Source organism: Campylobacter sp. BCW_6466, assembly GCF_001762835.1.
Taxonomy (GTDB): domain Bacteria; phylum Campylobacterota; class Campylobacteria; order Campylobacterales; family Campylobacteraceae; genus Campylobacter_D; species Campylobacter_D jejuni.
The window spans coordinates 1-53,128 of the sequence record NZ_MJXO01000045.1; the positions used below are offsets into that span (position 1 = coordinate 1).

Genomic DNA, 53,128 nt, shown 5'->3' on the forward strand with positions numbered 1-53,128 from the left:
TTTAAGATTAAAATTTATACTTAAGTCCTACTTGACCACTTAAGTAAGTTTCATTTTTATTATCTACTTTACCTGCTAGTATTTGTTTAGCACCAAAACCAAGATTCATACTGAGTTGATTTGTAAAATCTATATTACCCCCTACGATAATTTGTCCATAAGTTTTTTTCTTGTTGTTAGCTTCTACACTAGTAAAGAAAGCATTATTTATAGCTAAATTAGCTGTGTAATCATCACCCCTATTGATAACAAATTGTTCTATTTTTGGAGTTACAAAAATATAAGAGTTTTCATTCATATATTTTCTAAATTCAGCACCCACTTCAACACTTACAGAATTGTTTTTCATAGAATCAATATCTTTAGCAATAGCACCATTTTCTGTATGAGATGGAGTATAACTAAAATAATAATTTATCCCTGCAAAAGGTTTGATAAATAAAGTATTATCACTAAAGTCAAACACACGACCTGCATTAGCACTAAGTCCTAAGAATTTGCTTGTATAATCTGAGTTATATGCACCATCTGTTTGAATATTGTCTTGTTTAGTTGGAGAAACTTGAGCATAAGCTTTAAGATTAAGTTCCCATTGTGGAGCTACATTGATAGTAGAATACATACCTAATTGGAAGTTATCACTTTTTTGTTCTAAATTATTGTCTTTGATTTTAGCATTTGCATAAGTAAAATAAGCACCCCATAAAACATTATCATTAGCTTGTTTATCTACCCCTACGGTAGCACCATACATTGCACCACTATCTCCATCGATAATGTTAGCACCACCAAAAGCATTAGCCCAAACACTATTGGTATATTCATTTACATAGCTTGGTCTCATATCACTATCTAAAGCAGCAAATTTAAGATCATTCATTTTAGAAGCATAAGTTCCAAAAGGATTGTTTAGCATTGCTACACGAGAGCCTATAGAAACATCATTAGAAATATTCATAGTGGTATTAACTGCACTAGAAGCTGAATTTAGATTAGATACAGATTTACCTGTATTGTCTGTGTCTTTTTTGATTTGTAGGGCTAGTTTTACACCGCTAAAACTTTTTAAATCTAGTCCTAAACCTTGATCTACAAGTTTGTCCGCGATTTCTCTAAGATTAAGTACAGCATTATATTCAGCACTTCCTTCTTTAAGGTTGTATAATTTTACTACTTCTTTGTCTAAGTTTGGATTGTTTTCGCCTTTTTGTATTATTTCATTTAATTTATTTTTTTGGTCTTCAAGCTGTTTTTTTATTTGTTCATTATCATTAAATTGTTTTATTAGTTTTTCTAGCATTTTTAAGTCAATTTTTAATTGAGTTAGAGTATTTTTTAAATGCTCAGTTGCTGTTCCATTTGCTACCAAGCATTTGCTAGATCCGCAATTTACTTCTTTTAAATTGTAATCTACTAATTCCATATTCAGCAAATTTTTATCAAGTGTTATACTTTGAAAGGTGTCTTGATTTTTATCTATATCGATATAATCACTTGCAAATTTGCCATATGAAGCTCCAGCTGTATTTGATGTGCTTATATCCTTATTAAATCCTTGTGCTTGGATTAAAAGTGTGTTTTTAGCAAACAAATCTCTAAAAGATGTACCATTTACGCTAAATTTAGAATTAGTGATATTCGCATTATTAGCAACTTTTATAGAATAATTTTGCACTGCATAAGGATTGCCAAATTCAAAAAAGGTTTTGTCTGCATTTAAATTTCCATTTACGACAAGGTTATTTCCATATACAGATACTCTTGAGCCTTTTTGTGTATCATCTTCTACTAAATTAGTTCCGCTAAGGCTTAAATCTCCATTGAACATCGAGCCGCTTTGATTGACATATAAATTCATATCTTTAAGTATGATTTCTTTAGCATTTACATAAAGATTTGCAATGTAAGAACTTTCCATACCAACATTTTCGATATTTAAAGTATTTTTATCACCCAAATCAAAGACATACTTAAATTCATCAGTATCGATATCTTTATCATCTGGATTTAAAAAGCTTTCATCATCAAATCTAGGAATGTTTGATTTTATGGTTAAATCATTGCCTTTTAAACTATCTCCATTTATTAAAACTACATCTTGCCCTTTAACTTCAAAATAATCTTGCAGATTTTTTCCGCTAATCCCACCTAGTTCTATTTCAGTTGGTGTTGTCTGAGCTTCAACTAAGGTATTTTTAGAATTTAAATCTACTGCCATTGCATTGCTACAAAGTGCAGCACCTAAGCCAAAACCCACTAAAACTTTACTCGCCGAAAACGAAAGCTTCATAAATTCTCCTTATACAAAAAATAAAAAAAACCATTATACCCCCCCCCCATAAAAAAGAGCTTAAGAAGTAATTTCATAAAGAGAAAATTTTATTTTTGTTTTTAAATTTCAAATTGTTAGTATATTTTCACTTGAAGAGTTTAAAGAGTAAATTTATGTTTTTTTGATATAAAATGTTTTAAAATTCTTAAAAATTATAAATTAAATCCCTATTTTTTTATCAGTATTACTTTTAATTATGTTTTTTTGATATAATTAAATTTTTAAAATAACGCGAAAAGAGAAAGCTTATGGAACCCTTATTTACAACTCAGATTTTAAAATATAAAGGTGATGAATCTTTTACATGCGATGATACTTTAGTACGTGAAATTAAGCTTGAAATTTTTATTAATGATGAAAAAGTAGGTGCTTTAATGACAACTCCTGTAGATGAACAGGCATTAGCAATAGGGTATTTAATGAGCGAAAATATCATTGCAAAAGTAAGCGATATTGAGAACATAGAAACAAAAGATGATGGTATGAGTGTGCACATCAAAGCAAAGATTGATAAAGAAAATTTAGCAAAGCTTAATGCTGAAGGCGTAGTTATAAGTGGTTGTGGTAGAGCACATACTGCAAATATCGATTTAGAAGCCATTGAAGCGAGTAAAATTAGTTCTGATGTAAAATTTAGCAAAGATGAAATTTTAAAACAAATGAGTACTTTTTATACTCAATGCGAGCTTTACGAGAAAACAGGCTGTGTGCATACGGCTAAGCTTTTTGTAGATGAGAAAACTTTTTTTATAGGTGAAGATATAGCTCAACATAATACCATAGATAAAGCTTTAGGAAAAGCACGTTTAGCTGGGGTTGATTTAAGTCAATGTTTTTTAATGGTTAGTGGAAGGCTAAGTTCTGAAATGGTAGCTAAAGCAGTTATGCATAAAATTCCAGTCCTTGTTTCACGTACGGCTCCTACTTGTTTAGGAGTTATGATAGCAAGAAAATTTGATTTAACGCTTTGTGGTTTTGCTAGAGAAAATAAGATTAATATTTATAGTGGAGAATTTAGAATTCATGGATAAAAATCAAGAAAAAGAAATCATCTCATACATGAGAGAATTGTTAAATAGTAATGAAAAATTAGATTGTGGTACGGCTTTTAAAATTGCAAAGAAATTTAATATAAATATAGAAAAAATCGGACAATTAGCCGATGAAAATCACATGAGAATTGATAATTGCGAGTTGGGGCAATTTGGACATTTAGATTTTGAAAAAGCAAAGATTGAAGTGCTTAAAAAAATAGAACCTAGTTTAGATGAAAAGCGTAGAATTTTTTGTAAAGATGCAAGAGATATTGCTAAAGAAGGTTGTGGACTTAAAAGTATGCGTTCAGCTTTAAAAGCTTATAAGGTTGATGTAAAGTATTGTCAACTTGGTTGTTTTAAAGAAAAAAAAGGTAAGCAATTTATAGTAAGAACAAAAACTTGGATTGAAAATGCGGATGGAGATTTGCTTTTTGGACGAGGAAAAACAGAACTTTTAGAGCTTATCGGACAAACAGGTAGTTTATTGCATGCTTCTAAACTTATGGGGATTAATTATAAAAAAGCTTGGATGCATTTACAAACCTTACAAAAAAATTCTCAAGAAATTTTAGTTAGCACACGACAAGGACGCTCTAAAGAATCAGGAACAAAACTTACTCCTAGAGCTTTAGAATTAATGGAAAATTACTCTATTTTGCAAAAGGACATAGAAGAATACGCTAATAAACGCTTTAAAGAATTGTTTTTAAAAGGAAAAAAATAAATCTTCTATCAAAAAATACTAATACATAATATTTTTATAATTAATTAATAGTATTTTTTTAAAAAATATGTTAAAATATAAAATCCAAAATTTTATTTTTAGGAGTTATTAAGATGTTTAAATCTTTAAATATAGGTTTAAAACTTATTTTTTCTGTAGCAACTGTTGTTGTTATTGGGCTTATTATTTTAATCTCATTAATCACAAAACAAGTAAGTCAAAATATTACCAAAAATACAGAAGATATTCTAGCTTCTATCACGAAAGAATATGCTACCCAAACTCAAGGAATTTTTGGGGAAATGATTGCTTTAAATAAAAGTATTTCAGGTACTTTAACAGAAATGTTTAGATCAACTTCAAAAGAAAATTTAGATATAGACAGTATAACAAATATTATAACCAATACTTTTGATAATAGTGCTTATTCTAATTTTACTTATTTGTATCTTATTGATCCGCCAGAATATTTTAAAGAGGAGAGTAAATTTTTCAATACTCAAAGTGGAAAATTTGTTATGCTTTATGTTGATGAAGAAAAGGATAATAAAGGCGGGATAAAAGCAATACAAGCTAGTGATGAAATAGCTAATTTACAAGTTGTGCAAGATATATTAAAAAAAGCAAAATATGGGGAAAATAAAGTATATATAGGACGTCCTATTAGGATGAATTTAGAAGGTCAAGATTTTGATGCTGTAAATATTGCTATGCCTATATTTGACCGAAAGAATCAAGTTGTAGGTGTTATCGGTATGACTTTGAATTTTTCGGCTATTGCTACTTATCTTTTAGATCCCAAGAGTCAAAAATATGATGGAGAGTTAAGAGTTCTTTTAAATTCAGATGGATTTGTTGCAATTCACCCTAATAAAAATTTGGTTTTAAAAAATTTAAAAGATGTCAATCCTAACAAAGGCGCACAAGAGACTTATAAGGCTATGAGCGAAGGAAAAAATGGAGTTTTTAACTATATAGCTTTTGATGGTGATGATTCTTATGCCGCGATTAATAGTTTTAAAGTGCAAGATAGCTCTTGGACAGTTTTGGTAACTGCCCCTAAATATTCAGTTTTTGAACCTTTGAAAAAATTACAATTAATTATTATTAGCGCATCTTTTATTTTTATTTTTGTTGTTTTGGGAGTGGTTTATTATTGCGTAAGAAAAATTGTTGCAACAAGATTACCAATTATTCTTAACTCTTTAGAATCTTTTTTCCGTTTCTTAAATCATGAAAAAATTGAGCTTAAATTAATTAAAATTCGAGCTAATGATGAATTAGGGGCAATGGGAAGAATCATAAATGAAAATATTGAAAAGATTCAAATATCTTTAGAGCAAGATCAAAATGCTGTAGATGAATCGGTGCAAACTGCTAAAGAAATCGAAAAAGGTAATTTAACTGCGAGAATTACTAAAAATCCTATAAACCCTCAATTAGTAGAACTTAAAAATGTTCTTAATAGAATGCTTGATGTTTTACAGAATAAAATTGGTTCTAATATGAATGAAATTAATAGAGTTTTTGATAGTTATAAAGCGCTTGATTTTAGCACAGAGGTGCTTGATGCTAAAGGCGAAGTTGAGATTACAACTAATATTTTAGGTAAAGAAATTAAAAAGATGCTTGTAGCTTCTTCAAATTTTGCTAAAGATTTAGCCAATCAGTCAGAAGAGTTAAAAAATTCTATGCAAAAACTTGCTGATGGCTCTAATGCACAAGCGAGTTCTTTAGAACAATCGGCTGCAGCTGTAGAGGAGATTAATTCTTCTATGCAAAATGTAAGTGGAAAAACAGTTGAGGTTGCTTCGCAAGCTGATGATATAAAAAATATTGTCAATGTGATTAAAGATATCGCTGAGCAAACGAATCTTCTTGCTTTAAATGCAGCTATTGAAGCTGCACGTGCTGGAGAACATGGGCGTGGTTTTGCAGTTGTTGCAGATGAGGTAAGACAGCTTGCGGAAAGAACAGGAAAATCCTTATCTGAAATCGAGGCAAATATTAATATACTTGTTCAAAGCGTAAATGAAGTAGCAGAATCTGTAAAAGAACAAACAGCAGGAATCACACAGATTAACGATGCTATAGCACAACTTGAAACTGTAACTAAGGAAAATGTCGAAGTTGCAAATGTTACCAATAATATAACAAATGAAGTCAATCAAATTGCTGCAGCAATTCTTGAAGATGTGAATAAAAAAAGATTTTAAAAAAAGCTCATTTTTGAGCTTTTGAATTTTTTCTATATTATTTAAAATTTTTAAACACAAAACAAGTAATAAAATAATATTATTTTTCAAAGCTAATATTAAGGAAAAATAATGAAAATTGATTGTCGCAATCTTTCTTGCCCTCAGCCTATAGTTGAAACAAAAAACGCTCTTGAAAAACTTCAAGAAAATGAAATTTTAGAAATTGTTTTAAATTCTATTATTTCAAAAAATAATGTTGTAAAATTTCTTAACTCTTTAAATTTAAATCCTATTATAGATGAAAATGCACAAGAGTTTTGCATCAAAGTACAAAAAAAGAATTTTAATTCTAGTGAAATAAATATTCACGATTATAATGTTTTATTTTTAAAAACCGACAAAGTGGGTGAGGGTGAATTGGGACAAAATTTACTTGTAGGATTTTTAAGTACCTTAAAAAATTTAGATCATGCTCCAAGTAAAATTCTTTGCGTAAATGAAAGTGTTTTAATCAATGTTGATGAAAATCATAAAGCACATTTAGCTATGAAAGAACTTGAAAATTTAGGTACTGAGATCATAAGTTGTGGAGCTTGTCTGGAATTTTTTAATAAAAGCAAAGAACTTAAAATAGGAAATATAGGCAATGCTTATGAAATTTTAAATGAGCTTTTTGGTAAAGCAAAAATTATTACTTTGTAAAGGAAAAATACTGCAATATAAAAATCAAAATTTAACGCATTTTGTTAAAGCAGCAGGCTGAGCAGCGAAATTAAGCCCGGGTGGTCTTAAAACAATTTTAAATTTCATGCAAAAAACCCCTGCCTTACTTAGCGATATTGGAAATAATGAAGATGCAAGCGTATATCAAATCAGCTGCGATTTAGCTTTGGTGCAAACGCTTGATTTTATCACTCCTATAGTAGATAGTGCCTATCATTTTGGTGCTATTGCCGCAGCAAATGCTTTAAGCGATGTTTTTGCTATGGGTGCAGAGGTAATTAATGCCTTAAATATAGTAGGTTTTGATACTTGTAATCATGATTTAAATATCTTAAAAGAGCTTTTAGAAGGTGCAAATGATAAGGTTCAAGAATGCAATGCTTTAGTTGTGGGTGGCCATACTATAGAAAGCACTGAGCTTTTTTTTGGACTTAGTGTTACAGGGAAAGTACATCCTAGTAAATTTATTGCTAATAATACTTCTAAAGTTGGAGATTGTATCATTTTAACCAAGCCTTTAGGAACAGGAATTTTAAGTACAGCTTTAAAGGCACAAATGCTAAATCAAAAACATTTAGATATATTGCTTAAAAGTATGATGGAGTTAAATTATAAAGCCAGTCAAATTGCTCTTAAATTTCACCCAAGTGCCATGAGTGATGTTACAGGTTTTGGACTTTTAGGACATTTAAAAGAAATGCTGAATAAAAATATTTCTTTTGAAATTTTTGAAAGTGAACTTCCTTTTTTAGATGGAGTAAAAGAGTATTTTAATATGGGTTTAATCCCTGCTGGAGCTTATAAAAATTTAGAATTTATAAAAGAATTTATCCCTGATTTAAATGAAGAAAAATTATTACTTTGTGATCCGCAAACTTCAGGAGGACTTTTAATTTCTATAAGTGAAAAAGAATCCTTAGAATGTTTAAAAAAACTAGAAGATGAAAATATTCAAGCTAAAATTATTGCTAAGGTTGCAAATAAGCAAGAAAATGATATTATCATTTCTTAATTTTTGTTACTTATATACCCATTAAAATTTTTTTTATCATTTTTTATACATTTTCTATGATTTAAAATATTATTTTTTATCTTATTTATATATTATTTATTAAAATTTATTTTATCTTAGGAGATACGAAATGATACAAAAAGCTTTAGCCTTAGCTGAAGAATTGCAAGGACAAATAGAAGCTAATATTTCAAATTCTGAAAAAGAATTTCACTCAAAAATGCAAAAACTTCTTAATAATCCCAAAAATAAAGTTATGCTTATAGAACTTTTAGATCGTTCTTTTAGATGTAAAGATAAAAATGCAAGTTTTGAGCTTATAGAATATACTTTGAGTAAATATGGCATAGCGGATTTTTTTAGCACTTTTGAAAAATTCCTACTTTTCAGCTTTTTAAATTTTGGAAAATTTGCTCCTAATTTAAGTGTGCCTTTTTTTGTCAAACATTTAAGAGAAGATACTAAAGCTATGGTTCTAGATGCAAATCCTAGTGTTTTAGAACCACATATTAAGAAAAGAAAAGAGCAAGATAAAATTACCTTAAATGTGAATTTAATCGGTGAAGAGGTTTTAGGTGAAGCTGAGAGTAAATATCGCATACAAAAATATGAAGAAGCTTTAAAATCAAGTTATATCACTTATATTTCCATAAAAATTACTACTATTTTTTCACAAATTAATATTATAGATTTTGATTATTCCAAAGAAGAGGTAGTAAAAAGACTAGATTATCTTTATGCTTTAGCCTTGGAAGAAGAGAAAAAACAAGGTGTATCTAAATTTATCAATCTGGATATGGAAGAATTTAGAGATTTAGAACTCACCGTTGTAGCTTTTATGGAAAGTGTGGCTAAATTTGATATTAAAGCGGGGATTGTTTTGCAAGCTTATATTCCTGATTCTTATGAGTATCTTAAAAAACTTTTTGCTTTTTCAAAAGAGAGGGTTTTAAAAGGTATGAAGCCTATTAAGATCCGTTTTGTTAAGGGTGCTAATATGGAAAGTGAAGAAACTATTGCATCTCAAAAAGGCTGGGAGCTTCCTACTTTTTACAAAAAAATAGATACTGATAGCAATTATAATAAAATGCTTGATTTTATTCTTGAAGGAGATAATTATAAATACATCAACATAGGAATTGCAAGTCATAATATCTTTGAGATTGCTTATGCTTATACACGCATAAGTGAAGCGGGTGCTTTAGATTCTTTTACTTTTGAAATGCTTGAAGGTATGAGTTTGCAATGTTCTTATGAATTATCTAAAATGCATGATTTAATCCTTTATGCCCCAGTTTGTGATGAAGCACATTTTAACAATGCCATTGCTTATCTTGTAAGACGCCTTGATGAAAATACAAGTGAAGATAATTTTATGCGTTATTTTTTCAATCTTAAAGTAGGAGATAAAAACTGGAATATCCAAAAAGAACTTTTTTTAAAATCTTTAGAAGGCGTAAAAACTCTTGATAACACTACGCATCGCAAGCAAGATAGAAATAAAGAATCAAATATCACAAGTTCTTATGAAAGTAAAAAATTTAGCAACGAAAGTGATACGGATTTTATTTTAGCGCAAAATAGAGCATGGGCTAAAGAAATTAAAGCTAAATATGAAAATTTAAAAGATTATGATGTTTATCCTGTCATAGGTGAGCTTGATTTTAAAGCAGAAAATTTAAATGTTTTAGAAGTTAAAGATAAGATTGAAGATAGAGTGATAGGAAAGGCTTATTTAGCCGGAGAAAAAGAAATCAAACAAGCTTTAGAAGTAGCTAAAAATTCCAAATTTATACAAAAAAGTCATGATGAAATTTATCAAATTTTAGCCAAAAGTGCAAAACTTATGAGAGAAAGAAGAGGGGATTTGATAGGTTTGGCGGCTTTAGAAGTGGGCAAAACCTTTTTAGAGATCGATCCAGAAGTGAGTGAGGCTATTGATTTTATAGAATTTTATCCGCACTCTTTAGAAGAGCTTAAAAAACAAAATCCAAAAGTTACATTCACACCTAAAGGCATAGGGGTTACTATAGCTCCTTGGAATTTTCCTATAGGGATTTCAGTAGGTACTATAGCTGCACCACTAGCTGCAGGTAATGTGGTGATTTATAAACCTTCTTCACTTTCAACCCTAACAGGTTATATGCTTTGTAAGTGTTTTTGGGATGCAGGTATTCCAAAAGACGCTTTGATTTTCTTACCTTCAAAAGGAAGCGATATTTCTAAATATTTACTTGTTGATGAAGCGATTAAATTTTCAATTTTTACAGGAGGAGAGGATACTGCTTATGCTATGTTAAAAGCTAATCCAACCTTGCTTTTAAGTGCTGAAACGGGAGGAAAGAATGCGACTATAGTTTCTAAATTTGCTGATCGTGATAGTGCGATTAAAAATATCATTCATTCTGCGTTTAGCAATAGCGGTCAAAAATGTTCAGCTACTTCTTTGCTAGTCTTAGAAGAAGAGGTTTATCATGATGAAGAATTTAAAAAGACTTTAGTAGATGCTGCAAGTTCTATGGCGGTGGGCAGTCCTTTTGAATTTAAAAATAAATTAGGTGCTTTAGCTGATAAGCCAAGTTCTAAAGTTCAAAAGGCCTTAGATGAATTACAACCTTATGAAGAATGGGCATTAAAACCTAAGTTTTTAGAGGATAATCCTTATTTAATGACTCCAGGCATAAAATACGGCACTAAAAAGGGTGATTTTACCCATATGAATGAACTTTTTGTGCCGATTTTAAGTGTGATGAAGGCTAAAGACTTAAAAGAAGCTATTGATATAGTAAATTCCACAGGTTATGGTTTAACTGCAGGTTTTGAAAGCTTAGATGAAAGAGAATGGGAGTATTTTCACACTCATATAGAAGCAGGAAATATTTATATCAACAAACCAACCACAGGGGCTATAGTGCTTCGCCAACCTTTTGGTGGAATTAAAAAATCAGCTATAGGTTTGGGTAGAAAAGTGGGAATTTATAATTATATCACTCAATTTTTAGAGATTAAGCAAGAAGATTTTGATGATCATTTAATTGAAGATAAATTTTCAAAAAAATTAGCACAAATAGATTTAAAAGAATCACAAGATTTTATGAACGATTTAATTAAAATGTCTCAATCTTATGCTTATCATTATAAAAATGAGTTTAGTGTTTCAAAAGATTATGTCAATATTCGTGGAGAAGATAATCTTTTTTCTTATACTAAAATAAAGAATATGGTTTTAAGACTTTGTGGAAATGAAAGCTTAAAAGATGTTTTAGGGGTGATTTTAGGTGCAAATATTGTAAATATTGATCTAAGTATCAGTTATGATGAACAAGATGTTAGTATGATAGAACGAATTGTTCAAAGCATAGGAGCAAAAGTATTATTTTTAAAAGAAAATAAAGAAAATTTTATCAAGAGTATTAAAGAATATGAAAGAGTGCGTTATTTGGCAAAGCCAGATGTAAATGATGAGATTTATAAAGAGGCTGCAAAGCTTGCTAAAATCATCATAAGAGAAAAGCCATTGTTAAATGGTCGTTTTGAACTTTTAAATTATTTTAATGAAAAAGCTTTAAGTATATCTTTTCATCGCTATGGAAATTTAGGCATTAGAGCAATATCTTAATGATCAAGGAGAGATTGATGGAAGTAGTTCAAATTAATACCCCAATAGCAGTGATGTTTGTAGTTTATGCCTTATTGATGCTTTATATAGGTTTTTATTTTTATAAGCAAAATAAAAATTCAGAAGATTATTTTTTAGGTGGGCGTACTATGGGGCCTGTGATATCTGCACTTAGTGCAGGGGCTTCTGATATGAGTGGTTGGCTTTTAATGGGATTACCAGGAGCTTTATATGTAAGTGGTTTTATAGATTCTTATATTGCAATTGGACTTACTATAGGAGCTAGTTTAAATTGGATTTTTGTGGCAAAAAGACTTAGAATTTATACCAGCGTGATTGCAAATTCTTTGACTATTCCTGATTATTTTGAAACTCGTTTTGATGATGATAAACATATACTGCGCATCATATGTGCGGTGGTAATTTTGATATTTTTTACCTTTTATGTTTCATCAGGACTTGTAAGTGGAGCAAAACTTTTTGAAAGTACTTTTGGTATCAGATATGATTATGCTTTAACTACTGGAACGATTATTATTGTTGCTTATACTTTTTTAGGTGGATATAAGGCAGTTTGTTGGACGGATATGATACAAGGGCTTTTAATGATGATGGCTTTAATCATTGTGCCTTTGGTTATGCTTTATCATTTAGGTGGCTTTGGTGAAGCGATGAATATAGTAAGAGAAATAAAGCCACAAGCTTTATCTATGGGCGAAGGAGTAGGAGTTATAAGCATTATATCTGCACTTGCTTGGGGTTTGGGTTATTTTGGTCAACCACATATTTTAGTGCGTTTTATGTCGATTCGTTCTACTAAAGATATTCCTATGGCCACTTTTATAGGCATTGCTTGGATGGCGGTTTGTCTTTTAAGTGCTTGTATGATAGGTATTTTGGGCATAGCTTATGTGCATAAATTTGAATTAAGTTTGCAAGATCCTGAAAAGATTTTCATCGTGATGTCGCAGCTTTTATTTAATCCTTGGATAGCAGGTATTTTACTCAGTGCTATTTTAGCAGCTATTATGAGTACAGCAAGTTCACAATTGCTGGTTTCAAGTTCTACTATAGCGGAAGATTTTTATAAAAAGATTTTTAGAGAAGATGCGCCAAGTCATGTTGTATTAAATTTAGGTAAATTAGGTGTTTTACTAGTAGCTGTAATAGCGTTTTTGATTTCTACTGATAAAAACTCAAGTGTTTTGAGTATAGTTTCTTATGCATGGGCCGGATTTGGAGCTTCTTTTGGTTCTGTAATGCTTTTTTCTTTATTTTGGAGTAGGATGACAAGAGTAGGAGCGATTTTAGGTATGATAACAGGAGCTGCTACTGTAGTACTTTGGAAGAATTTTGCAAATTCGGGTCTTTATGAAATCGTTCCAGGATTTTTAGCAGCTTCGGTGGTGATTATTATTGCAAGTTTGTTTACAAATGTAAGATCTGGAACTAAGACAGCTTATGAAAAGATGTTAAAAGAGCTTTGAGAACAAAAGCCTTTTTTAAGGCTTTTGTATTAAAAATCTTAGCGTGGGTCCACTTTGATCGATTTCAAGCACTTTAAAACCACGGTTTTTTGCATCTTGAGGTATAGAATTGATACTTTGTGGGCAATCACAAAGCACTTCCAAAATTTCTCCGCTTTGAAGCTTAGGTAAGACATCAAGTGTTGCTATAGCAGGATAAGGACAAGCTTCACCTTGTAAATTTAAACTATAAGTAATTTTCACTGTTTATCCTTTAAGTTGATTTTTAAAGAAGTGTTTTTTGTAAAATACTACAAAAACAAACATTAGGATAAATAAAACAAGGTTGATAAAAAATCCATTTAAATTGCCAAATTCGGTTAAAAGATTGATTTTTATACCTTCTTTAAAAGCCTTGGGTAAAAAGTCATAACTTAAAGCTAAAATCATAGTTCCTATTATATTTGCAATTCCTACTATCATAAAATGACTTTGTCCTTCAAAGGCACGATAAGCCCAACCACACTCACAACCTCCGGCAAAAACTATACCAAAACCAAACAAAAATGCTCCTACAGCTACAGCAGGAGAAAGTTCTATGAGTTTGCTAGTATGACCTTGCAAGATAAAAGCAAAAGCGATTAAAGAGGCGATAATCATACTGATTAATGCGCCTTTTATAGCATTATCTCTACCAAATAAAAATAAATCTCTAAAGCAAGAAGTAAAACAAATTTGCCCTCTAGAAATAACAAAGCCAAAAACAAAACCAAAAATCAGCGCTAAAGCTAGAAGGCTTTGTTTGTTTTGTGTGCTGATATTGCCATTTGTAAAAACAAGATAAAACACCCAAACTAAAAAGGCTATGAAAAGCAATATGCCTAAGTTAAAATATAATTTTGTACGCAAACTTTGCTTGTTTAACAGCAAATTTTCTTTATTTACCCGTTCTAATTTAGCTTTAGGTTTAAAAAAGGAAGTGTTGCAAATTTTCACTCCTAGATAAATTCCTAAAACCATAAAAACAGTAAAAAGCCAAGTGTGTAAAGAAAAATAAGGTAAACCTGTAAAAAAATTAGCTAAATTGCATCCAAATGCAAGTCTTGCTCCATATCCTGAAAGAATTCCACCTACTATTGCTTGAAAAATTCTTATATTGCTAGCAGGTAGACGAAATTTGACTTTGTTAGCTAAAAGTGCGGCTACTAAACAACCTATAAACATACCTATGAGCATAATACCATCAGTTCTTGTTAAAGGGGTTCCATTTAAATTTTGCTTTTGGTAATAAGAATATCCATCTAAATTCATACCTAAAAACTCTAAAAACTCACCACCCCAACGCGTCATTTCTCCAGTAACAGCCCAAACGCCACCAAAAATCCCAAAATACACTGCACTTAAAATTCCAAGTGCAATCATAGAACGGGAATTGTCCCAAAAATTGATTAAATATTTTTGTTTAAAAGAATTCAAAGAAAGATCCTAAAAATGTAATCATCAAAACTTGATGCTAAAAAAGAGTGAGATTATAGCTTAAATTTAACATGAAGTCAAAAAGAATATTGATAAATTTATTTTGTTTTTCATTAAAAATCGCTATAATTATCGCTTTGGAAGATTAGCGTATCTGGTGATCGCCACTGACTTCAAATCAGATGAAAGGATAGTTGACTATTCTTTGGGGAGTTCGATTCTCTCATCTTCTCGCCAATATTAAGTAAAATCAAGGAAATTTTTATGAGCAAAGCAGATATTATTGTCGGCATTCAATGGGGCGATGAAGGAAAAGGTAAGGTAGTTGATAAATTATGTGAAAATTATGATTTTGTTTGCAGAAGTGCAGGTGGACACAATGCAGGACATACGATTTGGGTAAATGGTGTAAGATATGCGCTTCATCTTATGCCAAGTGGAGTTTTGCATCCAAGATGTATTAATATTATCGGAAATGGAGTTGTGGTTTCTCCTGAAGTATTGATTGCTGAAATGGCTCAATTTGAAAATTTAAAAGGTAGATTATATATCAGTGATAGAGCTCATTTAAATTTAAAACATCATTCTTTAATAGACATTGCAAAAGAAAAACTCAAAGGCAAAAATGCCATAGGAACAACAGGTAAGGGTATAGGACCTTCTTATGCAGATAAGATTAATCGTACAGGACATAGAGTTGGTGAGCTTTTAGAACCACAAAGACTTTGTGAGGCTTTGATGAAAGATTTTGAAGCTAATAAAACTTTTTTTGAAATGCTTGAAATTGAAATTCCAAGTGCTGAAGAATTGCTTGCTGATTTAAAACGCTTTAATGAAATTTTAACTCCTTATATTACAGATACTACAAGAATGCTTTGGAAGGCTTTAGATGAAGATAAAAGAGTACTTTTAGAAGGAGCTCAGGGCTCTATGCTTGATATTGATCATGGAACTTATCCTTATGTTACAAGTTCAAGTACTATTTCAGCAGGCGCTTTAACAGGACTTGGGTTAAATCCTAAAGAAGCGGGAAATATTATAGGTATTGTAAAAGCTTATGCAACGCGTGTGGGAAATGGAGCTTTTCCTACTGAGGATAAGGGCGAAGATGGAGAAAAAATTGCACAAATTGGAAAAGAAATTGGCGTAAGCACGGGACGTAAAAGACGCTGTGGATGGTTTGATGCGGTTGCTGTAAGATATACAGCAAGGCTTAATGGTCTTGATGCTTTATCTTTGATGAAGCTTGATGTTTTAGATGGTTTTGAAAAGATAAAAATTTGTCGTGCTTATGAATATAAGGGCATGGAAATCGACTATATACCAAGTGATTTAGAAAATGTTCAACCTATTTATGAAGAAATGGATGGTTGGGATAAAGTTTTTGGTATAAAAGATTATGATTTATTGCCAGAAAATGCTAAAAAATATATAGCAAGACTTGAAGAGCTTGCAGGGGTTAAAGTAAAGTATATTTCCACTAGCCCTGAAAGAGATGATACTATCATCTTATGAAAAGTAAATATAATTCTGTTGTAAAAGTAAGAAAACAACAACTTGATAAAGCAGAATCAAATCTTAATCAAGCCAAACAAAGACAGCTTGAACATGAAAAAGCTTATGAACTTTCACGCCAAGAGTGTGAAAGTTTAGGCGTATTGCCAAAATCAGGATCTATAGCAGAGTTAAGATCAAATTTAAGTATGGCGCAAGTAGGACGCGAGGCTTTGGCAAGAGCTAAGGAGAAAGTAGAACTTTCTAAAAAAGAAATGAATCATTATCAGTTTTTATATCAAAAAGCGCATTTAGATTATGAAAAAATGAAGGCTTTGGAAACTGAAGAAATTAAACAAAAACAAAAAGAACTTGCGAAGGCTGAAGAAAAATTTTTAGATGAAATTGCAATCAGTCGTTTTTTCAAAGGGGAAAAAGATGATTAAAAAATTTATATTGTTAGTTTTTATTTCAAGTGTAGTTTTTGGAGCTGAACAAGATTGTGAGCAGTATTTTGAAGCTAGAAAAGCTCAAATTGAATTGCAAACTAGAGAATTTGATGAAGCAAGACAATCTTTAGAAGCTTATAAAGCCTCTTTTGAAGCTTTGCAAAAAGAAAGGCTTGAAAATTTAGAAAAAAAAGAGGCTGAGGTTAATGCAACTTTGGCAAAAATTGAAGAATTAAAGCTTGAAAACGCAAGGCTTGTAGAAGAGCAACAAAAGATTTTAAATTCAATCAATGATAAAACTCAAGGTAGGGTTAAAGAAATTTATTCCCAAATGAAAGATGCAGCCATTGCAGATGTTTTAAGTCAAATGGATGCAGAGGATGCAAGCAAAATAATGCTTTCTTTGGAATCACGTAAAATTTCAGGTGTTTTATCTAAAATGGATCCAAAAAAAGCTAGCGAGCTTACTTTGCTTTTGAAAAATTTAGATAATAATGCTAGTAATTAGGTGATTAAAAGAATGAAAATTTTTCATTTTTAACATTCTTTTACCAAAAATAAGCTATTATTTCAAACATTATTAAATAAAAGGTTTTCAAGATGCGTATAAAATTACCACATATTCCTTATATCGCAAATAAAATGATGTTAGATATAGCTAATTCTTCTTTTGTAGAAATTAAAGATCAATTAGAAAAGCTTAAGGTATGTATAATAGAAGTTTTAGAGAAAGATATTCTAAATGAAAGAAAATTAGATGAAAGAGTAAAAGAACTTTTAGAGCAACAAGAAGATGAAATGGAACTTATGCAAGTAGATCGTAAAAATATGTTTTGGCTTGTGAAGAAAAAGTTAGCTCCCGAATTTAATGTGATTTTAGATTCTGAAGATAGACATAATCATCTAGCGCATCAAATTTTAGAAGAACTTGTAGAGAATGATTATATTAATTTTATAGTGAGCGAAAATAGAGTTAAAAATTTAATCTTTTCAAGCATAGAGTCTTATCTTAAAATTTATGAAAAACTTGAAGATGAGGTTTATGAGAAAATTAGCAATTATAAAACAAAACCTATTCCAGGTAGTGAAGAATACGATCTTATCTTTGAAAAACTCTATCAAGAAGAGCTTAGAAAAAAAGGTATGTTTTAATGAAGGCTTATATTTATTTAGAAAATGATATTTTTTTAAGTGCTAAGGCTTTTGGAAAGAGCGGTACTTTTTTTGGAGAGCTTGTATTTAACACTTCTTTAACAGGATATCAAGAAATTATTTCAGATCCTTCTTATGCAGGGCAATTTATCGTATTTTCCATGCCAGAAATTGGTATAGTGGGAACCAATGAAAATGATAATGAAAGTAAGGAAATTTTTGCAAGCGGTGTTTTAATGCGTGAATTAAGTTCTAGTTTTTCAAATTTTCGCGCTAAAGAAAGTCTGCAAGATTATCTTGAAAAACATGGAAAAATAGGAATTTATGAACTTGATACGAGATATCTAGTAAAAATGATAAGAAATAATGGCAATTTAAGAGCTGTAATTTCAACTGAAATTTCAAATAAAGAAGATTTAAAAATCGCCTTAGAAAAATCAGCAAAAATTGATGAAGTAAATTTTGTAAAAGAAGTTAGCACTAAGAAAAATTATTCTCATAAACAAGGTGTTTGGAACGCTAGTTTTCAAAAATTTAATGATGCTAAAAGAAGTGAGAAAAAAGTTGCTGTTATAGACTATGGTGTTAAAACAAATATCCTAAATGAACTTGTAGAAGTAGGTTTTGAAGTAGAAGTTTATCCATATAATGTTAAAGCAGATGAGTTGATTACTCTGTATAAAAAAGGTGAAATTCAAGGCGTGTTTCTTTCTAATGGTCCAGGTGAGCCAAGGATTTTAAAACAAGAGATTGCAGAGATTAAAAAACTTGCAGAAGCTAAAATTCCTATGCTTGGAATTTGCTTAGGTCACCAGCTTTTAAGTAATGCTTTTGGATATGAAACTTATAAAATGAAATTTGGACAACATGGAGCAAATCATCCTGTGATCAATCTTGATACAAAAACGGTAGAAATTACCGCACAAAATCATAATTATAATGTTCCAGAAGAATTAGCTCAAGTGGCTCATATCACTCATAGAAATTTATTTGGCGATAATGTTGAAGGAGTAAGATATAAAGACTATCCTATTATTTCAGTGCAACATCACCCGGAAAGTTCTTCAGGTCCTCATGAAAGTAAGTACATTTTTAAAGAATTTATGAATTTGATGTGAGTATAGATTTTTTAGCTATTATCAGCGTTGCTTTTTTATCTAGTTTTGGACACTGCTATTCTATGTGTGGTGGTTTTAATTTACTTTTTATAAATTTAAATTCAAAAAGCAATAATTTATTTTTATTAACTTTTATTTATCATTTGTTTAGAATTTTTGCTTATATTGTTTTAGGGATAATTTTTGGGACTTTTGGGAATATCTTGGCAATCAATGCTAAGGTTCAAAGTTTGTCATTTTTTATTCTTGGTATATTTATGATGATTTTGGGTTTTGCTCTTATTTTTAGAGGCAATATGTTATCTTTTATTGAAAATAATGTTTTTTTTGATAGTTTTGTAAAGAAAATTATTAAAAAATCTAAAAATTTTAAAGGATTAAAATCAGCTATATTTTTAGGATTTTCAAATGGTTTTGTTCCTTGTGGATTGGTGTATTTTTTTATAGCCAATGCAATAAGTAAGCAAAATATTTTTGAAGGTATTTTGGTAATGATGATTTTTGGAATATCAACTTTACCTGCGATGTTATTTTTTTCTAAAATTTCACAATTTTTTAGTGATTTTTTGAAAAATTTGTTTAATTATTTATCGTATGGCATTATTGTTTGTTACGGTATAAATCTTGCCTATATAGGTTTTAAGGCTTTTCAATGAAAGATTTTTTTAAAGATCAGTTTTTTAAAGCTCTGGAAAAAAATACAATTTTTTCAAGAGCTGATGTGCAAGGAAATTTAATTTTTGTCAGTGATAAGCTTTGTCAAATAAGTGGATATAGCAAAAAAGAGCTTATAGGAAAAAAACATTCAATATTTAAACATCCAGATGTTGATGAATGTTATGTTGAGAAGCTTTTAAAAGATCTTTCATATAAAAAGCCTTATCAGGTTATTTTTAAAAATATTGATAAATTAGGCAAAACCTTCTATCTTGAAACTTTGTTAATCCCCATATTGGATAAAAATAATGAATTAATAGAAATAGTAGCACTTTCTCATGATGTCAGTAATTCTTTTAAGCTTAATGAAGAGCTTGCTCTAAATCACGCTAAATTAAGAGAATTAAGTATTAATCTTGAAAATACAGTTAAAAATCACCAACAAGAATTTATACAGTTAGGTAAAAAATTTGAGAAAAAAATGAAAATTGCCTTGGAAAAAAATGAAAAAGATATTAAAATAGCATATGAAGAGATTTTGAAATCTTCATTAGAACAAATGATTAGTGATATAGCACATCAATGGAGACAACCGTTAAATGAGCTTGGTATTGCCATGTTTCAAATGAAGCAAAATCTTAAAGATGAAAAAGGATTTGCTGAAATTTATTCACAATCAAAAGATATGATTAAAAATATGTCAGAAACAATTGATGTGTTTAGAACTTTGTTTAACAAAGGAGTAGAGCAGTGTGTATTTATAAAAGAGACTTTAAATAAAGCCTTAGAAATTGCTTTTGAAACTATAGAAAAAAATCATGTAAATATTAATATTGTTTCGAAAAGTGATTATGAAGTTTTAGCGTATGAGAATGGTTTAATAAGAGTTTTTCTTAATTTGATTTTAAATTCAATAGAGGCATTTAAAAACAAAAAAAGGAAAATCATAACAATAAATTTTTCAAAATTTGGAAAAAACTATCTGAAAATTACAATAAAAGATAATGCTGGTGGGATTGATAAAGAAAATTTAGATAAAATTTTTCAACCTTATTTTACAACAAAACATCCCAGTCAGGGTATAGGAGTAGGACTTTATATAAGTAGACAAATTATTGAAAGTTTCCAAGGAAAAATAAAAGTTAAGAATGGAAAAGATGGGGCTTGTTTTGAGGTATTTTTAAAACTAAAAGAGAGGGTAGAGTAGAAATGTCACAAGAATGTAAAGAATTGATAATATTAGTAGTTGAAGATGAAATTAAGACTAGAGAATCATTGATTAATGTATTAAGCGAACGCTTTAGTAAAGTAATCGGAGCTCAAAATGGAGATGAGGGGCTTAAAAAATTTAAAAAATTTAAGCCGGATTTAGTTATCACAGATATTGCTATGCCTATTATGGATGGGCTTGATATGGCAAGAGAGATTAAGGAAATTTCAGATGATGTCCCAATTGTTGTTCTTAGTGCGTATTCAGAGAAAGAGAGACTTTTGCGTTCTATTGATATTGGTATAGATAAATATTTGATCAAACCTGTTGATATAGAAGAGTTGTTTAAAGTTTTAGATTATCTGATAGGCGAAAAAATTGAAGCAAATATGCTTGTAAAAATTTCTGAAGAATATCAATTTAACAAAACTAAAAGAACTTTGATTTACAATGGTGAAGAAATTGTTTTAACTAAAAAAGAATTAGCTTTTATTTCTTTGCTTTTAAAGCAACCTGGGGCTTTGGTTTTGCATGAAGATATAAAGAAAAATGTTTGGATAGGTGAACATGTGAGTGATACTGCTGTTAGAACTTTTATTAAAAGAGTAAGAGATAAAGTGGGTGAAGATTTTATAAAAAATGTGCCAAGTTTAGGTTATAAGATAAATATCAATAAATAAGACTGATTTAGCATTAAAATATAAAGCATAACAAATGATTAACAAAATTATCATTTTTAAGAAAAAATGTATAATTAATATTCTATAATATTCTCTTATTATCAAAAATTTTAAGGAGAAAGTCGATGCATCCAGGTAATGTATTAAATTACGACTATACGGTTGCAAGATATTTTATGTTTACAACCGTATTGTTTGGCATTGTTGGTATGGCTATAGGAACTCTTATAGCTTTTCAAATGGCATATCCTAACTTAAATTATTTAGCAGGAGAATATGCTACTTTTTCAAGACTTAGACCACTTCATACTTCAGGTGTGATTTTTGGTTTTATGCTTTCAGGGATTTGGGCAACTTGGTATTATATAGGTCAGCGTGTTCTTAAGGTAAGTATGGCTGAGTCAAGATTTTTAATGGCTGTTGGTAAGCTTCATTTTTGGCTTTATATGCTTACTATGGTTTTAGCTGTTATATCTTTGTTTATGGGTGTGACTACATCTAAAGAATATGCAGAGCTTGAGTGGCCTTTAGATATTCTTGTTGTTCTTGTTTGGGTTTTATGGGGTGTAAGTATTTTTGGACTTATTGGAATTCGCCGTGAAAAAACTCTTTATATTTCTTTATGGTATTATATAGCTACATTTTTAGGTATAGCTATGCTTTATCTTTTTAATAACATGGAAGTACCAACTTATTTTGTTACTGGAATGGGTAAATGGTGGCATAGTGTATCAATGTATGCAGGAACAAATGATGCTTTAGTACAATGGTGGTATGGACATAATGCTGTGGCATTTGTATTTACTGTGGGTATTATTGCTCAAATTTATTACTTCTTGCCAAAAGAAAGTGGTCAGCCGATTTTCTCTTATAAACTCTCTTTATTTGCATTTTGGGGCTTAATGTTTGTTTATCTTTGGGCAGGTGGTCACCATTTGATTTATTCAACTGTACCTGATTGGATGCAAACTATGGGTTCGGTTTTCTCTATAGTATTGATTTTACCTTCTTGGGGTTCAGCGATTAATATCTTACTTACTATGAAAGGTGAGTGGAGCCAGCTTCGCGAGAGTCCATTGATTAAATTTATGATTTTGGCATCAACTTTCTATATGTTCTCAACACTTGAAGGGCCAATTCTTTCAATTAAGTCTGTTAATGCTTTAGCACACTTTACAGATTGGATTCCAGGACATGTTCATGATGGAACATTAGGTTGGGTAGGATTTATGACTATGGCTGCGCTTTATCATATGACTCCTAGAGTTTTCAAAAGAGAGCTTTATAGCAAATCTTTAATGGAAGCTCAATTTTGGATCCAAACCACAGGTATAGTTCTTTATTTTGCTTCAATGTGGATTGCGGGTATTACTCAAGGTATGATGTGGAGAGCGACAGATGAGTATGGTAACTTGCTTTATAGCTTTATTGATACTGTTGTGGCTATTGTTCCTTATTATTGGATTAGAGCGATTGGTGGATTGTTGTATCTTATTGGTTTCTTTATGTTTACTTATAATATTTACAAAACAATTGCTTGTGGAAGAGTGCTTGATAAAGAACCAAAAAGCGCTTCGCCTATGGCAGCATAAAAAGGAGAAAATATGTTTAGTTGGTTAGAAAAAAATCCATTCTTTTTTGCTGTAGCTGTTTTTGTAGTGATTGCTTATGCAGGCATAGTTGAAGTTTTACCAAATTTTGCAGAAAATGCAAGACCAATTGAAGGTAAAAAACCTTATACGGTTTTACAACTTGCAGGGCGTGCAGTATATATTAAAGATAGTTGTAATGCTTGTCATTCACAGCTTATTCGTCCATTTAAATCAGAAACAGATCGTTATGGTATGTATTCTGTAAGTGGTGAATTTGCTTATGATAGACCTTTTCTTTGGGGTTCAAAAAGAACAGGACCTGATCTTGCTCGTGTAGGAAATTATAGAACAGCTGATTGGCATGAAAATCATATGTGGGATCCTACTTCTGTTGTTCCAGATTCTATTATGCCTTCATATAAGCATATGTTTAAAAATAATGCAGATATTGAAACTGCTTATGCTGAGGCTTTAACCGTGAAAAAAGTTTTCAATGTTCCTTATGATACAGAAAATGGAACAAAACTTGGTTCTTGGGAGGATGCGCAAGCTGAAGTAAAAGCTGAAGCTCAGGCTATAGTTGATCAAATGAAAAATCAAGAAGTAAAAGATGCTTTTGCTAAAGGTGAAATCAAAGAAATAGTTGCTTTGATCGCTTATTTAAATAGCTTAAAGTAAGATGATGGAACATTTATCAATAGTTTTTGATGTGATTAAAAATTTAATCACATTTGATTTAGCAACAGTTCAAAAACATGAGTGGGAGATTTTCCAAGGTTATGGTTTTTTTGCACTCGTGATGTTTTTGTCAATAGTATTATATGCGTATTGGTATCATTTATATAGAACAGAAAAAAAAGGTGAGAGAAATTATGAAAATTATGCAAACCTTGCCTTAAAAGATGATATTGATGATAGTGTATTAGAAAGTAAAAGGAGTGCTTAATGCAATGGTTAAATTTAGAAGATAATGTTAATCTCTTATCTTTAATTGGAGCTATTCTTATCATTTTAATCACACTAGTTATTGTGAGTAGAATGTTTAAGCAGATGAAAGAAAAAAAAAGCGAGTCAGAGCTTAGTGAACATAGTTGGGATGGAATAGGAGAGTATAAAAATGCTGTTCCTACTGGTTGGGCTGTGGTATTTTTCCTGACTATTGTTTGGGCTATTTGGTATTTTCTATGGGGATATCCTTTAAATTCTTTTTCAAGTATAGGTCAATACAATGAAGAAGTAGCAACTCATAATACAAAATTTGAAGAAAAATTTAAAAATTTATCTCCTGAAGATAAAATAGCAATGGGTCAAAATATCTTTTTAGTTCAGTGTTCAGCTTGTCATGGAATTACAGGCGATGGTATCAATGGTAAAGCTCAAAATTTAAATATTTGGGGTAGTGAAGAAGGTATAATCAATGTAATTAAACATGGTTCAAAAGGTATGAATTTTCCAGGTGGAGAAATGCTTGGTGCTGCTGATTTAGGTGTGGCAGAAGAAGATATCCCTGCTATTGCTGCTTATGTAGCAAAAGATCTTTCAGCTATTAAGAAAACTGCAAATGAAAATTTAGTAGCAAAAGGTAAAGAAGCTTATGCAACTTGTGCAGCATGCCATGGAGAAGATGGAAAAGGTCAAGATGGAATGTTCCCAGATCTTACAAAATACGGTTCTGCAGCTTTTGTAGTAGATGTTTTACATAGTGGTAAGGCTGGTTTTATAGGAACAATGCCGAGTTTTCCAACACTTAATAATATTCAAAAAGAAGCTGTTGGCGAGTATGTAATTTCTCTTTCAAGGGGTGAATGATGGAAAATAATAATAGATGCGTGTTTTCTCTTTCAGGTGTTACAGGTATGTTAATTGCTACGGTTTTATTACTTGCTATCTTAGTAGTTTTAACTATTTGGGGTCTTAAAGCTCAGCAAGAAGTGATGCAAAAGCCATATAGTCTTAAAGATGCACAAAGTGTAAAGATGTTTGGTTCAAAAGAACAAGATCATAGAAGTATAAAGGAAGCACAATGAGTAAGGCTTTGGAATATTTAATTGTTATTGGTTTAGTTGTTGCTGCTGCAATCACCGCTTGGTCGGTTTTAACTGTAAATCATCTTCATATAGGATGAAAAAAATATTACAAGATGGCTTTTTTTTAGCCATCTTCTTCTTTGTTTTATTGCCTTCTAGGGTTTTTGCTCTTGATGCTGTACTTTTTAATGAAAATATTTTAAGTCAAAAAGTAAGTAATGAGATTAATCTTATAGGAAAAGAGCTTTACCAAAAAAGTAATATTTTTATCGGCGTTATGGTTGGTGATGAAACTGAAATTGAAACTTTATTAAATAAACAAAAAGAACTTCCTCAATCTTATATATTGCTTCTTTTGTCAAAAAATTCTCACAAAGTTGATATAGTGGGCTCAAAAGGTGCTTTAGCTTTGATTGATAAAGAAGCCGTGCTTAGTCCTTATCCTGGAACAGGATCTATTTTGCCGATATTAGCTACAAATAAAGGTGATATTTATAATGCTGCTATACTTAATGGTTATGCAGATATTGTAGATCGTGTGGCAAAATCCTTGGGATTACAATTAGAACATTCTATAGGTAATGCAAATCGTGATACTATCAATATCTTAAGAATACTTATCTATGGATTTATTTGCTTTGCATTGTTATACTATGCACAAAGAAGAATAAAGAGGAAAAAAAATGTTAGAAACTAAAAGAAGTTTTTGGCCTTATGGTATTTTGCTTTCACTTTTGGCTATAATTATTGCTTGTATTGTAACGATTTTTATAGCAAGTCACCATCCTGTATATGAGGATGATTTTTATTTTGACTCTTATCAAAATGTTGAAAATAATTACAATCAAATACAAAAACAACAAGTAAATTTTGATAAATTTTTTAAAGTAAATTTTCAAAATGATAAAATCACTTTTATAGGTAAAAGAAAAATTCCTAGTTATGAAGTGGATCAAAATTCCTATGTTGCAAATTTTAAAATTTCTGCATTGCAAAATATAAATTCTGATGATTTAAAAGTTCAAGTTCTTCTTACAAGACCATTCACTAAAAATTTTGATCAAAAGTTAGAAGGACAAGTTAAAAATGGAATTTTAAGTATCGCTTTACCTAAACTAGATAAAGGTAGATGGGAGCTTAAGCTAAAGTTTTATGCAAATCAAGAAACAGTGGGTTTTTTTAGCTACGAATTAAATGCTCAATGAAATTAAGAATTTTTAGTTCTTCAAGACAAATTAGAGAGTATTATAACCACAAAAAACAGCAAAATGCCTTATTAGATAGTGCTATTCATATAGGTGAATTTTTAGATAAAGTTTGTTTGAGTAATTTTCATAAGGCAAGTTCTTATGAAAGCTTACTTTTAATGCAAGAAGCTTGTCTAAAAAGTAAGGATTTAGAAAAAAAACTAGGAATTTCGGTAGAATTTTTTGCTTTTTTGAAAAATAACGAATATCTTTTTTCCTTTTTCAAAGAACTTAGTTTAGAAAAAAAAAGCATAGAAGATCTTAAAAATAATGATTATTATGCCACCTATAATGAACATTTGGAAATTTTAGATGAGGTATATAAAAATTATCTTGTTTTGCTTGAAAAGAATTCTTTTTATGATGATCTTTCTTTGCCTAAAAATTACACTCTTAATAAAGATTTTTTAGATGAGTATGAAGCTATAGTTTATGATTTGCAAGGTTTTTTGAGTAAATTTGAAGAAAATTTATTAAGTGAAATTTCTCAGATTAAAGAAGTGGTTTTAAGTTTTAAAACAAGTAAATTTAATCTCGAATATCTTTTAAAACTTGATTTTTTAAAAACATTTGATTTAAAAATAAACACTCATTATGAAATCAATCTTTCAAAACAAGAGATTTTAAAAGAAGAAATTTTTAAAACAAAAAATTCAAAAATTAAACTCAAATCTTTTGAATTAAGGGCTTTACAATGCGCTTTTGTTATGGATGAAATTTCACATTTTGTACGCAAAGGTTTAAAGTCTGAAAATATTGTAGTTATAACTCCAGATGAAAGTTTTTGTGAGTTTTTAAGACTTTTTGATAAAGACAATATGCTTAATTTTGCAAGTGGAATTAGTATTAAAGAGAGTTTATTTTATCAAAAATTTCAAGCACTTTATGAAAGTGCTAGTAGTGCTTCTTTTGTCTATAAAAATCAAGAGGATTATTTTGAAGACACGCAGATGATTTTTGATTATCACAATACGCTTTTACATTCTTTAAAGATCGATTTTATAGAGTTTAAAAAGTATTTTGATGAGAAATGTGATTTTGAATATTTTGAAAAATTACTTGCTTTGTTTTTAGAAAATGAAAAGCAAAAGCTTATTGATTTGATACGAAAAGAACTTTATTTTATTAAAGATTTATTGAAAAATCAGTCTTTAACTCTTAAAGAGTTGATCCATCTTTTTTTCATGCAAATTTCACAACTTTCCCTTAGTGATGTAGGTGGAGGTAAGGTTACGGTAATGGGACTTTTAGAAAGTCGTGGGCTTTGTTTTGATGGGGTGATTTTGGTTGATTTTAATGAAGAATTTATTCCCAAAAGAAGTGTTAATGAACTTTTTTTAAACAATGAAGTGCGTAAAAAAGCGGGATTGATTAGCTATGATAGAAGAGAAAATTTACAAAGATTTTATTATGAAAGCTTGATGAAGAATGCTTTAGAAGTAAGTATTTGCTTTGTGGAAAATGAAGAAAAAAGCAAATCACGTTTTTTAGATGAACTTGATTTTGACTTTTTTTATGAAACTCATATCCACCAAAAAGCTTATCTTAATGCTTTAAAATTAGACTATGAAGGCGTAAAACCTAATCTAACTCCTATAAAAGCTCCTATTTTAAAGCATAATCCTTTCGAGTTTCCGCTTTCTTTTAGTCGTTTTAATTTATTGGAAAATCAAAAAAGAACTTATTATTATCGTTATATTTTAAATTTAGCAGAACCTAGGGTTTTAAGCGAGGAAAGTAAAGCGAAAAATCAAGGAAATTTCATCCATAAAATGCTTGAAATTTATTATAAAAATTATGCAAATAATGATTTTGATATAAAAGTTTTTGCAAATTTATTGAATAAAGAATATCAAAAATACAATATCAGTGAACTTGATCTTGAAGTATTTAAATTAAAATTTATACAATTTGCTAAAAACGAAAAAGAGCATTTTTCAAAAGGCTTTTATGTCGCACATACAGAGCTTGAGTTAAATAATATTTTAAAGCTCGGAGCAGATAGTATAAAACTTAAGGGCACTATAGATCGTATCGATAGTTCAAAAGAAGGTAATTTGATCATTGATTATAAAAGTGGAAAAGTACCAAGTAATTCTTATCAACTTGCTTTTTACCAAGCTTTATATGATGAAAATGCAAGCGTGGGTTTTTATGATTTAAATAGTATGCAAATATTGCACCAAAAAGCTAAAAGTTTAGATGAGCTAAGAGAAAGACTTAAAGACTTAGTTCTTATGAGCAAGGAAGAAATAGAGTTTGAAAATGAACAAGATGAGCATTGTCCTTATAAACTCATTTATAAAAAGGAATTAAAATGAGTCAATTTGAGCCTTTTTTGGCATTAGAAGCGAGTGCGGGAAGCGGAAAAACCTTTGCCTTGAGTGTGCGTTTTATAGCACTTATTTTAAAAGGGGTTAGGATTAATGAAATTTTAGCTTTAACTTTTACCAAAAAAGCTGCTAATGAAATGCAAAAAAGAATTATTGAGGCTTTTTTAAATTTAGAAAAAGAAAATAAAACCAGTGAATGCAATGAACTTTGCAAGCTTTTAGGTAAAGATAAAGAAGAGCTTATTTCTTTAAGAGATGCTAAAAAAGAAGAATTTTTAAGAACAGAGTTAAAAATCAGCACTTTTGATGCTTTTTTCGGAAAAATTTTGCGTGTTTTTGCTTTAAATTTGGGCTTAAGTAGTGATTTTACAATGAGTGAAGAGAGGCTTGATGTAAGAGAGATTTTTTTAAAACTTCTTAAAAAAGATGAATTAAAAGATTTGGCTTATTATATTAATTTAGTTGATGAGAAAGAAAATTTTTTTAACGAGCTTGAAAAATTTTATGAGAATGCTTATTTTCAAAATCTTCCTAAAATTCCAAATCCATCTAAAGCTTATATCAATAAAGCCTATAGTGAGTTAAGAAGTTATTGTTTGGGTCTTACTCATGTAAAAAATTATAAAAATTTGTGTGACAATTTTAAAAGCGAAGTTTTAGATTTATCCGTGTTTATGCAATCAAGCTTTATGACAAAATTTGAAAGTACAAAATATTTACAAGATTTAGAAAGCACTAACTTGCATTTTAGCGCAAAGAGAATGGAGCTTATAAATGCTTTAAATACCTATGCCATAGAGCTTGAAAATTATAAAATTGCTAATTTAATGAATCTTTTAAATCATTATAGTGAAGCTAAAAATATATTTCATAAAGATAAAAATACCTTAAATTTCCAAGATGTGAGTAAAAAAGTTTATGAGCTAATAACCAGTGAATTTAAGGATATGATTTATTTTCGTTTAGATGGTTTTATTTCGCATTTGCTTATTGATGAATTTCAAGATACAAGCGTGATTCAATATCAAATTTTACGCCCTTTGATCGCTGAGCTTGTTTCAGGAGAAGGAGTTAAGAAAAATCGCACTTTTTTTTACGTAGGAGATAAAAAACAAAGTATTTATCGCTTTCGTAAAGGAAAAAAAGAATTATTTGATTTGTTAAAACAAGAATTTAGTCAAATTAAAAGTGATAGTTTAAATACCAATTATCGCTCTAAAGAGCTTTTGGTTGATTTTGTTAATGAAACTTTTAAAGAAAAAATCAAAGATTATAAAGAGCAATTTGCCTTAGAAAGTAAAAAAGGTGGTTTTGTGCGTATTGTGGAATCTAAAGAACAAAAGGTTAAAAACCAAGCCCAAGAAATCAAGGAAAAGACTTTAGAAACTTTATTTGAGCAAATTAATTTTTTAAGATCTAAAAATATTTCTTATGATGATATTTGTATTTTGTGTTGGAAAAATAGCGATGCAGATATGGTTTTGGATTTTTTAAGAGAGCAAAAAATTCCTGCGTTTACTCAAAGCAATGTTTTACTTGAAAATAAAGCAAGCGTAAGACTTGTTTTGGAATATGCTAAATATTGTATTTTTGGTGATGAGTTTTACTTGGTATTTTTAAAAGAACTTTTAGGTTTTGAGCCGAGAAAAATCACCCTTGATTTTTCAAAAAATGCTATGGAAAATATACTTTTTTTAATAGAAGAATTAAAACTTGATTTAAATGATATCGCTTTAATGCAATTTATCGAATATGCTAAAACTAAGGAAAATTTTTTAAAGCTTTTATTTGAGCCTTGTACTTTGAAAATAGTAAGCGAACAAAATATGGGTATTAGTATTATGAGTGTGCATAAATCTAAGGGTTTGGAATTTGATCATGTGATTTTGCTAGATAGTTTATCTAAAAACAATTCAAACAATGAAGATATCATGCTTGAATATGATATCAATCAAGGTTGGCAACTCCATATTAAGGATAAAATTCGAGAGCTTACTAAAGAGCCTATTTATACCCTTTTTAAAGAAAATATTACAAGAGCAAATTATGAAGATGATATTAATAAACTTTATGTGGCTTTTACAAGAGCTAAGGAAAGTTTGATTATCATAAAAAGAAACGAAGAAAGTGTAAATGGAAATTATCCAAGTTATTTTAAGGGGGGATTTTTAAATATACATTCTCAAGAGAGAGGTTTTTTAGAAAGCAAAGAGCAAATTTTAAGTGTTAAAAAAGAAAGTATTCAAGCTTTACAAAAATTTGAAAAAATTAGCCCACAAGAAGTTCAAAGTGAAGAAAAGCTTGATAGTAAAGAGCTATATTTTGGAAATGCTTTTCACTTTTTTATGCAAAATTTAAAACTCCCTAAGGGTGAAAATTTTCAAATACTTACTCAAAGATGCAAGAGTAAATTTAGACATTTTTTAGATGAGAGTGATTTTGAAAAGCTTTTTAAAAGAATTGAAATTTTACTTAAAAATATTCAATTTCAAAATTTGATTGGTGATGGAAAGCTTTTAAAAGAACAAGCTTTGAGTTTTAATGGAGAAATTAAACAATTAGACTTGCTTGCCTTAAAAGATGAAGAAGCTTTCATAATTGATTATAAAACAGGTCTTGCTATGCAAGATAAACATAAAGAGCAGGTAAGAACTTATAAGATCGCCATTAGTGAAATTTTGAAAAAAGATAAAGTGCGTGCTTTTATAGTTTATTGTTTGGAAAATGAAATTCAAATTTTGGAAATATAAACTTTATTTTTACTTAAATTAAGTAAAAATTAATATTATTTTTTATACAATCACATTTTAAATTTTTGGCAAAGGTAAAAATTATGACAAAGATAACAAAGCCAAACGAAGTAAAACGAGAATGGATTGTTTTAGACGCAGAAGGCAAACGCTTTGGTCGTCTTTTAACTGAAGTAGCAACAATTTTGAGAGGTAAAAACAAGCCTTGCTTTACTCCAAATGTTGATTGTGGTGATTATGTAATTATCATCAATGCTTCAAAAGCTGTATTTACAGGTGCTAATAAAGCAGAAGATAAGCTTTATCATAGACATTCAGGATATTTTGGAAGTGTAAAAAGCGAAAAATTTGGTGATTTACTTGAAAAAAATCCTGCAAAATTATATAAATTAGCAGTTAGAGGTATGCTTCCTAAAACAAATTTGGGCAGAGCTATGCTTAAAAAATTAAAAATCTATGCGGGTAGTGAGCACCCACACACTGCGCAAATTGCTAAAGAAGGAAAATAATCATGGCAACAACATACGCAACAGGTAAGAGAAAAACTGCTATCGCAAAGGTATGGGTAAAACCAGGTAGTGGTAAAATTAGTGTTAATGGTGTTGATTTAAACACTTGGCTTGGTGGACACGAGGCGATTAAGCTTAAAGTGGTTCAACCTTTACTTGTGACTAAACAAGAAACTTCAATGGATATTAAAGCAACTACTTTAGGCGGGGGCTATAGTGCTCAAGCTGAAGCTTTAAGACATGGAATTTCAAGAGCTTTAGCAGCTATGGATGCTGATTTTAGAGCCTTATTAAAACCTAAAGGACTTCTTACTAGAGATAGTAGAACTGTTGAGCGTAAAAAATATGGACGCCGCAAAGCAAGAAGAAGCCCACAATTCTCTAAACGTTAATATTTTTGGTGGGATTTTCCCACCTTTCTACAATTTTTTATAAAACTCATCCTTTTTTCTATCATTTATGTTATAATTGCGAAATTTAAATTTTTATTTTATAACACAATGAAAGGTTTTTTCTATGAAAAAAATATTCTTATGTTTAGGTTTGGCAAGTGTTTTATTTGGTGCTGATAACAATGTAAAATTTGAAATCACTCCAACTTTAAACTATAATTACTTTGAGGGTAATTTAGATATGGATAATCGTTATGCACCAGGGATTAGACTTGGTTATCATTTTGACGATTTTTGGCTTGATCAATTAGAATTTGGGTTAGAGCATTATTCTGATGTTAAATATACAAATACAAATAAAACTACAGATATTACAAGAACTTATTTGAGTGCTATTAAAGGTATTGATGTAGGTGAGAAATTTTATTTCTATGGTTTAGCAGGTGGAGGATATGAGGATTTTTCAAATGCTGCTTATGATAATAAAAGCGGTGGATTTGGACATTATGGCGCGGGTGTAAAATTCCGTCTTAGCGATTCTTTGGCTTTAAAACTTGAAACTAGAGATCAAATTAATTTTAATCATGCAAACCATAATTGGGTTTCAACTTTAGGTATTAGTTTTGGTTTTGGTGGCAAAAAGGAAAAAGCTGTAGAAGAAGTTGCTGATACTCGTCCAGCTCCACAAGCAAAATGTCCTGTAGAACCAAGAGAAGGTGCTTTGTTAGATGAAAATGGTTGCGAAAAAACTATTTCTTTGGAAGGTCATTTTGGTTTTGATAAAACTACTATAAATCCAACTTTTCAAGAAAAAATCAAAGAAATTGCAAAAGTTTTAGATGAAAATGAAAGATATGATACTATTCTTGAAGGACATACAGATAATATCGGTTCAAGAGCTTATAATCAAAAGCTTTCTGAAAGACGTGCTAAAAGTGTTGCTAATGAACTTGAAAAATATGGTGTAGAAAAAAGTCGCATCAAAACAGTAGGTTATGGTCAAGATAATCCTCGCTCAAGCAATGACACTAAAGAAGGTAGAGCGGATAATAGAAGAGTGGATGCTAAATTTATTTTAAGATAATGAATAAAACTATTTTATTTGATTTAGATGGCACTTTAATTGATTCTACTGATGCTATTTTAAATTCTTTCCAAGGAGCTTTTAAAGCCCTTGGATTAACTTCTAAAAATAATGAAGAAATCAAAAATCTCATAGGTTATCCTTTAGAGCAAATGTTTAGAATGCTTTATCCAGATAAAGTAAATTTAAGTAAAGAATTTGTATTAGCTTATCGTGAAATTTATGCACAAATTTATTTAGAACAAACCACTCTTTTGCCTAAAGCAAAAGAAGCATTAGAACTTGGAAGCGAAATTGCAGATCTTGGTATAGTTACAACAAAAGGAGGTAAATTTACTCCGATTTTACTTGATTATTTGGGAGTTAAAAAATTCTTTAAAACTTTAATTACACTTGAAGATGTCATAAATCCAAAGCCAAGTTCTGAACCTATAATTTTAGCCTTAAAAAGACTTAATAAAACTCAAGAAAATGCCTATATGATAGGCGATACAATACTAGATATTCAAGCTGCAATTTCTGCTAATATCACTCCTTTGGCCTTAACTTGTGGCTATGGCAATGAAAATGAATTAAAAGCTCATTCTATGGTATTTTTAAATGCATATGAGGCTGTTAATTATATAGCTAGATTAAACTAATTTCAAGTTTTCGTTAAACGCCTTTTAAGAGAATTTATAGTAAATTGATAGCTAAAAAATTATAAAAATTATCAATATAAAGGAAGGTCTCAATGGGTAAAATTATGAAAACTATGGACGGAAATGAGGCTGCTGCATACGCTGCGTATGCTTTTACTGAAGTTGCTGGAATTTATCCTATTACACCTAGTTCTCCTATGGCTGATTACACCGATATGTGGGCAGCTGCAGGTAAAAAAAATCTTTTTGGAGTTCCTGTAAAAATCGTAGAAATGCAAAGTGAAGCAGGTGCTGCAGGTAGTGTGCATGGATCTTTACAGGCTGGGGCTTTGACTACAACTTATACAGCTTCTCAAGGATTACTCCTTAAAATTCCAAATATGTATAAAATAGCAGGTCAATTACTCCCCTGTGTAATCCATGTAGCAGCGCGTTCTTTGGCTGCTCAAGCTTTGTCTATCTTTGGTGATCATCAAGATATTTATGCGGCAAGACAAATTGGTTTTGCTATGCTTTGTTCGCATTCCGTGCAAGAAACCATGGACTTAGCTGGTATAGCACATTTAGCTGCAATTAAGGGAAGAGTGCCATTTTTGCATTTTTTTGATGGTTTTAGAACAAGCCATGAAATTCAAAAAGTTGAAGTAATGGATTATGCACATTTTGATAGATTATTAGATAGAGAAGCTTTGCTTGAATTTAGAAATAATGCTTTAAATCCAGAAAATCCAAAAACACGCGGAACAGCACAAAATGATGATATTTATTTTCAAACTAGAGAAGTAAGTAACCGTTTTTATGATGCTTTGCCTGATGTTGTTAATGAATATATGCAAGAAATTTCAAAAATCACAGGTAGAGAATACAAACCATTTACTTATTATGGACATAAAGAGCCAGAGCGTGTGATTGTTGCTATGGGTTCTGTGACTCAAGCACTTGAAGAAGTGGTAGACTATCTTAATGCTAAGGGTGAAAAGGTAGGGATTTTAAAAGTTTATCTTTATCGCCCATTTAGCTTAAAATATTTCTTTGATGTTATGCCAAAATCAGTGAAAAAAATCGCAGTTTTAGATAGAACCAAAGAACCAGGAAGTCTTGGGGAGCCACTTTATCTTGATGTAAAATCAGCTTTCTATGGAAGAGAAAATGCTCCTGTTATAGTGGGTGGAAGATACGGACTTTCTTCAAAGGATGTTGATCCTGCTCAAATGATAGCAGTATTTGAAAATCTTAAACTTGATAATCCAAAAGATGGCTTTACTGTAGGTATAGTTGATGATGTAACTCATACTTCACTGAGTACTGGAGAGAAAATTTCACTTGGAGATGAAAGTACGATCGAATGTTTATTTTACGGACTTGGTGCTGATGGAACTGTGGGCGCAAATAAAAACTCGATTAAAATCATCGGGGATAAAACAGATTTTTACGCTCAAGCTTATTTTGCTTATGATTCTAAAAAATCAGGGGGTTATACAAGAAGCCATTTAAGATTTTCTAAAAAACCTATCCGTTCAACTTATCTTGTTTCAACTCCGCATTTTATCGCTTGTTCGGTAGCGGCTTATTTGGAAATTTATGATGTTTTAGCAGGAATTCGCAAAGGAGGAACTTTCCTTTTAAATAGTATTTGGAATGCTGAAGAAACCATAAGACAACTTCCAGATGCAGTAAAGAAAACTTTAGCTGAAAAAGAAGTAAATTTTTATATCATCAATGCAACCAAACTAGCTCGTGATATAGGTTTGGGAAATCGTACAAATACCATTATGCAATCAGCCTTTTTCAAACTTGCAAAAATCATTCCTTATGAAGACGCACAAAAATACATGAAAGAGCTTGCGTATAAATCTTATAGTAAAAAAGGCGATGCTATTGTAGAAATGAATTACAAGGCTATTGATGTGGGTGCTGATGGACTTGTAAAAGTTGAAGTGGATCCAAATTGGAAAAATTTAGAGCTTAAAGAAAAAGAACAAACTAATGCCTATAAAGGTACTGAATTTGTTGAAAAAATCGTAAAACCTATGAATGCGGCTAAGGGTGATGATTTGCCTGTTTCAGCCTTTTTAGGTTATGAAGATGGAAGTTTTGAACACGGCACAACCGAATACGAAAAACGCGGTGTTGGGGTTATGGTACCAAGATGGATAGAGGCAAATTGTATTCAATGTAATCAATGTGCTTCAGTTTGTCCGCATGCTGTTATCAGGCCATTTTTGATTAATGATGAAGAAATGGCAAATGCACCTCGCGGTGTAAAAGATCATGCTTTAGAAGCTAAAGGAACCAAAGGAGAAAAATTAAGCTTTAAAATTCAAGTTTCTCCACTTGATTGTACAGGCTGTGAGCTTTGTGTTCATGAGTGTCCTACTAAAGAAAAATCTTTGGTTATGGTGCCACTTCAAGAAGAGATGGATTTTGGTGAGCAAGAAAATGCGGATTATTTATTTAAAGAAATCACATACAAAGATGATATTTTAAATAAAGAAACTACAAAAGGAGCACAATTTGCCCAACCTTTATTTGAATTCCATGGAGCTTGTCCTGGATGTGGAGAAACTCCTTATATTACTTTAATTACAAGATTGTTCGGTGAAAGAATGATTGTGGCTAATGCGACAGGTTGTAGTTCTATTTATGGGGGTTCAGCTCCATCAACTCCTTATAGAAAAAGTGTGAAAAATGGACACGGTCCTGCTTGGGGAAATTCACTTTTTGAAGACAATGCTGAGTTTGGTTTGGGTATGAAAATTGCAACTGAAAATACAAGACACCGCATTGAATATATCATGAATGAAAGTATGCAAGAAGTTCCAAATGCTTTATCAGCCCTTTTTAAAGATTGGATTGCAAATAAAGACAATGGTGCTATGTCTGTGGAAATTAAAGATAAAATGATCCCTATTTTAGAGCAAAATAAAAATATTAAAGCCGTACAAGATATATTAGAGCTTAAACAGTATTTAAGTAAAAAATCTCACTGGATTTTTGGTGGTGATGGTTGGGCTTATGATATAGGCTATGGCGGACTTGATCATGTTTTAGCAAGTGGAGAAAATGTAAATATTTTAGTGCTTGATACAGAAGTTTATTCTAATACAGGCGGTCAAAGTTCAAAATCTTCTAGAACAGGAGCTGTAGCACAGTTTGCAGCAGCAGGCAAACCTATACAGAAAAAAGATCTAGGTCAAATTGCTATGACTTATGGTTATATTTTTGTAGCACAAGTAAATTCAACGGCAAATTATACTCATCTTATCAAAGCTATCACTGCAGCTGAGGCCTATGATGGACCATCTTTGGTGATTTGTTATTCTCCTTGTATAGCTCATGGTATTAAAGGTGGGCTGGGCTACTCAGGAGAGCAAGGTGAGCTTGCTACAAAGTGTGGCTATTGGCCACTTTATACCTTTGATCCTCGTTTAGAAGAACAAGGAAAAAATCCTTTAACTCTAACAGGAAAAGAGCCTGATTGGGATTTATATGAGCAATTTTTGATGAATGAAGTGCGTTATAATTCACTTAAAAAAGCAAATCCTGAACATGCTGCTGAGCTTTTTGAACGCAATAAAAAAGACGCTCAACGTCGCTATAGACAGCTTAAGCGTATCGCTATGGCTGATTATAGTAATGAGGTTGAAAGCTGATAAAATATATTTTTAGTGCTACATTGTGTTTTAGCACTTTGTTTGCACAAGATAATTTTGAAGAGTATTTTAAACTTATAGATAAAGAAAATCGCATAAATTTTAATACTCTTCAAAACCCATTTGTGAATCCTACTTTTGAAAAATTAAGACATATTAAAATTACTGCAATTATGCTTGATAAAGTAAAAATTTATGATCGATGGTATAAAAAAGGTGATATGATTGATGATGCTATAATACATGAAATAAATACTAAAGAGATTAAATTCCAATATGATAATTTAGAAATTGCAATCCAAATAAATAAAAATGATAAGATTAATATTAATTAACATTCTTTTTTGCCATTATCTTTATGCTTTAGATTGTCAAAAGCGTCTTTTTGATATCAGTATTAATGAAAAATTAAGCATACAAGAAAGTCTTGATGAGCTTGCAAAATATTGTTCTTTTAGTATTATTGTTAAAGATAAAATTGCCAAAGAAAAATTAGAAACATTGCAAAATTCTGTCAATATTCATCAAATGAGTTTAGACGAAATTTTTAATTTTTTTATCAAAGAGCATGATCTTAGCTATGATTTTGATGGTAAAATTTTAAGAATTTCAGGTATTAATACGAAGATTTTTAAGATAAGTTATATCACTTCTATCAGAGAAGGACAAAGCATAACTAAAGCGTCTGTAGACGCTAAACCAAGGCAAAGTGAATATAGCGGTAGTTTTGATGATGCAGAAGACAATATGATTAAAAGTATGGAAAAATTTGATTTTTGGCAAAATATAGAAAAAGAGATTATTGTATTATTAAAAAATTCTCATGAAGATTATGAGGCTAAAACTCCCATCATAAATCCCAATGCAGGTCTTATTATAGTAACTGGAACAAATTCTCAGTTAAAAAGTGTGAAAAATTATTTGCAAAAACTAGAAAATCGTCTTAAAAAACAAGTTATTATCGATGTTAGCATACTTGCTGTGAGTTTAAATGAAAGCCATTCTAGTGGGATTAATTGGCAAAATTTTAATATAGGTTTAAATTCGCAAGTAAATAATGAAAATTCTTTTATTCAGTTTCAAAATGGGCAAGGTTTTGTTAAGAATTTGGGTTTAAGGGCGAATTTAAATTTTGATTCTATTATTAACTTTCTTTCTCAAAATGGAAAAACTAGCGTGCTTTCTAATCCAAAGCTTATGGCTTTAAACAACCAACAAGCCATTATTTCTGTAGGCGATACTATAAATTATCAAGTCAAAGAAAGTTCTAAAGGTACTGAAAATGGGACTACTGTTAGTGAAAGTTATAATAATTATTCTATTTTTATAGGCATTTTACTCAATATCTTGCCTGAAATTTCTGATGATGGAAAAATAATGCTTAGAATTAATCCAAGCTTAAGTGATTTTAAGTATCCAGAAGATAATAAACGACAAAAAGAACCAAGAACTATTGCTCCTGATACCATACAAAAAAAGCTTTCTAGTGTTGTGCAAGTAGAGAATAATCAAACTTTAATTTTAGGTGGATTGATTTCTCACGATAAATCTAATGAGAAAAATTCTATCAATTTTCTATCACAAATTCCAATTCTAGGTTCTTTGTTTAAAGGAGAAGTTTTAAATTCTAAAGCAACCGAAATTGTTTTTATTATCACTCCAAGTATAGTAGATAGTGTAAACGCTCCAAGTCTTAAAGATCTAGGATTTAAGCATTATGAGTAAAATTATTCCATTTAGAGAAGAAATTTTTCATCAAATCAATCAAATTTTAGAAAGCCAAAAAGCTTTTATTTTTTTATGGGGAAAAAGTGGTAGCGGTAAAAGTGTATTGTTGCAAAGATTGGCAAAAAAATATAATGTTGATTTTATTAATGAAAATTTTAAAGATCAGAGTTTCTTAAAAGAAAAAATTGAGTTTTTGATTTCACAAGGTCAGAGTTTAATCATTCTTGATGAAGTAGGAATGTATGATTATGCAATGCTAGAAAGCATTAGGATTTATAGTGATTCTATAAGTTTTGTTTTAAGTTCTCATAAAAAGTTAAATATACTTAAAAAAGAGCATTTTAAAAGTCGTTTAAGTGCTTGTTTTGAATTGAAAAATATTAGTCTTTTAGAGCTTGATGATTATATTAAATTGAAATTCGGAATGAATTTTTCAAATAAATGTCTTAAGTTTTTACAAAAAATTTCTCAAGGAAATTTAAGATATATTGATAAAACTTTAAAAAGTTTTTATGAGATAAATAGTTTTTTTGATACAAACAAAAGTCAAGAGTATATTTTAAAGCTTAGTGCTTTAGAGAATGGCTTATTAAGGTAAGGTATGCAAGAAAGAATTAAAGAACTTGAGCTTAGGTATAAATATTTTTTACTTAAAAAATATTTAAAATATTTATTTTTAATTGTTTTAATCTTAGTGATAGCATTTTGTTTTTTTGTGCTAATGCAAAAATATAATAAGCAAAAAAATATTTATTTGCAAGCTATTGAACATAAAAAGCATTTAGAGCAAAAGATTCTTCAAGCGCAAATTTTACAAGAAAAAAATAAGATTTCTAGGGAAAAGTTATATAAAGAACTAGAAGAAGTTAAAGCGGTGCGGGAAAATACACACATTAGTAAGATAGAAATTGATTCTAAAATTTTAAATATTTCTGATTTAAAAAAATCTTTTTATCAAAATCCAAGCTATGAAAAGGCATTAAATTTAGCTAAGAAGTATTTTGATATTAAAGCTTATCAAAAGACAATATTTTGGGCTTTAAAAGCCAATGAACTTGACAAGCAAAAACAAGATTCTTGGCTGATTTTTGCTCAGGCTAAAAGAGCTTTAGGTGAAGAAAAAGAAGCTCAAAGTGCTTTAGATGCTTATATAAATTATTATGGTTTAATGGAATTAGATGGAAAGTAGAATGGATAAAATTTTTCAAGCTTATATTGATAATGAAATAAGTCTTGATGAAATTTGCACTAAATTTAATATCACTTCTTGGGATTTTTTTAAAAAATTAGCAAATTTTTGTAATTTACATTTTGTTGATTTAGATGAAGATAATGATTTTATTTATGAAGGTATACCTTTTTCTTTACTTTTAAAATTTAAATTTCTGCTTATTAAAAATAATGACGGCTTTATGATTATTAGATCCAAACCTTGTTCTTTAGAGCTTTTAGAGCAAGTTAAGACTTTTATGATTTGTGAAAAAATCGACACTGCAATTGCCGATGAATTAAAGATAGCTAAAATTTTAAATCAAATTCGCATTCAAGAGGAGATTAAAAGATTAAGCATTAAGCTTAGACTTGAATGGCAAGAAAATCAAAAAAGAGATGATCAAAGTTGCATCAGTCAAATTTTTGATTTTTTATTACATGAAATTTTATCTTTTCATGCGAGTGATATTCATATAGAAGCAAGGAACGATGACGCTTTGATTAGGTTTAGGGTTGATGGAATTTTGCGTGAATTTGCTATTTTTGAGAAGGATGTTTATGAAGCTTTGGTTTTTCATGTCAAATTTTTAGCTTGTTTGAATTTAGCTGAATCAAGAAAAACACAAGATGGAAGTTTTGAATTAGATTTTGAAAATGAAAGATATGATTTTCGTGTTTCATGTTTGCCTTTGATTTATGGCGAAAGTGTTGTTATAAGAATTTTAAAACATGATAAAGAAATTTTGGATTTGTATAAACTAAATCTTGGAGATAAAAATTTAGAAATTTTAAAAAAGATTTTACATCGTCCCAATGGAATGATTTTATTAACCGGCCCTACAGGTAGTGGTAAAAGCACAACTTTATACGCGTGTTTAAACGAGTTGAAAAGTATTGAAAAAAAGATTATTTCCGCAGAAGATCCTATAGAGTATAAAATTCCTTTAGTGCAGCAAATTTTGCTTAATTCAAAAGTTGGAGTCGAGTTTAATAGTATTTTAAGAGCAATTTTAAGGCAAGATCCTGATATTATCATGATAGGAGAAATTCGCGATGAAGAAAGTTTAGATATTGCACTTAAAGCTTCTTTAACAGGTCATTTGCTTTTAAGCACCTTGCATACTAATGATGCTCTTAGTACCATTGATAGGCTTTTGGATATGCAAGCAAAAAGTTACTTGATAGCATCGGCTTTGAGTCTTGTTATAGCACAGCGTTTGGTTAGAAAACTTTGTCCTTGGTGTAAGCAAAAAAGCAAAAAACATTATATTGAATTTGAAGGTGAATTTTTTGAACCAAAAGGATGTGAGCGTTGTCATCATAGTGGATTTTTTGGCAGAGAATTAATCGCTGAGTGCTTAGAGATCAATGAAGATTTAGCTTGTGCAATTAGGGAAAATCAAGATAAAACGATTTTAATGGAGCTTGCAAAAAAATATGGTTTTCAAACTATGTTTGAACAAGGTTTAAAAAAAGCCAAAGAAGGTCTTACAAGTATAGATGAGCTTTTAAGGGTTGTAAGATGAAATTTTATGAAGTAGAATTTCTTAAAAACAATCAAAATTATACAAAAACTATAAAAGCTGAAAATTTAAATACAGCACAAGCAAAAGCCTTATCAAAGAATTGGAAAATCATTGATATAAAAGAAATTCAAAAATCTAATTTTCAGAGATTAAAAGATGAAAATTTCATACTCTTTTTTAAAGAGCTGGCTTTGTTGTGTGAAGTTGGATTAAGTGTTCAAGAAGCGATTAGAGAATTATATCTTATGCATTCTTGCAAGATTATGAAAAAAATATTAGACAATTTAATTTTAGCCCAAAATTTAAATCAAGCTTTTGAAAATGCTAATTTTGGATTAAATCGTGCGGAGCTAGCTTTGATTAAAACGGCTGAAAAGACAGGAAAAATCAGTGAAGTGTTTAGTCAAATTTCTAAACTTCGAGAAAAAAGCTTAGAGACTCAAAAACAATTAAAAAAGGCTTTTAGATATCCTACTTTGGTTTTTTTAAGTATTATCGGAGCATTTTTGTTTTTAATGCTTTTTGTAGTGCCTAATTTTAAAGATTTATTTGAAAATTTAGGCGCGAGTTTACCTTTTATCACGCATGTAATGTTAGAAATTTATAATTTTTTAGATGACTATGGAATTTTTTGCATATTTTTGTTTGTTATTTTTATTGTTATGCTTATTTTAGCTTATAAAAATTTTCATTCTTTTGCTTTTTCTTGCGATTTTTTATTTTTAAAAATACCTTTGATTTCTCGTTTGATTATTTATAATCAAAATTATTATTTTTTTATGGCTTTTTCTTTACTTTTAAAAAATGGAATTTCAATATCTAAAGCTTTTGATTTAGCTATTATAGGGCTTGAAAATAAATTTTTAATTTTTCAGTATAAAAAACTTTTTAGTTTTATAGATTCTGGTCTTGAGTTAAGTCAGGTTTTTAAAAAGATTGATATTTTTGATTCTTTGGTATTTTCTATGCTTAGTGTTGCGATGAAAAGTGGAAGACTTGAAGTATTAAGTGAAGAAATTGCCAAATATTATCAACAAAAAAGCGAAAATTTGATGGATAGATTTTTGGTTTTTTTAGAACCAATGATGACTTTATTTGTAGCGCTTTTAGTTTTGTTTTTGGCTTTAGGTATATTCTTACCTATGTGGGAGCTTAGCTCAGGGGTCAATTTTAACTAAAATAATCCCAAGCTACTTTAATGATAGTAGCTCCTACAACGATTAAAAATAAAGTTTTTATAAACTTTCCATTAGTTTTTAATACAAGTTTTGAGCCTAAATAAGCTCCTAAAACTTGTCCTACACCCATAAGCAAGCCTACAGCCCATAAAAGTTCGTATTGCCATAAAAATATAGCAAGGGCAATAATATTGCTTGTAAAATTTAAAATTTTAGTATTAATGCTTGCTTTTTTCATATTAAAACCTAGTAGCATCACACAAGCAAAAATCCAAAATGAACCCGTTCCAGGCCCTAAAAATCCATCATAAAATCCTAAAGTTAAGCCACAAATTAAATGAAAAATTTTGATATTTTTTATTTTAGGTTCACTTTCGTGTTTGCCTAAGTTAGGACGTAAGGCTGTATATAAGAAAGTAAGAGTTAAAAAGATTAAGATAATAAGCTTTAATTGCTCATCTTTTACAAAAAGAACACTATAACTTCCTATAGCTGCTCCTAAGGCTGTAAAAAAAACACCCCAAGCAAGATGAGGTAGAGTGGTGGATTTAAAATAAGTTAAAGTAGCCGTAAAAGAACCAAAGACGCTTTGGAGTTTGTTTGTTGCTAAGGATAAATGCGCAGGAATTCCACAGGCTATGAGTGCTGGTAGAGTAATAAGCCCTCCTCCACCTACAATAGAATCTATAAAACCAGCAAAAAGAGCTACAAAAAAAAGTATGAAATAATAAATTGTATCTAAGTGCTCAAAGCCCATTTTTCACTCCTTAAATTTGTCAATTTCCTTACTTTGCCCTAAACGATAGAGTGCAAAGTCATATTTTATGGGATCATTTGCATCTAATTTTTTTAAATTTTGCGTGAGTTCTAAAACACTTTTATAATCATATATTTTACGCTTTAGAAGTCCTAAAGTCAAGGAAATTTTATGTGTATGTGTATCAAGTGGAATTAAAAGATCTTTGGTGTGAATTTTGGTAAAAAGTCCAAGATCAAGTTCATCTTTTCTAACCATCCATCTTAGATACATATTATAGCGTTTAAGAGGTGAAGTAGGGGTGTTTTGCCAAATTTTTCCAAAGAAAAATTCATACCCATAACTTGAATATGAATTTAAGGTTTTGATTTTTTGTATAAAAGCTAAGATGGCATCTGTGGTATTTTCTCTTTTTTGATAGGCTTGATAAAAAAGTTCGTAGAGTGAAATTTCATTTTTAAGTCTTGAAAGAGTGATAAAAATTTCTTGTATATCTTTCTCATTTTGAAAGCGGTATTTTAAATTTTTAAGTTCTTTTTTTATTTGTTTTTCTTGAAGGTTTAATAAAGAAAAATCAAGTTTTTTTAGAAAATTTACTATATTTTTAGCATTTCCATAGGCAAATAAAGCACAAATTAAGGCAATAAATTCATCATTGTGAATTTTAGCAATTTGCAAAGGATCTGGAGTTTCAAAAAGGGAATGATTGGTATTTTTTTGATTGGCTAAAAAATCAAGCTTAGCTTTAAGATGGATAAAATTTTTCACTTGATATTGCTAGAGCTTAAGATTTAAGCCCTAGTAAGGTATCAAGCATTTGATCTACGGTTGAGACGATTTTTGCTGCAGCACCGTAACTTGATTGGTATTGTATAAGAGCGGCTAATTCTTCATTTGTATTTACACCACTTTTAGATTGGTATTCGCTATAAACAGAATTATAAAGAGTTTCATTGCTTGAATTTACAACATTGTTATTTTCACCATCTGAAGCTATTTTACCTGTAAGTTTGCGGTAATATTCTTCCATGGTAAGATTATCAATAGTGCCATCTTCATTATAAAAATTAACTTTATCATATTGAAGTTGGATGATTTTATTTGCCATGTCATTGCCACTATCAACCCCATTTGAGCTTGCTCTTACTGTGCTTGGATCATTTAAGATAGAATCTTTTACCTTCATATCGCTTGCATCAGTTCCGCTGAAAAAACCACCTATGCTAAACGCACCTGCGAAATTTGTGCCTTTATCTTCAATGGCTACCTTAAAGCCTGATTTTGCATTGATTTGGAATAAACCATCTCCAGTTTTTGCATCGTAGCTAAAACTTGCATTGATATGATCATCAACATCATTATTTGCATTGTGATCGTTATTATCATCTGTATTAGCATTGATTTGACGCATGATATCATTCATGGTTGTATTTACATCTATGGTGATGGTTTTGGTGAGTTTTTTATCGCCTTTATCATCATAAATGACTATATCGAAACTTCCTGGTTGTATGGTTCTGTCGTAATTAACTAAAGGAATATCTCCCTTAAGTCCAGATAGATAATCAGAAGTAACAGAACTTTTCGCAGAACTCGCATAAAGATTGTTAGTTTCATTGATCATGGTCTTGGCAAAAGTATCTAAAGAATCCATATAACCTTGGATAATTCCATCTTCATATTTTCCTTCGCTTTTGCTATAGTTTCTACCGCGTAAGTCAAGCTGAGCACCAAGCTGTCCACCATTAATCTTTGCAGTAAGATCGCGAACTTTTTCATCAGGGGTTTCATAATAAATGCTATAAGATTTATTTTTATCATCATAATCAAGCTTTAAAGGATGAAAATTTATCCCATCTACTATACTAAAACCTTCTATGCTTAGATTGTATTGATGTCCTGGATCAGTGATGGTTGTATCAAGGCGATTGTCTTGATTGATTTCATTTTTGCTTGCAACTGCACTAACTAGCTTTGAAAGAGTAAGCTCAAGTTCATCTCTTCTATCCCTAAGCTCATTTGCGTGTTCTGTTGGTAAGGCTTCTTGTCCATAAATTTGTTTATTTATAGTGGCAATTTCTTCACCGATTCTATTAATCTCATCAACCGTATTTTTAATATCATTATTTACTTTTTTTTGGATTTTATCCAAGGTTGCAAAAGTGTTATTAACGCTTTCTGTTAAGGTTTGAGAAGCTTTTACAAGGGCTATTTTTGTGGCATTTTCATTGGGGTTGGATGCAAAATCATTCCAAGCTTTGTTATAATTTTCTAAATCTTTCAAAATTCCAGTATTTTGTAAGTCTGGAAAACGCTGAGCGATTTCTTGTAAGGTTGAAGCCATGTATTTAGTGTATTCTAGTTGGTTTGATGCACCTTTTAATTTATAGTAAGAATACTCATCATGCAAACGCACTATACTTTCTATAGCAGTTCCTGTGCCTACTTGAACTCCACCTGTGGTAATATACCCATTTGTAGTTTGCACTACTCTTTGGCGTGTATAAAAAGTTGCATTAGCATTTGAGATATTATTTCCAGTTGTTGCGATTTGAACTTCGCTTGCCTTTAAGCCTGTAACACCTGTGTATAATGTTCCAAAAATACCCATTATAAATCCTTATACATTGATCTTGAAAATTGACTCTGGATTTGTCTTTTTATCTCCATAAGCATTATTTGTTCCATCATTGATATCAAACATTTTATTTACTAAGCTATCAAGAAAATCTTTGACAATAAGAACAAATTTAGCATACTCTTTGTTTTTACTATGAAGGTTTTGAAGATTTTTTTTAAGTAGATCTAGTTTTTGTTTATCTTCATCATCTAAGAGTTCACTAAGCCCTTTTGTAGAGCTATTATTTAGCTCAACCAAGGCAACATCAAGCTGTTTTTTAGCTGTAATAAATTCGGCGATAAGTTTGTTTTTTTCTTCTACACTTGGCGTTACACTCTCATGTTTAGCCACTTTGATATTTTCTATATCTTCTTCGGTTAATGCAATAAGTTTTGCTAAGATAGCATTTACTTCATCAAGTTTTTGTTTAAGCATATTTTCTCCTTTTCTCTCTCAAAAAAAGGAGAATGAAAGTTTTAGATTAAAGAGTCAGCAATCGCAGAAGCCGTAGCTTTTGTATCGATTTTATAAGTACCGTTTTTAATCTGCTCTGCGATTTTACTCGCTTTATCATTTTCCGTTTTTTGAGTATCGTTTGTTTTTGTTTCTTTATCTATTCTATTTGTATTTAATGTGGTATTTGCCACATAACTTTGTTGTATAGGATTGATCATTTCTGCCTCCTTGATCTTAGTTATAATCCTCTACAAACCATATCGACTCAAATTTAAAAAACTTAACCCCTTTCTTTTAAAAAATCGTATAATAATTTTGAAAAACCCATACCTCCACTTAAAGCTTTACTCATAGTATCGTTATACATGGAAGAGTATATTTCATCGCTGGCATCTTTTCCAAAGAGTGAATTTTGACTTTTTAAAGATACATCTAAAACTTGCTTTAAAAAAAATGCTTCAAAAGCATCCGTTTGTTCTTTTAAGGCTTCATCTTCTTTGGTTTTTGTGACTATATCATTATTATTTATTTTGATTCTTGATTCTAAACTTCTTGCTTTGGCTGCACGATCAAGTAAAGCGCTATTCATACTATAAGTATTTAAAAAATTATCCACTTTCATTAGATGATCTCCAAATCCGCGTTAATTGCACCTGCGCGCTTTAAATTTTCCATAATAGCGATAATGTCATTTGGGGTTGCTCCAAGTTTGTTAAGCATTCTAGCTATATTTGCAACTGTGCTTTTTGCATTGTTGATTCTTAAGGTATTTGAACTTGGATCTACAAAACCACCATCTTTCATATCGATTTCATTTTGATTAGCTACTGCGTTATTGTTTGGATCTATTTTTATGGTGATATCTTTATGAGTGATTAAAACAGGTTCTACCTCTACATCAACTCCAGCAATCACTGTTCCTGTTCTTTCATCGATGATAATTTTGCTTTGTGGTTTATAAGCTATATCTTGTTCTAAAACTCTTGCCATAAAATCAACATTTGAAAGATCTTCAGGTTTTTTGAGTTTTACTGTGCGAGAGTCGATAGCTTTAGCCACTTCTTCGCCAAAAACGGTATTTAAAACTCTTTCTATATCATTTGCGGTTTTAAAATCTGCTACTTTTAAGCTTAAGGTTAGATCATTATTTTGGCTAAAATTTTGTGGAATTTCTCTTTCTACATTAGCTCCGCCCATTACGGTTGCAGCAGTTGAGTGAGAACCTGCTCCTCCTGGTCTAGGTGTTAAACCTCCTGTTGAGATAGAGCCTTGTGCTATAGCATAAATTTCACCATCAATCCCACGAAGTGCAGTCAGTAAAAGTGTTCCGCCTTGTAAAGATTTTGCATCACCCATAGATGAAACGGTAATATCAAGTTTATCTCCGCTTTTTGCAAAGGCTGGAAGTTTGGCTGTAACCATAACAGCTGCGGTATTTTTTGATTTGATATCGTTAGGATCTACTTTGATATTCATACCTTGCAAAAGGTTTGAGATGGATTGTAGTGTAAATTTAGAGCTTGTTCCATCGCCACTTCCATTAAGTCCTACAACAAGTCCATAACCTATGAGTTGGTTATCTCTTACACCTACAGTGTTTGCTACATCCTTGATTTGCACTGCAAAAATGCTTGTCATAAAGAGTAAAAATATCGTTAAAACTCTCATGGATTCTTCCTTTAATCTATTGTTGATGATAGATTAAGCAAGAAGTGTTCCAAGTAAGTTAAGAAGTGTAAAAGCTTAAGCTAGTTGATCCAAATTTCTTTTCTTTAATTTTTTGAAAATTTTGGATTTTTTCGGGAGTTTTTATGGTTGAGTGGTGTTCAAAAATGATTAAATTTAAAGTCTTTAAATCTAAATTTTCTAAAAAATGATAAATTTTTTCATAAATATCACTAAAACCTTCTCTGATATCAAAAGGTGGGTCAAGATATAAGATGATTTCATTTTTTGAATTTTCTATGAATTTGGGTAAAATTTCAAAAGTATTTGCGTGGATAACTTCTAAATTTGGATCTATATTTTTAGCATTTTCTAAAGCAATTTTATAGGCTTTTGCATCAAGTTCTATAGCATAAGCTTTTAAAGCATAATTACTTAGTGCTTCAGCCGCCATCAAAGCACTTCCGCCAAAGGCTTCAATGAAAATTTTATCTCTTAAATCTTCCCTTATTACATTAAAAACACAACTTTTTACTATGCTTTTAGTACTTCTTGTTGTTGTAAGACTAGGTAAAAGTAGTTTTTTTCCTTTGTATTTACCACTTTCTATATTTGTATAAAGCTTTGTTTCTTTGACTTTTTTTATTTTTTCTTTAGGGGAACTAATTTCTTGTTTTTGAAGAAATTTTTTTCTTTTTTCATTGTGATTAAAAAAGTCTTTAACGCTTATAAATTCATCATTCATCATTAAGTGCTTTTACGAGTTTGTTTTTAAGATCTTTTATGGCAAGATCGATTTTATTTTCATAATCTTTTTTAAATTCCAAAGCAATAGCGTCAATTTTTTCTTCAAGCAGTCTTTTTTGTTCAAGTGCAAGTTGCAAAGCTGCTGCTTTTAAGGCATTATCAAATTCATTTAAAGACTCAAACAAGGCTTCTTTGCTAAATGGTACGCTTAAAAATGGAGAGTTTTTAGAGATGATAAATAAGGGTTTTGCGGTGTGAATTTTTTCATCGCTAATGATGAAATCACAATCTTTTTTCATTACCAAATGATCTTTTAAAAAAAGTTCTAAAGTTTTTTCTATGATGAGATCTTTACATTCTAAAGAGATTTTCATATCAAACTAACCTTTAAAGTGTGATTTTTTAATGATGGAGCTTGTATGCCTTGGATAAGGGCTAAAAACTCAAAACGACTTAAAATATAAAAGTCTTCAAATTCCCTTCCGCTTGTTTGCATAAGTTTTTTAGCACAAGTATCAAAAAGATAAAAATCTTTTTCTTCTTTTACTACCATAAAATCAGCCCCGCTATCATAAGCGTCCAAAACAATATCTGCAGCCATTTTATAGCTTAGTGTAGGATTTAAATTCAGCAAAGTAAAACCATTATTTTTTGTACTGTTTTCATAGGAAATAAATTTAGCTTCAAGTTTGGATTTTAAAGTATCACAAGCATTAAAACCATAAAAAGCTATATTGAAATCTTTAAAATTATGCTTAATTTCCTTAAGTTCTTTAATCTCATTATCAAAAGCATTGGTTTTAGGTAAATCAAAGTGTAAAATATTTTTATCAAAAAGCCCTAAATTTAAAATTTCATTCTGTAGGTTTTTGATCGTTGTTTCTAAAATTTCATTTTTACTTTCAAGGTGATAAAAAATACCCTTTTCTTTATCTGCTAGAGTTTTTAAAATTTCTATCTTTTTTTCAGGATATTTTTCTATCATTTTTGAGGCCAAATAAAACACTCCATCGCCCATATATTCAGGAAGATAGTCTAAAATTTCACTTGCATAATATAAATAATCATATTTTGCATAAAGCTTTTTATCCTCTTCATCGCCAAATTTTTCAAGATATTTGTATTTGTCTAAAAAATCATTTTTATCAATGATAAGATCTTTAATAGCTCTTTTTGTACTTAAAGGCTCGATACAAAGATTAAAATCAAATTCTTTTGCTATTTTTTCTAAAGGTGTAAAAAGTGGTATGATTTGCTTATTTACAACTATGTAAGTATCTTCATCTTTATCAAAATCAAAATAAATATCATCATCTTGAACTTGCAAAAGCAAATCATAAAAACTTGCAAAATTTTCATAATTATCATAAATATAAGGTTTATAATAAGCCTCATAATCCTTGGTTTTATCAAATCTAAAAATTCTTAATTCTAATTTTTTCATGGTTTTTCCTTAAATATTTCTATATTATATAAAATTTTTCTAAAATTCACTAGAATTTAAAAGGAAATTTTATAAAATCACGCATTATGAACAAAGAAGATTTTATTATCAAAGCTTTTTTAAATGAAAAAAATGGCGATGATGGAGCTATTATTGATGATTGGTGTTTTAGCAAGGATTTGTTTTTTGAAAATGTGCATTTTAAAAGAGAGTGGCTTAGCTTAGAGCAAATCGCTACAAAAGCAATGCTTGTCAATATCTCAGATGCTATTGCGATGAATGCTGTACCAAAATACGCACTTTTAGGACTTGCTTTACCAAAAAATTTAAGCGAAAATGAGATCAAAGCCTTGCAAAAAGGTTTTTTAAAAACAGCTAGGAAATTTAATATAAAAATCATAGGCGGCGATACTATAAGTAATGATAAAATAGACATTAGTCTTACTATCATTTCAAAGATTAACGATAAAGCCGTTTTTAGAAAAGGTTTAAAAAAGGGACATTTAATTGCTTATACAGGAAAATTAGGGCAAAGTTTAAAAGGGCTTGAAATTTTACAAAATGGGGGCACTTTAAAACCAAACCATGTATTTATAAAGCCAAAATTAAGAGCTAGTTTTTTTTATGAAATCGCACCTTTGATTTCTTGTGCTATGGATATTTCAGATGGTTTAAGTAAGGATTTATCAAGACTTTTAGCCTTAAATAAATGCGGTATTTCTTGGTTTAAAAAACTTGATGATTATACGCTTTATAGCGGAGAAGAATATGAAATTTTATTTGCTTTTGATGAAAAAGAACGGCAAAATATAGAAACAATAGCCAAAAAACACGGCGTGAAATTAAATATCTTTGGAAAAGCAGTGAAGGGAAAATATGAATTTAGCGGAAGAGAACACCATTTTTAAGCCTTTGTATAGTTTAAAACACAGTCCTATTAATGCGTATTTTAGTAAAAATAGCGATGATTTTGTAGTGCGTGAAAAGCCTTTGTATGAATTTAGCGGTAAGGGTGAGCATCTTATTTTACATATCAATAAAAAAGATTTAACCACAAATGAAGCTTTAAAAATTTTAAGTGAAGCAAGCGGGGTTAAAATAAAAGATTTTGGTTATGCAGGGCTTAAAGACAAGCAAGGATCAACCTTTCAATACCTTTCTATGCCTAAAAAATTTGAGAGTTTTTTGTCAAATTTTTCTCATCCTAAACTTAAAATTTTAGAAATTTTTACCCATGAAAACAAGCTAAGAATAGGGCATTTAAAAGGAAATTCTTTTTTCATACGCTTAAAAAAAGTTTTACCAAGCGATGCTTTAAAACTAGAACAAGCTTTGATGAATTTGGATAAACAAGGTTTTGCGAATTATTTTGGTTATCAGCGTTTTGGAAAATTTGGGGATAATTATAAAGAAGGGCTTGAAATTTTGCGTGGCAAAAAGATGAAAAATGTAAAAATGAAAGAGTTTTTAATTTCAGCTTTTCAAAGTGAGCTTTTTAATCGCTATTTGAGCAAAAGAGTGGAGTTATCACATTTTTCAAATGATTTTAGTGAAAAAGAATTGATCCAAATTTATAAAATCTCCAAAGAAGAAGCTAAAGAACTTAAAAAACAAGAACAATTTTTTAAGCTTTTAAAAGGCGAGGTTTTAGGGCATTATCCTTTTGGAAAGTGTTTTTTATGTGAGGATTTAAGCGCTGAGCTTGGGCGTTTTAGGGCAAGAGACATTAGTGCTATGGGACTTTTAATCGGTGCTAAGGCTTATGAAACAGGAGAAGGTTTGGCTTTAAATTTAGAAAATGAAATTTTTAAAGATGCTTTGGAGTTTAAATCCAAAATGCAAGGTTCAAGACGCTTTATGTGGGGATATTTAGAAGAGTTAAAATGGCGTTATAATGAAGAAAAAGATCATTTTTGTATAGAGTTTTTCTTGCAAAAAGGCTCTTACGCTACTGTGGTTTTAGAAGAAATTTTGCATAAAAATTTGTTTGAGTGAGTGTAAATATATCTAATATATATTTTATCTTTTCCTCTTATACTCTCTCTTCAACCTAGGCACATCTTTAAAATAAAATTAATATACCCACCCCCACACCAATTTTTACTTGCTTTTATAAAAGCTTCTCCTAATTTATAAGTAAAACATTCTTTTTCTTTCAAAGCTTCATTATAATCAGGATAAGATTCTAAAGGAGGTAAAGCTAAATTTGGATTTTTCTTT

General features: G+C 30.1%; 51 protein-coding genes, 1 tRNA gene and 1 pseudogene. 39 read left to right on the forward strand and 14 right to left on the reverse strand.

Going from position 1 to position 53,128, the window contains the following annotated elements; genetic code table 11:
- Positions 1 to 7: 7 nt before the first annotated feature.
- Entirely contained in the window at positions 8 to 2,290 is a 2,283-nt protein-coding gene (locus tag AJ887_RS05055; RefSeq protein WP_070284915.1) for an autotransporter outer membrane beta-barrel domain-containing protein, read from the reverse strand.
- A 290-nt stretch (positions 2,291 to 2,580) separates the two neighbouring features.
- On the opposite strand from AJ887_RS05055, the gene fdhD reads away from it, so the two are divergent.
- The 7 genes from fdhD (at position 2,581) to putP (ending at position 13,132) form a co-directional block, all read left to right on the forward strand.
- On the forward strand, positions 2,581 to 3,363 hold the full coding sequence (gene fdhD / locus AJ887_RS05060; RefSeq protein ID WP_070239569.1) for a formate dehydrogenase accessory sulfurtransferase FdhD: 783 nt from the start codon (positions 2,581 to 2,583) through the stop codon (positions 3,361 to 3,363).
- On the forward strand, positions 3,356 to 4,093 hold the full coding sequence (locus AJ887_RS05065; protein ID WP_002862159.1) for a winged helix-turn-helix domain-containing protein: 738 nt from the start codon (positions 3,356 to 3,358) through the stop codon (positions 4,091 to 4,093). Before fdhD ends, AJ887_RS05065 begins: the two co-directional genes overlap by 8 nt.
- 113 nt (positions 4,094 to 4,206) lie before the next feature.
- The gene (gene ccaA / locus AJ887_RS05070; RefSeq protein WP_052858389.1) at positions 4,207 to 6,309 is read left to right on the forward strand and encodes an aspartate chemotaxis receptor CcaA; all 2,103 of its coding nucleotides are present in this window, start codon (positions 4,207 to 4,209) and stop codon (positions 6,307 to 6,309) included.
- Positions 6,310 to 6,420: 111 nt separating this feature from the next.
- On the forward strand, positions 6,421 to 6,993 hold the full coding sequence (yedF, locus tag AJ887_RS05075) for a sulfurtransferase-like selenium metabolism protein YedF (protein WP_070239570.1): 573 nt from the start codon (positions 6,421 to 6,423) through the stop codon (positions 6,991 to 6,993).
- 10 nt (positions 6,994 to 7,003) lie between these two features.
- Entirely contained in the window at positions 7,004 to 8,026 is a 1,023-nt protein-coding gene (selD, locus tag AJ887_RS05080) for a selenide, water dikinase SelD (RefSeq protein WP_079860864.1), read from the forward strand.
- Positions 8,027 to 8,156: 130 nt separating this feature from the next.
- Positions 8,157 to 11,645, forward strand: coding sequence for a proline dehydrogenase family protein (locus tag AJ887_RS05085; protein WP_070239574.1), 3,489 nt, complete (start codon positions 8,157 to 8,159; stop codon positions 11,643 to 11,645).
- 17 nt (positions 11,646 to 11,662) lie between these two features.
- Complete coding sequence (gene putP / locus AJ887_RS05090; RefSeq protein ID WP_002870870.1) at positions 11,663 to 13,132, forward strand: sodium/proline symporter PutP; 1,470 nt, start codon at positions 11,663 to 11,665, stop codon at positions 13,130 to 13,132.
- Between the two features lie 15 nt (positions 13,133 to 13,147).
- Here the strand turns inward: putP and yedF (AJ887_RS05095) are convergent, their stop codons facing one another.
- A complete protein-coding gene (gene yedF / locus AJ887_RS05095) occupies positions 13,148 to 13,375 on the reverse strand; it encodes a sulfurtransferase-like selenium metabolism protein YedF (protein ID WP_002867050.1) in 228 nt (75 codons plus the stop codon).
- Between the two features lie 3 nt (positions 13,376 to 13,378).
- Positions 13,379 to 14,587: a selenium metabolism membrane protein YedE/FdhT gene (yedE, locus tag AJ887_RS05100; RefSeq protein WP_083262111.1), complete on the reverse strand. Its 1,209-nt coding sequence runs from the start codon at positions 14,585 to 14,587 to the stop codon at positions 13,379 to 13,381.
- Between the two features lie 139 nt (positions 14,588 to 14,726).
- Between yedE and AJ887_RS05105 the strand changes: the two genes are divergently transcribed.
- The 30 genes from AJ887_RS05105 to AJ887_RS05250 all read left to right on the forward strand — a co-directional run bounded on the left by AJ887_RS05105 (position 14,727) and on the right by AJ887_RS05250 (position 43,219).
- A tRNA-Sec gene (locus AJ887_RS05105) sits at positions 14,727 to 14,824 on the forward strand.
- Positions 14,825 to 14,851: 27 nt separating this feature from the next.
- Positions 14,852 to 16,102 carry an adenylosuccinate synthase gene (locus AJ887_RS05110; protein ID WP_002862151.1) on the forward strand — a complete coding sequence of 417 codons (1,251 nt, stop codon included), beginning with the start codon at positions 14,852 to 14,854 and terminating at the stop codon, positions 16,100 to 16,102.
- Positions 16,099 to 16,527: a flagellar export protein FliJ gene (locus AJ887_RS05115; protein WP_002880459.1), complete on the forward strand. Its 429-nt coding sequence runs from the start codon at positions 16,099 to 16,101 to the stop codon at positions 16,525 to 16,527. The genes AJ887_RS05110 and AJ887_RS05115 overlap by 4 nt, the downstream gene beginning before the upstream one ends.
- A complete protein-coding gene (locus AJ887_RS05120; RefSeq protein WP_002851265.1) occupies positions 16,520 to 17,038 on the forward strand; it encodes a MotE family protein in 519 nt (172 codons plus the stop codon). Before AJ887_RS05115 ends, AJ887_RS05120 begins: the two co-directional genes overlap by 8 nt.
- A 92-nt stretch (positions 17,039 to 17,130) precedes the next feature.
- The gene (locus AJ887_RS05125; RefSeq protein WP_002851269.1) at positions 17,131 to 17,682 is read left to right on the forward strand and encodes a DUF507 family protein; all 552 of its coding nucleotides are present in this window, start codon (positions 17,131 to 17,133) and stop codon (positions 17,680 to 17,682) included.
- Positions 17,682 to 18,800, forward strand: a complete 1,119-nt coding sequence (gene carA / locus AJ887_RS05130) for a glutamine-hydrolyzing carbamoyl-phosphate synthase small subunit (RefSeq protein ID WP_002851156.1) — start codon at positions 17,682 to 17,684, stop codon at positions 18,798 to 18,800. The genes AJ887_RS05125 and carA overlap by 1 nt, the downstream gene beginning before the upstream one ends.
- On the forward strand, positions 18,797 to 19,456 hold the full coding sequence (locus tag AJ887_RS05135) for a sulfite exporter TauE/SafE family protein (protein ID WP_002870873.1): 660 nt from the start codon (positions 18,797 to 18,799) through the stop codon (positions 19,454 to 19,456). The genes carA and AJ887_RS05135 overlap by 4 nt, the downstream gene beginning before the upstream one ends.
- Positions 19,453 to 20,664: a butyrate sensor histidiine kinase-like phosphatase BumS gene (bumS, locus tag AJ887_RS05140; RefSeq protein WP_002862144.1), complete on the forward strand. Its 1,212-nt coding sequence runs from the start codon at positions 19,453 to 19,455 to the stop codon at positions 20,662 to 20,664. The genes AJ887_RS05135 and bumS overlap by 4 nt, the downstream gene beginning before the upstream one ends.
- 2 nt (positions 20,665 to 20,666) lie before the next feature.
- The gene (gene bumR, locus AJ887_RS05145; protein WP_002862143.1) at positions 20,667 to 21,347 is read left to right on the forward strand and encodes a butyrate response regulator transcription factor BumR; all 681 of its coding nucleotides are present in this window, start codon (positions 20,667 to 20,669) and stop codon (positions 21,345 to 21,347) included.
- Between the two features lie 125 nt (positions 21,348 to 21,472).
- The gene (ccoN, locus tag AJ887_RS05150) at positions 21,473 to 22,939 is read left to right on the forward strand and encodes a cytochrome-c oxidase, cbb3-type subunit I (RefSeq protein ID WP_002862142.1); all 1,467 of its coding nucleotides are present in this window, start codon (positions 21,473 to 21,475) and stop codon (positions 22,937 to 22,939) included.
- Positions 22,940 to 22,951: 12 nt separating this feature from the next.
- Complete coding sequence (ccoO, locus tag AJ887_RS05155; RefSeq protein WP_002855439.1) at positions 22,952 to 23,617, forward strand: cytochrome-c oxidase, cbb3-type subunit II; 666 nt, start codon at positions 22,952 to 22,954, stop codon at positions 23,615 to 23,617.
- Positions 23,618 to 23,621: 4 nt separating this feature from the next.
- The gene (locus AJ887_RS05160; RefSeq protein WP_002851307.1) at positions 23,622 to 23,885 is read left to right on the forward strand and encodes a cytochrome c oxidase, cbb3-type, CcoQ subunit; all 264 of its coding nucleotides are present in this window, start codon (positions 23,622 to 23,624) and stop codon (positions 23,883 to 23,885) included.
- Complete coding sequence (locus AJ887_RS05165) at positions 23,885 to 24,748, forward strand: cbb3-type cytochrome c oxidase N-terminal domain-containing protein (protein WP_002862141.1); 864 nt, start codon at positions 23,885 to 23,887, stop codon at positions 24,746 to 24,748. Before AJ887_RS05160 ends, AJ887_RS05165 begins: the two co-directional genes overlap by 1 nt.
- Positions 24,745 to 24,966, forward strand: coding sequence for a DUF4006 family protein (locus tag AJ887_RS05170; protein ID WP_072223679.1), 222 nt, complete (start codon positions 24,745 to 24,747; stop codon positions 24,964 to 24,966). Before AJ887_RS05165 ends, AJ887_RS05170 begins: the two co-directional genes overlap by 4 nt.
- Positions 24,963 to 25,064 carry a hypothetical protein gene (locus AJ887_RS05175; protein WP_002858872.1) on the forward strand — a complete coding sequence of 34 codons (102 nt, stop codon included), beginning with the start codon at positions 24,963 to 24,965 and terminating at the stop codon, positions 25,062 to 25,064. Before AJ887_RS05170 ends, AJ887_RS05175 begins: the two co-directional genes overlap by 4 nt.
- On the forward strand, positions 25,061 to 25,663 hold the full coding sequence (locus AJ887_RS05180; protein ID WP_002862139.1) for a hypothetical protein: 603 nt from the start codon (positions 25,061 to 25,063) through the stop codon (positions 25,661 to 25,663). Before AJ887_RS05175 ends, AJ887_RS05180 begins: the two co-directional genes overlap by 4 nt.
- Positions 25,650 to 26,171, forward strand: a complete 522-nt coding sequence (locus AJ887_RS05185) for a FixH family protein (RefSeq protein ID WP_002862138.1) — start codon at positions 25,650 to 25,652, stop codon at positions 26,169 to 26,171. Before AJ887_RS05180 ends, AJ887_RS05185 begins: the two co-directional genes overlap by 14 nt.
- Entirely contained in the window at positions 26,168 to 28,534 is a 2,367-nt protein-coding gene (locus AJ887_RS05190; protein WP_070284917.1) for a PD-(D/E)XK nuclease family protein, read from the forward strand. The genes AJ887_RS05185 and AJ887_RS05190 overlap by 4 nt, the downstream gene beginning before the upstream one ends.
- A complete protein-coding gene (locus tag AJ887_RS05195; RefSeq protein ID WP_070284919.1) occupies positions 28,531 to 31,296 on the forward strand; it encodes a RecB-like helicase in 2,766 nt (921 codons plus the stop codon). The genes AJ887_RS05190 and AJ887_RS05195 overlap by 4 nt, the downstream gene beginning before the upstream one ends.
- Before the next feature lie 83 nt (positions 31,297 to 31,379).
- Positions 31,380 to 31,805: a 50S ribosomal protein L13 gene (rplM, locus tag AJ887_RS05200; RefSeq protein ID WP_002779321.1), complete on the forward strand. Its 426-nt coding sequence runs from the start codon at positions 31,380 to 31,382 to the stop codon at positions 31,803 to 31,805.
- 2 nt (positions 31,806 to 31,807) lie between these two features.
- Positions 31,808 to 32,197 (forward strand): 30S ribosomal protein S9, encoded by a 390-nt coding sequence (gene rpsI / locus AJ887_RS05205; RefSeq protein WP_002851459.1) that lies wholly within the window; start codon positions 31,808 to 31,810, stop codon positions 32,195 to 32,197.
- A 124-nt stretch (positions 32,198 to 32,321) separates the two neighbouring features.
- Complete coding sequence (gene cadF / locus AJ887_RS05210; protein ID WP_002862134.1) at positions 32,322 to 33,281, forward strand: fibronectin-binding outer membrane protein CadF; 960 nt, start codon at positions 32,322 to 32,324, stop codon at positions 33,279 to 33,281.
- The gene (locus AJ887_RS05215; RefSeq protein ID WP_002887739.1) at positions 33,281 to 33,922 is read left to right on the forward strand and encodes an HAD family hydrolase; all 642 of its coding nucleotides are present in this window, start codon (positions 33,281 to 33,283) and stop codon (positions 33,920 to 33,922) included. The genes cadF and AJ887_RS05215 overlap by 1 nt, the downstream gene beginning before the upstream one ends.
- Before the next feature lie 92 nt (positions 33,923 to 34,014).
- Positions 34,015 to 37,575: a pyruvate:ferredoxin (flavodoxin) oxidoreductase gene (gene nifJ, locus AJ887_RS05220; protein ID WP_002862132.1), complete on the forward strand. Its 3,561-nt coding sequence runs from the start codon at positions 34,015 to 34,017 to the stop codon at positions 37,573 to 37,575.
- 23 nt (positions 37,576 to 37,598) lie between these two features.
- Positions 37,599 to 37,910 carry a hypothetical protein gene (locus AJ887_RS05225; RefSeq protein WP_002862131.1) on the forward strand — a complete coding sequence of 104 codons (312 nt, stop codon included), beginning with the start codon at positions 37,599 to 37,601 and terminating at the stop codon, positions 37,908 to 37,910.
- Positions 37,888 to 39,300, forward strand: a complete 1,413-nt coding sequence (gene mshL, locus AJ887_RS05230) for a pilus (MSHA type) biogenesis protein MshL (protein WP_070239582.1) — start codon at positions 37,888 to 37,890, stop codon at positions 39,298 to 39,300. Before AJ887_RS05225 ends, mshL begins: the two co-directional genes overlap by 23 nt.
- Positions 39,293 to 39,901 carry an ATP-binding protein gene (locus tag AJ887_RS05235; protein ID WP_002921280.1) on the forward strand — a complete coding sequence of 203 codons (609 nt, stop codon included), beginning with the start codon at positions 39,293 to 39,295 and terminating at the stop codon, positions 39,899 to 39,901. The genes mshL and AJ887_RS05235 overlap by 8 nt, the downstream gene beginning before the upstream one ends.
- 3 nt (positions 39,902 to 39,904) lie before the next feature.
- Positions 39,905 to 40,492: a hypothetical protein gene (locus AJ887_RS05240; RefSeq protein WP_002921278.1), complete on the forward strand. Its 588-nt coding sequence runs from the start codon at positions 39,905 to 39,907 to the stop codon at positions 40,490 to 40,492.
- The gene (locus tag AJ887_RS05245; protein ID WP_032588785.1) at positions 40,482 to 42,041 is read left to right on the forward strand and encodes a GspE/PulE family protein; all 1,560 of its coding nucleotides are present in this window, start codon (positions 40,482 to 40,484) and stop codon (positions 42,039 to 42,041) included. The genes AJ887_RS05240 and AJ887_RS05245 overlap by 11 nt, the downstream gene beginning before the upstream one ends.
- A complete protein-coding gene (locus AJ887_RS05250) occupies positions 42,038 to 43,219 on the forward strand; it encodes a type II secretion system F family protein (protein ID WP_070239583.1) in 1,182 nt (393 codons plus the stop codon). The genes AJ887_RS05245 and AJ887_RS05250 overlap by 4 nt, the downstream gene beginning before the upstream one ends.
- On the opposite strand, the gene AJ887_RS05255 is transcribed toward AJ887_RS05250, so the two are convergent.
- The 10 genes from AJ887_RS05255 to AJ887_RS05300 form a co-directional block, all read right to left on the reverse strand.
- Positions 43,212 to 43,976: a TSUP family transporter gene (locus tag AJ887_RS05255; protein WP_061210475.1), complete on the reverse strand. Its 765-nt coding sequence runs from the start codon at positions 43,974 to 43,976 to the stop codon at positions 43,212 to 43,214. The two genes, AJ887_RS05250 and AJ887_RS05255, sit on opposite strands and share 8 nt — an antisense overlap.
- A 3-nt stretch (positions 43,977 to 43,979) precedes the next feature.
- Complete coding sequence (locus tag AJ887_RS05260; protein ID WP_070239585.1) at positions 43,980 to 44,744, reverse strand: TIGR02757 family protein; 765 nt, start codon at positions 44,742 to 44,744, stop codon at positions 43,980 to 43,982.
- 16 nt (positions 44,745 to 44,760) lie between these two features.
- On the reverse strand, positions 44,761 to 46,587 hold the full coding sequence (gene flgK / locus AJ887_RS05265; RefSeq protein WP_070239587.1) for a flagellar hook-associated protein FlgK: 1,827 nt from the start codon (positions 46,585 to 46,587) through the stop codon (positions 44,761 to 44,763).
- Between the two features lie 9 nt (positions 46,588 to 46,596).
- Positions 46,597 to 47,031 carry a flagellar protein FlgN gene (locus AJ887_RS05270; RefSeq protein ID WP_070239589.1) on the reverse strand — a complete coding sequence of 145 codons (435 nt, stop codon included), beginning with the start codon at positions 47,029 to 47,031 and terminating at the stop codon, positions 46,597 to 46,599.
- A gap of 41 nt (positions 47,032 to 47,072) precedes the next feature.
- A complete protein-coding gene (gene flgM / locus AJ887_RS05275; RefSeq protein WP_002855791.1) occupies positions 47,073 to 47,270 on the reverse strand; it encodes a flagellar biosynthesis anti-sigma factor FlgM in 198 nt (65 codons plus the stop codon).
- A gap of 62 nt (positions 47,271 to 47,332) precedes the next feature.
- The gene (locus AJ887_RS05280; protein ID WP_070239591.1) at positions 47,333 to 47,674 is read right to left on the reverse strand and encodes a hypothetical protein; all 342 of its coding nucleotides are present in this window, start codon (positions 47,672 to 47,674) and stop codon (positions 47,333 to 47,335) included.
- Positions 47,674 to 48,720 carry a flagellar basal body P-ring protein FlgI gene (locus tag AJ887_RS05285; protein ID WP_070239593.1) on the reverse strand — a complete coding sequence of 349 codons (1,047 nt, stop codon included), beginning with the start codon at positions 48,718 to 48,720 and terminating at the stop codon, positions 47,674 to 47,676. The genes AJ887_RS05280 and AJ887_RS05285 overlap by 1 nt, the downstream gene beginning before the upstream one ends.
- Positions 48,721 to 48,778: 58 nt before the next feature.
- A complete protein-coding gene (rsmD, locus tag AJ887_RS05290; RefSeq protein ID WP_052800372.1) occupies positions 48,779 to 49,462 on the reverse strand; it encodes a 16S rRNA (guanine(966)-N(2))-methyltransferase RsmD in 684 nt (227 codons plus the stop codon).
- Positions 49,455 to 49,838, reverse strand: coding sequence for a hypothetical protein (locus AJ887_RS05295; protein ID WP_002870895.1), 384 nt, complete (start codon positions 49,836 to 49,838; stop codon positions 49,455 to 49,457). The genes rsmD and AJ887_RS05295 overlap by 8 nt, the downstream gene beginning before the upstream one ends.
- Positions 49,835 to 50,908 (reverse strand): DUF5644 domain-containing protein, encoded by a 1,074-nt coding sequence (locus AJ887_RS05300; protein WP_044778877.1) that lies wholly within the window; start codon positions 50,906 to 50,908, stop codon positions 49,835 to 49,837. Before AJ887_RS05300 ends, AJ887_RS05295 begins: the two co-directional genes overlap by 4 nt.
- Before the next feature lie 86 nt (positions 50,909 to 50,994).
- Between AJ887_RS05300 and AJ887_RS05305 the strand changes: the two genes are divergently transcribed.
- Positions 50,995 to 51,816: a thiamine-phosphate kinase gene (locus AJ887_RS05305; protein ID WP_070239595.1), complete on the forward strand. Its 822-nt coding sequence runs from the start codon at positions 50,995 to 50,997 to the stop codon at positions 51,814 to 51,816.
- Complete coding sequence (gene truD / locus AJ887_RS05310; RefSeq protein ID WP_070239597.1) at positions 51,785 to 52,903, forward strand: tRNA pseudouridine(13) synthase TruD; 1,119 nt, start codon at positions 51,785 to 51,787, stop codon at positions 52,901 to 52,903. The genes AJ887_RS05305 and truD overlap by 32 nt, the downstream gene beginning before the upstream one ends.
- A gap of 24 nt (positions 52,904 to 52,927) precedes the next feature.
- Here truD and AJ887_RS10610 read toward each other — a convergent pair.
- Positions 52,928 to 53,128, reverse strand: a pseudogene (locus AJ887_RS10610) (alpha-2,3-sialyltransferase); the annotation flags it as partial.

What these genes read in the sequence shown, in the direction of transcription:
- AJ887_RS05055 (WP_070284915.1), bottom strand. Translation starts at nt 2,290, where the DNA reads ATGAAGCTTTCGTTTTCGGCGAGTAAAGTTTTAGTGGGTTTTGGCTTA.
- fdhD (WP_070239569.1), top strand. Translation starts at nt 2,581, where the DNA reads ATGGAACCCTTATTTACAACTCAGATTTTAAAATATAAAGGTGATGAA.
- AJ887_RS05065 (WP_002862159.1), top strand. Translation starts at nt 3,356, where the DNA reads ATGGATAAAAATCAAGAAAAAGAAATCATCTCATACATGAGAGAATTG.
- ccaA (WP_052858389.1), top strand. Translation starts at nt 4,207, where the DNA reads ATGTTTAAATCTTTAAATATAGGTTTAAAACTTATTTTTTCTGTAGCA.
- yedF (WP_070239570.1), top strand. Translation starts at nt 6,421, where the DNA reads ATGAAAATTGATTGTCGCAATCTTTCTTGCCCTCAGCCTATAGTTGAA.
- AJ887_RS05085 (WP_070239574.1), top strand. Translation starts at nt 8,157, where the DNA reads ATGATACAAAAAGCTTTAGCCTTAGCTGAAGAATTGCAAGGACAAATA.
- putP (WP_002870870.1), top strand. Translation starts at nt 11,663, where the DNA reads ATGGAAGTAGTTCAAATTAATACCCCAATAGCAGTGATGTTTGTAGTT.
- AJ887_RS05110 (WP_002862151.1), top strand. Translation starts at nt 14,852, where the DNA reads ATGAGCAAAGCAGATATTATTGTCGGCATTCAATGGGGCGATGAAGGA.
- AJ887_RS05115 (WP_002880459.1), top strand. Translation starts at nt 16,099, where the DNA reads ATGAAAAGTAAATATAATTCTGTTGTAAAAGTAAGAAAACAACAACTT.
- AJ887_RS05120 (WP_002851265.1), top strand. Translation starts at nt 16,520, where the DNA reads ATGATTAAAAAATTTATATTGTTAGTTTTTATTTCAAGTGTAGTTTTT.
- AJ887_RS05125 (WP_002851269.1), top strand. Translation starts at nt 17,131, where the DNA reads ATGCGTATAAAATTACCACATATTCCTTATATCGCAAATAAAATGATG.
- carA (WP_002851156.1), top strand. Translation starts at nt 17,682, where the DNA reads ATGAAGGCTTATATTTATTTAGAAAATGATATTTTTTTAAGTGCTAAG.
- bumS (WP_002862144.1), top strand. Translation starts at nt 19,453, where the DNA reads ATGAAAGATTTTTTTAAAGATCAGTTTTTTAAAGCTCTGGAAAAAAAT.
- bumR (WP_002862143.1), top strand. Translation starts at nt 20,667, where the DNA reads ATGTCACAAGAATGTAAAGAATTGATAATATTAGTAGTTGAAGATGAA.
- ccoN (WP_002862142.1), top strand. Translation starts at nt 21,473, where the DNA reads ATGCATCCAGGTAATGTATTAAATTACGACTATACGGTTGCAAGATAT.
- ccoO (WP_002855439.1), top strand. Translation starts at nt 22,952, where the DNA reads ATGTTTAGTTGGTTAGAAAAAAATCCATTCTTTTTTGCTGTAGCTGTT.
- AJ887_RS05160 (WP_002851307.1), top strand. Translation starts at nt 23,622, where the DNA reads ATGGAACATTTATCAATAGTTTTTGATGTGATTAAAAATTTAATCACA.
- AJ887_RS05165 (WP_002862141.1), top strand. Translation starts at nt 23,885, where the DNA reads ATGCAATGGTTAAATTTAGAAGATAATGTTAATCTCTTATCTTTAATT.
- AJ887_RS05170 (WP_072223679.1), top strand. Translation starts at nt 24,745, where the DNA reads ATGATGGAAAATAATAATAGATGCGTGTTTTCTCTTTCAGGTGTTACA.
- AJ887_RS05175 (WP_002858872.1), top strand. Translation starts at nt 24,963, where the DNA reads ATGAGTAAGGCTTTGGAATATTTAATTGTTATTGGTTTAGTTGTTGCT.
- AJ887_RS05180 (WP_002862139.1), top strand. Translation starts at nt 25,061, where the DNA reads ATGAAAAAAATATTACAAGATGGCTTTTTTTTAGCCATCTTCTTCTTT.
- AJ887_RS05185 (WP_002862138.1), top strand. Translation starts at nt 25,650, where the DNA reads ATGTTAGAAACTAAAAGAAGTTTTTGGCCTTATGGTATTTTGCTTTCA.
- AJ887_RS05190 (WP_070284917.1), top strand. Translation starts at nt 26,168, where the DNA reads ATGAAATTAAGAATTTTTAGTTCTTCAAGACAAATTAGAGAGTATTAT.
- AJ887_RS05195 (WP_070284919.1), top strand. Translation starts at nt 28,531, where the DNA reads ATGAGTCAATTTGAGCCTTTTTTGGCATTAGAAGCGAGTGCGGGAAGC.
- rplM (WP_002779321.1), top strand. Translation starts at nt 31,380, where the DNA reads ATGACAAAGATAACAAAGCCAAACGAAGTAAAACGAGAATGGATTGTT.
- rpsI (WP_002851459.1), top strand. Translation starts at nt 31,808, where the DNA reads ATGGCAACAACATACGCAACAGGTAAGAGAAAAACTGCTATCGCAAAG.
- cadF (WP_002862134.1), top strand. Translation starts at nt 32,322, where the DNA reads ATGAAAAAAATATTCTTATGTTTAGGTTTGGCAAGTGTTTTATTTGGT.
- AJ887_RS05215 (WP_002887739.1), top strand. Translation starts at nt 33,281, where the DNA reads ATGAATAAAACTATTTTATTTGATTTAGATGGCACTTTAATTGATTCT.
- nifJ (WP_002862132.1), top strand. Translation starts at nt 34,015, where the DNA reads ATGGGTAAAATTATGAAAACTATGGACGGAAATGAGGCTGCTGCATAC.
- mshL (WP_070239582.1), top strand. Translation starts at nt 37,888, where the DNA reads ATGATAAGATTAATATTAATTAACATTCTTTTTTGCCATTATCTTTAT.
- AJ887_RS05235 (WP_002921280.1), top strand. Translation starts at nt 39,293, where the DNA reads ATGAGTAAAATTATTCCATTTAGAGAAGAAATTTTTCATCAAATCAAT.
- AJ887_RS05240 (WP_002921278.1), top strand. Translation starts at nt 39,905, where the DNA reads ATGCAAGAAAGAATTAAAGAACTTGAGCTTAGGTATAAATATTTTTTA.
- AJ887_RS05245 (WP_032588785.1), top strand. Translation starts at nt 40,482, where the DNA reads ATGGAAAGTAGAATGGATAAAATTTTTCAAGCTTATATTGATAATGAA.
- AJ887_RS05250 (WP_070239583.1), top strand. Translation starts at nt 42,038, where the DNA reads ATGAAATTTTATGAAGTAGAATTTCTTAAAAACAATCAAAATTATACA.
- AJ887_RS05255 (WP_061210475.1), bottom strand. Translation starts at nt 43,976, where the DNA reads ATGGGCTTTGAGCACTTAGATACAATTTATTATTTCATACTTTTTTTT.
- flgK (WP_070239587.1), bottom strand. Translation starts at nt 46,587, where the DNA reads ATGGGTATTTTTGGAACATTATACACAGGTGTTACAGGCTTAAAGGCA.
- AJ887_RS05270 (WP_070239589.1), bottom strand. Translation starts at nt 47,031, where the DNA reads ATGCTTAAACAAAAACTTGATGAAGTAAATGCTATCTTAGCAAAACTT.
- flgM (WP_002855791.1), bottom strand. Translation starts at nt 47,270, where the DNA reads ATGATCAATCCTATACAACAAAGTTATGTGGCAAATACCACATTAAAT.
- AJ887_RS05280 (WP_070239591.1), bottom strand. Translation starts at nt 47,674, where the DNA reads ATGAAAGTGGATAATTTTTTAAATACTTATAGTATGAATAGCGCTTTA.
- AJ887_RS05285 (WP_070239593.1), bottom strand. Translation starts at nt 48,720, where the DNA reads ATGAGAGTTTTAACGATATTTTTACTCTTTATGACAAGCATTTTTGCA.
- rsmD (WP_052800372.1), bottom strand. Translation starts at nt 49,462, where the DNA reads ATGAATGATGAATTTATAAGCGTTAAAGACTTTTTTAATCACAATGAA.
- AJ887_RS05295 (WP_002870895.1), bottom strand. Translation starts at nt 49,838, where the DNA reads ATGAAAATCTCTTTAGAATGTAAAGATCTCATCATAGAAAAAACTTTA.
- AJ887_RS05300 (WP_044778877.1), bottom strand. Translation starts at nt 50,908, where the DNA reads ATGAAAAAATTAGAATTAAGAATTTTTAGATTTGATAAAACCAAGGAT.
- AJ887_RS05305 (WP_070239595.1), top strand. Translation starts at nt 50,995, where the DNA reads ATGAACAAAGAAGATTTTATTATCAAAGCTTTTTTAAATGAAAAAAAT.
- truD (WP_070239597.1), top strand. Translation starts at nt 51,785, where the DNA reads ATGAATTTAGCGGAAGAGAACACCATTTTTAAGCCTTTGTATAGTTTA.